The following is a 57,083-nucleotide window of genomic DNA, read 5'->3' on the forward strand; positions in this document are numbered from 1 at the left end:
CCTTCCCGAAAAATGCTTTGTGCTACGTAACAAGGCGTGGCGAACTGGGCACAGGCCGAGGCAAAGTGACAAGCCGCAACGCCGTTTCCATGTCGCCTCTGAAAAGGTGCTTGCCAAATTCCAGCTGGATAACTATTACGTGAGCAATATCTTATCGGTATATTCATGCCTTTGCAGCATAGTCGTCGCTTAATATGCGTATGAATTTGTCTTGTGCAAATTTTCAGTAATTTGCTGATTTTTTGTTATCTTTTCCATTAATTATTGCGTTTGTTTTTCAGTGATTGGGTTGAATGGCAATGCCAAGACTTCCCCTGGGGCGACTGCTCCACATCTCGACTATCCTCATGACGCTTTCGCTTGCGATGAATGTTCACGCACTTGCGAAGCATATGGGGCAGGATGATCGTAGCACTCCTGCTGACGGGCGTGGCGATACGGTTTTGCCTGCAAATAGTCCCAAATCCGAAGCCTCTGCCGAGCAAGGCACCGTACCCCGTCGCGAACAGGAGACAACGAGCCGCGGGGGTTGGCTGTCTGTGCCCGGCCTGAGTGAGGCAGTGGAATCGGGTTCTTCAGTGGCACCCGTCGAGGCGGCCTTTCTCAAAAGCGACGGTCATGCGGCCCCATGTGGGATCGGGCCCTGCCTGAGCGATAAAGGGGCGACACCGGGAGATCTGACATCCACCGATCAGGCGCAGAAGGAAATCGTAGATCATCTGCTTGCCAAGCAGGGGAGCGTTGACGAGGAACAGAAAAAACTCGAGGAACAGAAGCGCGTCCTGGATGCGGCTCGCATCGTTCTGGAGGAACGTATGCGGGCCATCGATAACTCGATGGCCGAACTTGCGGAAAAGCAGGCTCGTCACCGTGAGACGATGGCGGCCGAGACTTCGAGACTCGTCAAGATCTACGAGGAAATGCCTCCGCGTGAGGCCGCAGCAGTTTTCAATATCATGGATATCCACGTGCTGGTCTCTATCGCGAACAACATGAATCCCAGAAAGATTTCAGCGATCATGGGGTATATGTTCCCTGAGAGGGTCAATACTGTTTCGCAATATCTGGCTGGCGTGCGCAACTTCCATAGTCAAGGTGGCACTCCCGATGGGTCTTCACGCCGTTCAACGTCAGCCGGCGTTCTCTCCTGGCTGCCGCACACGGATTCTGACAAAGGGCCGTCCTTGCGGGAGTGATGCTTGTAGCGCTGATACTGCCCCGATTTTCAACTCCGGCCAATTAAGTTAGTGTCTCCGTCGCGTCACCTGACTGTGACGCATCAATCGATTTGAAACGGTGAAGTCAGAATGCATCCTGCTTTAAGGGCCTATCAGGCCGTTGCAGAAACGTCGCTTTCAGGCCGCGAAGCGGAGGCAGCTTGTTTCACAATGATGATCAACGAGCTGACTGCCGCCGAGCAGGACCACGCATTGCGGTTCAAGGCGCTGGATCGGCACCAGAAACTCTGGTCGCTCATCATGAAAGCCAATATCGTCGATAGCGGACAGAACCCATCGGATGATCGTGTCCTGATCGTAAACCTGGCCGACAAAGCTCAGCGCTACGGCATACAGGCTATTCTTGATTCGGCTCTTTCGCTCCAGCCTTTGATAGATATCGCTCAGGATGTTCTAGACGGGCTGCTCGCGCAATAGCGCGCGGTAGAGCTGGCAGGGGGCATCGCGCGCATGTGCCGCGGTGTTGGCAGATGTGAGTGTTAGCTACGTCTGATGCCTGAAAGGTTGCGGTGTTGCGCTCCTGATCTGGGCGTCCAGCTGCTGATTTTTGTCAGAAAAAATCCATCTCTCCGGCAGGACTATGCGGCTCTTTTTCTTTTCCTAAGAAGAGCCCGTGTATGCTCCCCAAGCATACATCGTTCAGCACCTCATCCAGAGTAATTGCGACATTTTCGTCCCAAAGAGAAAGTGTCATCAGATTGCGCAGGATCGTCGTAATCGCGTCAACAAATTGTGTGGCGTGATCGAGCTTCTGTAAATTGGCAATCTCACTTTCATGGAATGCATTGCCAAGAGCAGACCGTTCGACCGCAGCCTGAACAGATAGCAGGTCACCATGAGTGATGATCAACTGTTGAACAATATTCGATAGAACTTCATGGGGATTCGTGTTCAACAATTTGGCTCCTGTAGGGGAAGGGCGGCAAGCACTTGTGGCGAATTTTAAAATAGCTCGACGCTAGAAGCGTTCGTTTTCTTCCATTTTGTTTCGAAGTCAGCTTCTTCCTTATTGAAGATCTGTTCCTGTATCCCGATGGCCTGGCTATCATCGACAAGATTCTGCTGCGCTCTGCCCGTCGTTGGCCAAAATCTGATCCGTCGCGCCTGCGTGCCTCCAAGGCTTTGCGCGATACAGGTGATCCGTTCTTCCTCGAGATAGCGCCTCACGAACGTGCTGTTTTCCTGTCCGATATGCCCAAGCGAGGGAATGATCGCAGCTCCCCCGAAGGCCTTGCAAAGCAAGCGGTCACGTCGTCCGCCACCGCTGAGAATGCCGTTTACGAGTTTTTCCATAGCGTTTACGCCAAAGCGCAGGGCGGTGTTATTGTCGCAGCCCTCACCGTTTGGAAGCAGGAAATGGTTGATCCCCCCGATGCCGGCGAGAGGATCATACATGCATACCGATATGCACGAGCCAAGAAGAGTTGTCAGGAGCACGTCGGCGTTATCGGAGATAACGACGTCTCCCTGAATAACGGTGTGAGTCTTCGTTGGCATCTGCATCAGGTTATAGGCCCGAAAACCTTCTCCAGAACTTCCCGGAGTTTGGCGACCGTGTAGGGTTTTGCCAGAAAATTATTAACGCCGGCCTTGATGGCCTCCTGCACCAGATCGCGGCTGGTCTCACTGGTCAGGATGACAAAGGCGGTCTTTTGTGTTTTCGGGTTTTCCCGCACGGCGCGCAGCAGCGCCAGGCCATCCATTACGGGCATGTTGAAGTCGGAAATAACCAGATGGGTCGGATTTTGCCCGAGATAATCGAGTGCTTCCTTACCATCCTTGCGCTGAGCGACCTGGGTAAAGCCAAGCTGTGCCAGATTGTTGGCGAGTACCTGACGTATGGAGGCCTGATCATCGACGATCAAAGCTCTGATTTGAGAGGCTGCAGGCATTTCCGGTCCTTAAGACTTCACAATGGTCGAGAATTTGAGGCGGTGTGTCACGGTTGGAACCTGTTTCACGCTTGAGTCTGGCGCGTGCACGCGCTCATGGCTGCTGCACTGATCTGATTGAGAGAAACGATCTGACAAGCCGCCCCGATTTCGGCCGCGACTCTGGGCATTCCATAAACGACTGACGAGGCCTTGTCCTGCGCGATCGTCCAGGCACCACTTCGTTTGATCGCCAGAAGACCCTCGGCCCCGTCCTGCCCCATACCTGTCAGGATGATGCCCATGGAGCGGGCGCCACACTGCTCGGCAACGCTGTCAAACAGGACATCGACGGAAGGGACGTGATTATTAACCGGGGGGCCTTGGACCAGACGCGTCATAACGCCTTGCGCAGTATGGACCACAGTCATGTGCTGCGTACCGCCCGGAGCAATACGCACCTGTCCCGGCGACAGCACTTCCCTGTCTCGGGCCTCGGTGATCGACAGATGCGCGAGCTTCTTATCCAGTCTGGCAGCGAAGCTCGCGGTGAAAAAGGCCGGCATGTGCTGGCAGATCACGATAGGAGGGCTTACGGATGGAAAACCGCTGAGGACTTCCTCAATGGCCTCAACGCCCCCCGTCGATGAGCCGATGGCGATCAGATCATGAGGCTGCTTCCATGATTTCCTATCGGTGGCCAAGACGGGCGAAGGTGTCGAAGGCGTTTTGACGACAGGCTTGGACCGGGCAGCCTGACGCACGATGCGCGGCAGGCCTGCATAGGCATTCATACCGGGCACTGTCGCGGTCGTTTTAGGGAAGCAGTCAAAGGCGCCCATTTGAAGGGCAGTCAGCGCTATTTCTGCGTTCCGTTCTGTCAGACTCGAGACCATGACAACCGGTATCGGTCGGAGGCGCATGATTTTCTCAAGAAACTGAAGGCCGTTGATGTTGGGCATCTCGATGTCGAGCGTGATCACATCAGGCTGGTCCTTGATGATCATGTCTCTGGCTTCGAGCGGATTGGCAGCCTCTCCGGTGATGACAAGATCCGGATGGCTCTGAAAGGCGTGGCGGATCATGGCGCGCGCCGTGCGGGAATCATCAACTACGAGCACCTTGACGGGTGATGTCATCGCTCAGGCTTCCTTCTGATAAATTGTCGGCGCGATGCTCACCAGTCCGCACAGTTTCGCATTGGCCACACGTTCTGAATGGCCGACATAGAGAAAGCCTCCCCGTTCGATTCTTTCGGCGAGGCGCTTCCAGAGGGCCTCGCGGGTCTCGTCATCAAAATAGATGACGACATTCCGGCAGAAAATCACTGAAAAAGAGCCGTGAAACGGCCAGGCTGCGTTGAGATTCAATACCTTGAAGACGGGGAGGCGCTGAAGCGTTTCCGAAAAGCGATAGGCACCGTCATAAAGCTTGAGAAAGGAGGTTCTGTCCTTCTCCGGGATCCCTTCCAATTCGTCCGGCGCATAGGTGGCACTGGCTGCCCGCGCTACGACATCACTGTTGATATCCGTTGCCAGAATGCGGAAATCATAATTGCCGATTTCCGGAAAGCTGCCGGCAACAGTCATGGCAATGCTCCAGGGCTCCTGCCCTGTCGAGCAGGCCGCCGACCAGATGCGCCCGCGTTTGCCCTTGCGCAGCGCAGGTGCCAGCTCGGGCATGACAACAGTCCTGAGATGGTCGAAGTGGTTCACCTCACGGAAAAACCCGGTAACATTGGTCGTCAGGGCGCAGATCAGCTTCTCCATTTCAACCGTCCCGGCGGGGCTGGTCGTAAAGGCGAGATACTCCCTGAAGGAGCTGAGCTGCATCTCCCTTACCCGGCGGGAAACGCGCGAATAGACGAGCGCCTTTTTCGTCGCTGGCAGGCAGATACCGGCCTGGGTGCGCGCGATCGACTGCAACAACTGGAAGTCGGCGTCGGTATAGTCAGGGGCGGAGAGCGTGATGCTGTTGGTCATTCTTTGCTGGATTCACCGACGAGATGTTTGACGACCGTATCGAGTTTGAGAATGCCGATCATGCGGTTTTCGATCAGGACGAGACCGTGGAGGCAGGCGCCCTCATCAGAGGTCGGCTGGATATCGCCGGTGCTGATATCGGCCAGGTCGATCACGCGATCGACCAGCAGACCATAGACAACACCCGCGCGTGATTCGACGATGATGACGACACGTCTGGAGTTTTCCAGCTCGGGAGGAATGTTGAGATAGGCCGCCAGGTCGATGACGGTCAGGATGATCCCACGAAGATTGATGGCACCGCAGACATAGGCTGGCGCGAAGGGGAGGGTCGTCGTTTTTTCGAACCCGCGTATTTCACGCACGCTGAGGATCGGAATGCAATATTCCTGAGCGCCGACGGCAAACACGATCATCTTGACCGAGGCCGTGTCGGCCCCTTCACGGGTGGTCAACTGTTCGGACATCTTCGTTTCCTGATTGATGCTGAGCATGGTCATGTTGGCCTAGTTTACGAGCTCGGAGACGCCGAGCGCTGCTTTGTTTTCCGTCTGGCTGAGAGCGGCGGCGATCAGCGCAGACACATCCAGAATGAGAGCGACACTGCCATCGCCCAGAATCGTCGCGGCCGAGACCCCGAAGATATGGCGGTAATTGCGCTCCATGCTTTTGATGACCACCTGCATCTGGCCGCAGATTTCATCGACGATCAGGGCGGCGCGGCTGCCGGACTCGTTCTCCACGACGAGAACCACAGCGCCCTCGAGAGTATCCCTCACGCGCGCGCCAGCCAGCCCGAGGGTTACCCCGAGCGGTAGCAGCGGTATGCACTCACCGCGCTTCGAGATGATCCTTGTGCCATCGGGAAGGGAATAGACGTCACTCTGGCTGACGATAATGGCCTCGGAAACCGCAGAGATCGGAATGACCATCGTTGTTTCATCGGCCGAGATCAGCATGCCATCGAGAATGGCCAGAGTGAGAGGCAGGCTGAGGCTGAACGTGCTGCCCTTGCCTGCAACGCTGCTGATCACGATGCGTCCACCCAGGCTCATGATCGCCTGCTTGACCACATCCATACCGACACCACGCCCGGAAAGATCGGATACTTCGGATGCGGTCGAGAAGCCGGGGGTGAAAATGAGGTTGTTGATCTCGTCTTCGCTTAGCGTCGCATCGGGAGCGATGATCCCGCGTTTCACGGCTGTTTCGAAGACGCGTTTGTGATTCACGCCGGCGCCATCATCCTTGATGGTGATCAGAATGCGCCCTGAACGGTGCTCGGCAGAAAGCGTGATGCATCCTTCGGGCGACTTGCCCGCTGCAATCCGGTCCTCCGTCTTTTCGATACCGTGATCGACCGCATTTCTCAGCATGTGCGTGAGCGGGGCGGCGAGCTTTTCGATCAGGGTGCGATCAACTTCCGTGTCTTCGCCTTCGAGTACAAGCTTGACTGCTTTCTGCGTCATTGAGCTTGCTTCACGCACGACACGCTGCATACGCTGGAACACGCTCCGCACAGGCTGTGCCCGCACGGACATGACGGCGTCCTGAATGTCGCGGGTGAGGGTCTGCATGCCCTCAATGCCCTGCATCAGCTCGTGATGGCCGGAGGTGCCTGCCTTCTGGCACAGCGACTGCACGGCAGCCTGGGCGATCACGAGTTCGCCGACCAGATCCATGAGGTCGTCGACGCGAGAGAGATCGACACGAATCGAGGCAGCCTCGGCCTTGCGCGCGACGGTTGCGCCGGTCAGGGCGATGGGTTCTTCATCGCGCTGTATCGTGGCTGGCGGGGCGAGGTCGTCCAGAAATGCCTCCGCCGTGAGGCGTCTGTCCGTTGTGGGCAGACTGGCCCCACGAGAGAGGGCCTGCCCCGCACTCTGCGCCACCATTGCCTGGATGGTATCTTCGGATATGCTCGCAGGCGCATCGAAAAACGCATCCGCTTCGTCGCTCGCATCGGAGTTTGTCGTTTCGGTAACGGCCCTGTCCGATTCGAGCGTAAAATCGCAGCTATCGACTACCCAGTCGAAGGCATCCCGGATTTCGCTCTCGGCAACGCTGTCTGGCAGGGCGACGCGCCAGGTGAGATAGGAAGACGCCGGCAGGAGATCGTGAAACGCAGGGAGCGCTTCTGTCAGGCATTCTACCTGGGCGGTATCGCCCTTGTCGTGAGCGAGGGCAGTCAGGGCAACGAGGATGTTACGCGCGTCGTCGCCGCAGCCATACATGGCGTCATGCGGATGAAAGGTGACGATCTTTCGCGCCGATGCAGGTTCCGCAAAATCGTCACCGAAATCGAAGGCGACGGGCTCGAACTCGAAAGGAACCGGGCTGAACGCTTCAGCCTCGCTCTCTGCAGGGTCGAAACTGGCGGCCGGGCTGGAAGTGGCGGCAGGCGCCTCACCACTCACGACCTTCAGTTCGGTCAAGCTCTCATCTACACGCTGTGCGTCGACGGAGGCGCCGCCGCGTGCCTCGACCACGAGATCGCTGAGAACATCCATGCTTTTGAGGAAGACGGCGATGATCTCTTTTGTCGGCTGGATACGATCGGAGCGCACTCCGTCGAGAGAATTCTCGTAAACATGGGAGAAGCGGACGAGATTCTGCAGTCCGAAGGAAGCCGCGCCCCCCTTGATGGAATGTACGGCCCTGAATACCGCATTGACCGTATCATCCTCGGCACGATCGGCAGCAAGAGCCGCCAGACCCGTTTCGAGCTCCTGCAGCTGCTCGTCGCATTCCTGGAAAAAAATCTCCAGGATTTCGTCCATGTCTGAGCTCATACTGTCCCTGCTTTCTCTTACTGAGTGACGCGCCGGATGGCTGAGACCAGACTGTCGGAATTGAAAGGCTTGATGATCCAGCCGGTAGCTCCCGCAGCCCGCGCGCGCGCCTTCTTTTCCTGATCGCTCTCTGTGGTCAGGACGATGACGGGGAGATGCCGGAAGCGGTCCATCTTGCGGACAGCCTCGATCACGCCAAAGCCGTCGAGCCGAGGCATGTTGATGTCCGTGATGATGACAGCTGGGGGCGGGGTGGCAGCCTCCAGAACGTCGATACCCTCGACGCCATCATTCCCTTGGATAACCTCGTAGCCTGCGCCTTCGAGCGCGTTCCGCAGCATGCTCTGCATGGTTCTGGAATCATCGATCGTGAGGACGCGCAAAGTGGGGGTTTCTGTCATATCAAGGGCTCTCTGACATTGAGGCAGTTTTCTGCAGGACTGAGGTTGCACCGAATAGGATAAGGGCCTCGGACAATTTGTCTGAAGCGTTGATGACCGGACGCTCGCTGGCCAGGATGACCTGGAGGCAAAGCCCCCCGAGATAGGTGACCTCCGACCCGTCAAGCGCACTCTCCGGCGAAAGAGTGAGCATATCCTTGAGGCCGGGAGCTGCACCTGAATCAAGGCGGGACGGCATCATGATTGCGGGAAGGTCCACGCCTGCGTTGATGGGAATCTGATCCATCAGAAATCCTCCCAACCCTGGTCGGAGGACGTTACCTGCAGGGCCGGTTTGGCCGGAGCCTTGGGCGCAGGGCGGACAGGCGTCGGACTTTTTGTCTCGAGCGCCTGAGTGGATGCCGTCGCAGCTCTGGTCGGCTGTGGTTGCCGGACGACCGGCTTAGCCGGGGGGGCGGCTGGCTTGCGGGCCATTGGAGCTGCCTCAGCCTTTTTGCCCAGTCCGAAACCATTGAGTGTCTGGGTGAGGGAGCGCGTCTCGGTCGTGAGGTTATGGCTTGCCGCTGTCGCTTCTTCGACCATCGCAGCGTTCTGTTGGGTCACCTGATCCATGTCATTGATCGAACTGGTGACCTCTGCCAGACGCAGGGCCTGCTCGCGTGTCGTCTTGGTCAGATCTTCGATGCGATGCGCAATGCTCGAAATGCTTTCGGAGAAATCGCCGAGATACTGGCTGGTGCGGTGTACGAGGCCCACGCCCTTATCGACCTGCTCGGCAGAGACAGAGATCAGGCGTTTGATCTCATTCGCTGATTTTGCCGATTTTTCGGCCAGCGACCGAACTTCCTGCGCAACGACAGCAAAGCCTCTACCTGCATCGCCTGCGCGAGCCGCCTCGACGCCGGCATTCAGGGCAAGAACATTGGTCTGGAATGTGATCCCATCGATTACGGAGATGATTTCCCCGATGGCGCTGGATGATTTCTGGATACCGCTCATGGCGGTATTGGCCTCATCCATGACTTCTGTGGCGAGCTTGACCTGATCGAGCGTCTTTTTTGTGTCGACGCTGGACTCCGAGCAGACATCGGCCGTTGCCTTGATGCCTTCGCTGATTGTTCTGACAGAGCTGGCAGCCTTGCCTAGATTTTCTGCCTGAATTTCGGTGCGACGCGCCAGATCGTCAGACGCCATGGAAATTTCCGCTGCGCCCGTCGTGATAAATTCCGAGCTGCGCGCCATGTTGATGAGAACGGTTCTCCAGTTCTGGCAGGCCTCGTTGAAGCTGATGGCTATTTTTGCAAGATCACCGTTGAGAATGTCGCCCGTAATGGTCTGATCCAGATTGCCCTTGGCGACAGCGGACATGGCTGTCTCGATCGTAGCCACTGCGGCCTTGATTTCCGCGACCTTTGCAGCTGCGCCGGATTTCAGCCCGTCCACCTCCTTGCTCAGAGCCTCGATCTGCGCCTTGTCTTCGCTCTTGTCCGAGCGGGCTTCATGCAGGCGAGACAAGAGAGCGATCAGACGACCGCTCTCATCTCGTGTGTCGGAAAAGCGCGTGCGTCCGCGTGCATCGCCACGAATCAGACCTTCGCCGTAAGTCAGAATTGTCTCGACCGGCTCGGCAACAGCCTGAATCAGTGCGAGGCGGAAGAACAGGCTCGAGGCAAGCAGGATGAGAGTGAGCGCCAGCAGCGTGTAGAAAGCGCCTGATGAGAAGGCGTTATCATAGAAGAAGCCGAATGCGCATATGAGCTGAACGACTAGGAGTAATTGAATACATAACATCGTCGTACTGATCTTGGACCGGTACGATGCTTCTTGATACAGCCAGGTCTTCATCGTGCTCTACTTCGCAATCATGAGTAAGTGCTGGTAAGTCCAGAAACCGTATTGCCAATTAGTGTTATAAAAAAGTTAAGAATGTAAGTCGGTATGCCCACTGGAGATACATGGGCGATGCTTTAAACCGTTACATGAAGGCATTAAGAACAAGTTAAGCACTCGACTTGTATTTCCGGGCTTCAGGTCGGTCGTACGGCGTTCCTTATGGGCGCCCCTCGGGCGCTTTTGATGGGTTTCATATGTGGTCTGCAATGAGAGGGCGCGGTCTCCATGCTCGTCGGTGAGCCGCTTGCGGAAGCCCAAGAGGATGATATTTTTATGAAATCGGGGCGAAATCACGCTATGTCCTGATCGCCCTATGGGGTGAGGCAGGGAGACGAATTCAGGATCCGAAGCTGCGCACCAGCCCGCCTGCAACCATCTGCCAGCCGTCGATCATCACAAAAAAAATGAGTTTGAAAGGAAGGGAGATGGTCGCTGGCGGAAGCATCATCATGCCAAGACTCATCAGGACACTGGACGTGACGATGTCGATGATCAGAAAGGGGAGATAAAGAAGGAAACCCATCTCGAAGCCGCGGCTCAACTCTCCAACCATGAAGGCTGGCATGAGCACGCGCCAAGGCGCGACAGTTGCCTGTGGTGAAGGGGTCAGATTGGCGAGATGATAAAACGTCGCAAGGTCTGATGGCCTTGCATGGGCCTGCATGAAGTGGCGAAAGGGCTCCGCAGCGGCAGTCAACCCATCGATTTCTGACATCGTGCCGTTGATCATGGGCGCTATGCCTTGGGTCCAGGATTGCTCGAAGGTTGGCTGCATGACGAAGAAGGTCAGAAAAAGCGAAAGCCCGATAATCACCGGATTGGGCGGGGTACCTTGAGCGCCGATTGCCCCCCTCAGAAGCGACAGAACGATGATGATGCGCGTGAACGCGGTCACCATGACAAGCAGACTGGGCGCCAGAGAAAGCAGTGTGATCAGCGCAGTAAGCTGTATCAGCCTGCTGGTTGTGCCGCTGTTGCCACCATCATGACCGAGATCGAGCGTCAGGGACTGCGCATGGGCTGATGAGGGGGAGCTCAGGAGTACAACTGCCAGTACGAAAGCTAGAATCACCCAGTAACCCTGTTTTTTAACGGGGCTCCGTTTCGACATTCTGTCAGCAGAAAAAAGCGACGTCAGGATCGTTGGTGCCGACTTGAGTTGGCATGAGGGGGCGGCGATCATTATCGGGTCTCCGGAAGCGTTGAGGTAACCGGAAACGCTGTTTCAGGCTGGGTCGTGTCGGTCTCCGGCACGATCCAGCCCAGAAAAAGATCCGTCTCACCGCCGGTGAGAATGAGGCCGGTCCGATCCTGACATCTGAAGAGCGACAGTCTGCGTTTGGAATCGAGAGAGAGAGACTCGATAAGGCCGAGTTGAGCGGATTGATGGCTGCGGCCAAGGCGTGGCTGCAGATAGACAATGGCAAAGCGCAAGAGAAAGATAAGCGCGATGACCGTGATGAAGGACGCCGCGTAATCGATCCAGGAATGCAGCGTCATCTGGGCGGCAGTAAGTGAGGCATGGGCCGGAATCCTGTTCGACCAGGGAGAAGGGTATTATTTGCTGGCTGCGCCCGAGGACGATGAGAGGATTTCGGTCATTGTCACGCCGATATTGTTGTCATCCACGACCACCAGTTCGCCACGTGCGATCAGGCGGTTATTGGCGTAGATATCAACCGCTTCTCCAAGCTTCTTGTTCAGTTCAACGACAGCGCCGCGTCCAAGGCGCAGCAACTGGCTGACAGGCATCGTGGCTGTGCCGATCACGGCAGTGATCTTGACCGGAATGTCATAAACCGCGTCGGACCGGCCAGTGCTGGCTTCCTGTGAAGCAGCTGCCTCAGATGAGGCATCCTGGGGAGCGAAAGGTTCGGATGTGAAATCTTCGAGTGAGACCATTTCGTTTTTATCATCCATGGTTCAGTGCCTGTCCATCGTTGTGGAGGCGAGAATTTCCCGGTCAATCGACGCACTGACAGAAGTCATGATTCTGTCGATGGCGCTCTGGCGCCATTTGGTGGGATCGATGAGAATCGAGCGTGTTCCAGAGTCGATTCTGATAGTGGATGCCATAGGCTTCGCACAAGGCTCAAAGCGGGCCTTGCTGTCTGTTCCCAGAAGAGGCTTCAGGCGGGCCTCATCCTTTGGGTCGCAGTAAATAACGACGTCTTCTTCGCAGAGCTCAACCAGATCAGCAGCATCCTGAAGAAGGTCACGTTCGACGCCCTTCAGGGCCTCTGCCGGGAGATGGGTGAGCGTCACGAGCAAATCGATGACGATCTGGACATAAACCTGCCCCGCCTCGCGGGCTGATTGTGCCCGATATCGCCTCTCCGCCTGGAAAGCCTCGGCAATTGCCGAGAGCTTTTCGGCAAACTCCGCCTCCAGAGCAGCGGTAGCCGCAGTACGCCCCTCTTCACGCCCGGCATCGAAGGCTGCACGGCGAAGGTCATCAAGCTCATCCTGGGAAAGGGAGATGAGGGGAGGTGCGGTGTCAGGTTGGGGTTCTTCTGGCGCGATCTCTTCTGCGATGGAGGGCTTGATCGTCTGAGGGGGCGCGACGCTGAAATCCGTCAGGCGACGTGCGAGACCGCTCTTGTCGGACGTATCGCGTGCAATGCCCTGGCCATCCTGCAATGGCCTCGTCGTGTTGGCCGTCCTGGGATCGTGCAAGCGGTGCTGGAAGGGGACGAAGCCAGAGGTCACGAAATGAATTCCTCGCCGTCCGAAGCAGTATTCATGTCGATTTCACCGGAATTGACCAGATTTTTGATGGTCAAAACGATTTCTGCCTGCGCGGCCTCGACATCTCGGACGCGTACCGCACCGAGCGAGGCGATTTCCTCGAGAAGAATATTGCCGGCGCGTTTGGACATGCATTGCAGGAACAGCTTTCTTTCGCTGTCAGAGGCACCCTTGAGGGCGACTGGAAGACGGTCGCGGTCGATTTCGTTGACGACGCGCATAAGGGCCTCCTGCGAGAGGCGGTTGATATCCTCGAAGGTGAACATCAACGCCTTCACCTTTTCCATATCCTCGTGGCTCTCCTGGTCCATAAGCTCGGCAAAACGCGTTTCCGTCTTGCGATCGAAATTATTGAAGACTTCGGCGAGCAATTCGTAGCTGTCGCGCTTCGAAGCGCGGCCGAGCGAAGAAATGAATTCGGAGCGCAGGGTTGCCTCCACACTTTCGATGACCTCGCGTTGTACGGTTTCCATATGCAGTATGCGCATCATGACATCCGTAGCGTAGTCTTCCGGCAGGAGTGCCAGGACGCGCGCAGCGTGGGCGGGTTGCAGGCGGCTCACGATGACGGCGGCAGTCTGCGGGTATTCGCTTCGCAGATAATTCGCCAGAATCGATTCCTGGACGTTGCCGAGTTTATCCCACATGTTCCGTCCGGCCGGACCACGGATCTCGTCCATGATCTTCTCGACCTGATCGGCATTGAGCGTCTTGCGCAGGAAGGCCTCGGTCGTCTCGAAAGTGCCAACGAGTCCGTCGGCACTCTCGAAGTTTTCGACGAATTCGCGACACACGCTTTCAACCATCTCGGCTCTGATGACACCGAGGCCGGCCATGGCACTGGAGATTTCACGAATCTCGTCTTCATGCAGTGCCTGCATCAGGCTGGCGCTGCGTTCGCGACCGATGGTCATGAACAGAACGGCGGCTTTCTGCTTTCCGGTCAGATGGGTTGCACTCATGGTTTTCTTTCCCTCAGCCGGATTTTGCGCGCTTTCAGTCTCGCTCACGAGGCGCCTCCCTGCTTTGGATCAGGGCTTTCGAGCCAGTTGCGGATGACGCTCAAGCTGCCTTCGGGGCTCTGATCGATACGATCGGCAACCTTGGCGATAATGCCCGCTCTCGCCTGACCTTCCACGCCATCGATCGCCACCGTTTCGTGCCCTTCATGCAGGGCAAGGCTGTTGGCGCTTCCGCCTTCGAGGCTGTTCATGCCTGTCCCGGTGGTGCCCAGACCGTCACGATTGAGGGCTTCGAGTGCCATGGGGCCAGAGCCGCCTGCGAGAGCCGGCAGACCGCCGCGGCCACGACGAAGCAAGGGACGCAGGGCAAAGAAGCCGGCCCCGAGGGCGAGCAGAATAGGTACGACCCATTCTGCGAGATAGAGGAGATTGTCTTTCGAGAAGAACCCCGGAGCCGCAGGCAGGGGCTCGATGCCGCCATCGGGCATGAAGCGCATCGAGACGACTTCGACCTGATCGCCTCGCGCCTTGTCATAACCGACTGCAGTTTTGACCAGGGTGGTGATGCGGTCGATCTCGGCCTGATCCAGAGGCTTCCAGGTCGCATTCCCCTTCTTGTCCTGCACATAGGACCCATCGACCATCACGGCCATGCTGATCCTCGCGACGCGGGGATGAATTTGCGAGACCACGCGCACGCGTTTGCCGATCTCGTAGTTATTGGTCTCTTCGTCGCGTGTGTCGCTTGATCCGGTTCTGTTGGCCTGCCCGGCATTGGCGTTGGGCAGGTTGTTTGCAACGGAGGTATTGGGCGAGGCTTCGGTGTTGACGCTTTTGTCGGAGCTGGTCTGCTGCGAGCGCAGGACCTGCTGGTTCGGGTCGAAACTCTCTTCGGTCTCATGCACCTCGTCATTGTTGATGACGACAGCGGCCCGTGCGCGGATATGGGCTGTCCCGAGTGTCGGGATGAGCATTTCCTCAACAGCCTGGGAAAGGCGCGTCTCCTCGGAATGGCGGAATTTCTCGAAAATCGCTTCCTGACCGTCCTCGCTGTTGGGCTCGCCGGGCTTGGCCAGCACGTCGCCTCTCGTGTCGACAATGGAAATCGACTGGGGCCGAAGCCCCGGGACAGCCGCAGCAACAAGATTCTGGATCGCTTGGATACCGTCGGGAGCTATGCGGCCCGCGCGCCCGATATCGATGACCACGCTCGCTTGGGACGGGTTAGTCTGGACAGAGAATAGATCTCTGTGAGGCAAGACGAGATGAACGCGGACATTGCGAACGCCCTGGAGCAGACGAATTGAACGCTCGAGCTCTCCCTCCAGCGCACGCGTCTCGTTGATATTCTGCTCAAACTGAGTGCTGGTGAGCGTTGCGCTCTTGTCGAAAAGCTCATAGCCGACGCTTCCCCCGTTCGGCAGGCCGTCCTTGGCAAGCAGCAGGCGCGCCTTGGCGACCTCGTCTGGCGCGACGTAGAGGCTTCCCCCATCTGGCGAGGTCGATGCGGTGATATGATTCTTGTCGAGATCTTCCACCATTCTGGCAGCTTCGCTCAGATCGAGATTGCCATAGAGCAAGGCCGTGGGCTTCTGGGCTTTGCCAAGGATCACGAAGCCAAGGAAAGCCAGAAGAGTCACGCCCGCAGCGCCCAGGGCGATCAGCCTCGTACGACCCAGCCCTCTGAGTGATGACAGCAGATTGTTCATTTATGGCGGATCGTCAGGCCTGAGCCATGAGGTAATAGGACTGCATCAGGGGGCTCCTGGTTGAAAAATAAAATAAATCTGATACGACATTTTTAAATCAGGAAATAATATTAGCTATTTTCTGATTAATATTTGTTGGATGCGAGATGTCTTCGCAGGGTCAGGGTAGATACCCGTTTGTGGGAGGGGTTTGCTTCAGAGGAAGATTGAGGCGGTTTGCATTCTGATCCTGAGTCAGTCCAGTAGGACCCTGTGCTACCTGCCTTGCAACATTGGGCATGAGGTCAGGCCTGCTCCAGCAATCGACCCCGTTCCAGCTTTGCGTGCAATAGGGTTGAGGGGCCGGGGGGCGTTCAGCCGGAGCGCACCAATCTTCACCTTGCTGTATATAGCCAGCATTGCACTCACGTCCGGTCAAATGCCGTGCCACGTCATCCGCCGCACAACCGTTGAGTATCGTGACAAGAGGCACAAGGCCCGCCAAACGCGGTTTTGATAGATGAAGCATAAGCGAACGGATGCCGGTCGAAACGCTCAAGTCGTTGGCTCCGCAGTGATCTTGTCGATGGCGTTCTGATTCCGGGTCGATTCTGTCTGGATCAACTGGAAGGTAAGGTCGTAATCCCGCTGTATCTCAACGAGATGCGTTGTCTCTGAAACCGCGTTGACATTGCTCCCCTCAAGCATGGCCTGATGCAGCTCCGGCATCGCTACGGGCTGAGTGGGGGTTGTCGGCTTAAGGAGATATTGTCCCTCGGCAACTAGTGTCTGCGGGTTTTTCACCGTGACAACGCCGAGCATGCCCAATGCCCCATCGTTTGTGGAGATGGTGCCATCCTTTGCAATCGTGAAATCTTCATTTTCCTGACGCAGTACGAGATTGCGGCCGTTGCGATCAAGGACCGGATTGCCGGATCCGTCTGTTATCGTGCCGTCGAGTCTGCGCGTAAACTGACCGTTACGTGTCAGGCGGACACCCTGCGTGGTGCGTACGGCAAAATAGCCTTCGCCGTTGATCGCGACATCAGTCGCGTTGCCGGTACTGCGCAAAGGCCCCTGAATAAAGTCGCGAAACGTCGCTTTGTCCTGAGCATAGACCTGATCTGTTTCGCCATTGATGTGCCCCGGGCCTTTTTGATGCACGAGATACTGCGAAAACATCTGGCGGGACGTTTTGAAGCCATCTGTGTTTTCGTTTGCAAGATTATTCGCAGTGATTTCAAGGCCGCGCTTCAGGACGTCAATGCGCGAGAGCGCGATATAGGCGGTGCTATCCATGGTGATCCAACTCGACTTTGATCGTGATGTCGGAAAAACAGATATTGATCTCTGACAAAGGGAGGGCTGCCGTCGTCATTTCATCAGATTGATTGTGCGGGTCAGCATCGAGCGCGTTATCTGCATCGTATTGAGGTTGGCTTCGTATGAGTGTTGTGCCTCATGCGTGTCGAGGATCTCGGTCATCGTGTCGACATTGGGCATCTTGACCATGCCCTTCGTATCGGCAGCCGGGTGAGACGGATCATAACGCATCTCGAAATCGGATTGATCTTCGCCAATGTCGCGAACAGCTACCGTAGAAACGCCCGTACTGCGATCAAGCATTTCCTTGAAGGTAATCGTTTTGCGACGATAGGCATCGGAACCCGGCGACGTTCCTGTCGTTTCAGCGTTAGCGATATTCTCAGCTGCCACTTGAAGTCGTTTGGACTGTACCTGCATACCAGCGGCTGAAATGCCGATCGTATCTGAAAAATTCATAACCTACCTCTGTTCGGTCAGTATTATGACGAGCCAAGCGCAATAGAGAACATTGACATATAAGTACTATAGGCGTTTGTAGCTAGGCGCTGCTGATCATCGGTGGCCGTAATTTTCTCGAGCTCCGTTTCCAGATCGACCTGATTGCCATCGATCGAACTGCTGCCGATATCCTTTTTTATACTGCTCTGAGACGTTGAGCCTGCAAGGTGACCAGCATCAGTGCGCGCAAGGGAAACGGAAAGATGGTCTTTCAGAACGCCCGCGAATTGCGGCAAGTCACGCGCCACGTAACCGGGCGTATTGGCATTGGCAACGTTGCCGGCCAGGACAGACTCACGGGACTGGAGCCAGTGCATCCGTTGTGTTGCGAGATCGAGCACATCTGTGCCCGAAGTCGAAGCGGTCAGTTGCGCAGAGGCAGCTTGCAGCATGGTTATCTCGCCATTCCGTTAGCGGCATCATGATGACCGCAAGATTTTTCTGAATATGTGAAGAGTTTAGTGGGGAACCCCTTTTTTGGGAAGCATGTCGCGGGGCTGTAACAAAAAATTTCCGAACTCATATCACGGAGAGGTTTCATCTTCATGAAGGCTTTTGTCGTTCGCAGGACTCTCTCGTAGCACGGCAAACAGGCGTGCATGAGATTCATCGAGAGTGCGGGCGCCGATCCGCTCCGATATCCAGCGTGAAGAAGCGTTATCTCCCGCTCGAGAGGCATCCGAGGCGAGCCGCAACGCAAGGTCCTGTTGGTCTTTTGTCAGGCTCCCTTCGGACGGGATTTCTTCCTTGGCGAGGGAGCGCAGCTCCGTCGTCGCGGACTGCCATTCTCCTTGGCTTTCGTGCGATTGCGCACTCAGAAGGCGGGCATCTTTACCGGGAATGGTCCTGAGCATGTCGAGGCCCTTGGCGCGGTCGCCTGTCGCAATCACAATCCGTGCCTTGAGGATATTTCGTCGGGTCTGCAGCGGTTCAGGCAGGTTGGGACTTTCTGTCTCGTTCAGTGCAGCGAGCGCATCGGAAGGCTTCTGATTGGCAAGAGTGGCTTGCGCGAGAGAGGCGCCTGCGGCCGCTCGTGCCTCTGGTGTAACAAGGGAGGGGATGGCTTGCGAAAGCGCGCTGGTTGCCTCATCCGACAGGCCGAGCGCGAGCATGGTTTCACCATAAGCTGCGAGGAGAGCCGCGCGCTCCTCCCCCGGGGGCAGAGCGGGAATATGGGCCTTGAGCAGGGCCGCATTACGCAGCTGTTGAGTCTTGCTCTGCGCGAGGCTGTCCTCACCGGCAATGCCAGTCAGAGCCTGAAGCAGTAAGGCGTGCCTCAGCGTACTGTAATGAGAAGGATCGCTTTGTGGCACACCCAGATCGATAATCTCAGCGACCTTTTGCCATTGCTTGTCTCGGGCGTAGGCCTCAGCTTGTCTGAGGCGAAGCTGTTTTTCTCTGCCTGCCAGACGCGCGTCGAGGATGAGTTCGTCAAGCGCCTTGACCTGCTGCTCAGTCGTCAGGGTGCCGCGTTCATGATCCAGTGCTATTTTCTCTTCCGTGGCCTTTTCCGCAACCGAGATATTGCGATCGGCCGCGAGCGCCGCGAAGGCGGTGTAGGCACGGTCTTTCTGTCCCTGGCGCTCTGCCGCTATTGCCTTTGCCAGCCGGAATGCTGGCTGGTCAGGCAAAGTGTCGAGCACGGCGAAGTCGCCAGGTGAGCCATGGCGTGCAATTGCTTCCGCCGCGATGGGAAGCAAGACGTCGCGAAGATTTTGCGGGTAGGCGCGCAATCTGTTCATGTCGAGTGCCAGACGATGAAGGCTACGCGTGTCGCTTTGGTCGGTGGCCTCGAGATAAAGTGCACGCCATAGTTGCAGTGCGCGCCGTTGCTGTTCTGGCCATGGGCCGTTCAGCGCGCTGGCATTGGCAGGAGAGCCGGTAAGCAACTCTGTTGCAGCCGCCAGGAACCTGACTTCCGGACGGCCGATTTCTTCGGGATCGTCACGAAGGGCGACAGCGAGAATACCGCGCGCTTCCTTGAATGCGCCCATACTGATGGCAGCGCGTGCCAGATCCAGACGTGCCGCGAAGCGATCGGCAGGCTGAGAATCGGCTGCCTTCAGTAGGCGTTCATGGTACCGTTTTAGAAGAATCTGGTCAGGGAAATCCTGCAGATCGAGCCATTTAAGATCGACATCATTGGCGTACACGGCCTGACCGTCATCTTCAAATTTCTGGCCGTCCCTGTTGAGGAGCAGGCCTGAGGGAACGGCGATCAAAGAAATATCAGGATCGCGCGCAGCGATCACGACGCCTTCGAGTGTCGGCCAGACATCGTATCCCTCTGCTCGACGCATGGCCAGGATACCGCCTTCATCAAGGAGGGAGGTGCCGACAAGAAGGCGGTCACCCGATGCCGGGTCAGCGATGGTCAGAACACGTCCGCTGCGGCGCATCGGATAGAGAATGCCGTCAGTCACCGGTAGGGGATTGATGACATGGTTGTCTTGTGTAGAGGCGCTCGAGGGCTGCTTATCGCTGAGCACCCAGCCTTCTGATCGCTGAGATAGGTATAGGCGTCGCGTATCGGGTCGGCGCAGCTGAATCAGCGTTGCATCAGGCAGTAGGCTGACAGTCAGAGAGGAGAAAAAGCCGGTTCCATGGATAGCCTGCGTTTCCATGGGAAAGGCGTTATCAACAACGATAATAAAGCGGTCACCGCTCTCGAAGGCGGCGATGCCGATCTGCGGCGGGATGGGAAGCAGGATATGGTCCACTTGACCCGACGCGGCATTCGACGCGTCGGATGAGGACGGCGGAGCGCTCTCTGTGGGAGGGCGTGGCCCCGGGGTGATAAGAGGCTTTGTTGCCTTTGACGTGAGCGGCACAGTTGAACTCGCCTGGCGCGCGGGGGCATCCAGCAGTTCCGCGCGCCAGGAGGCGGGTAACCCCTTGGCCAGATCCGCTTGGCTAAGATGCGATTCATCCTGGCCTGTTACACTTGGCGGAATAACAGGCTGCGGTGTGACGGCCCGCGCATCGTGGGACGGAGCATGTCTGTGGGCGTTACTTTGAGGTCGCGCGATGGCGTTTGGATGACCGGCTAACATAAAGCCGACCCCAGCCATGCCGTAGCCAAGGCCGCGCGAGAACGGCGTCGTTTTTTTTGCCCGCAGGAACACTATTTTTTGTTACCAGTCGAGATCGAAACTAATGCGATTTATTGGCAGGATAATATTTTTTCGTGCCGCTGCATGAGGTCGTGCAAGGAAGGTCGTCAGGCAAGAAAATTGACGACCTGCTTGAGCGGGGAGGTGTTCCTTGCGCTCGTATCCGAACCAAGAAAACTGCCGTCAGAAGAAAAGGCGCTTGCGGACGTATTTTCCGTATGGGTGTCAGGGCGTGTATGCCCGGTTCTGGCTGCGCTGTAAGACTCGTGCGAAGTGTTGACAGAAGCCTGACGAAACGCTGCCGAGACCGCCGATGCTGCCGTAATATCCGTCATTTGGTTAGGCCCTTTGAAAAGCGCAATTCGCTAAAATCGATCGGAAACAGACTTTAAATCCATAGAGATGGACCAAGGATTAATTAGATTGAAAAACATTCAGACCCTATTAAAGCGTCTCCACGCCGGCTGGCATCAGCAAAACGGCTAAATTTTGCAACGATAACGCTCATGAGTGCGCTTTGATATCGCCGTGATTAGCATGGAAAAGGCCAACGAGATATATTTTTTTTCAGAATATGTCATGGCTGGCTTTTGTCACACTTCTGTCATGCATTGACCTGGATTGACGGTGCGGGCGGCAGTTTCGAGCACTTTGCGAAAAATTTGCAGCATTTCGCAACAAAGAGGTGGTGCTCATAATGTGAGTGATGTAAGCCTCAAATATGTTTCGGGCATCCTGAGCGGCTGAAGCATCGATTCAATGTAACACAAGTTGCAGAGGGTTGTGAGAAAATAACGATATTATATATTTGTTCAATAATCGAAGATAAAAATAATTCATTCGTATGATTTCGGGCGGTAAGTACAATGCGCGTATTGTGTGTTGGTGAAAATTCGATTTATGGACGACCCAGTGAAGGGCTGTCCAGAGCCGCAGTGGCGGGCTCTCTTTCTCTAGCCACCGGCGAGGCTTCAGGCGTGGTGGAAACGCTGCGGCGGTCGCATTATGATATTATCGTCGTGCAGCAGGCGGCTTCAGATGTGCGGATTATCCGACAGATCCGCAAAGGGAAAATATCCTCTCCCATAGTGGTCATACGCAAGGTGGGCACACCCGAGGGGGAGGTGAATCTCTTCTCGGCAGGGGCCGATGACTGCATTGCCGAGGATGTCGATCACAATGTGCTGCTCGCGCGGCTGCGCGCGGTTATTCGCCGCGCGGGGGGGCATGACAGTCCTACTTTGCATATTGGGCGTATGAGTGTCGGCATCGATCGGCGGGAAGTGCATATCGACAATGCCGTCGTGCCGTTGACCAGAAAAGAATATGATCTGCTCGTTCTTCTGGCGATGCGAAAGACGCAGGTGCTGAGCAAGGAAGTGCTGCTCGACAGTCTTTACAGCGGTGAGGACGAGCCTTTCGGCAAGGTCATTGATGTGATGATCTGCAAAATCAGAAAAAAGATACGGGCGTTCGGTATCCAAGAGCCGTTTACCACGCAATGGGGCATCGGTTATCGTCTGAACGAGGCTGCGTTCAATCCGGTAACTGTTTCGCTGTCCAAAGAAGACTATCGCCTCAGACCATCTGCGCGGGAAAACTGTATCCCTGTTCTCTCAGGCATCAACATGCTCGAAATATCTACTTCGGCAGAGCGTCTCTGATCGGGGCAGACAGTCGTATCTTTGAGGCTCTGGAATACTCCTAGCCCTGCGATATGCCAGAAAATGATTTCTGCGTTCGAAAGTGCAACAAAAACCCGCGACAATTTCTGTCGCGGGTTTTCTCTTGTTGTTCAGCTCTCCGCGGTGGCTGATCCGCCGTTGCTTGATCCTGAAGTCGTGGCTGCGCTGAAATTGGTGATGCTGGACAGCGGAATGGATGCGCGTCCCATTTCCACCTCGAGCTCGGAGCTTCCCTTGTGCACACCGGTCACGGTGCCCTTGATCGTGAAAGGCAAATCGGATGTCGCGCCAGTCGAATCGATCGTCTTGACTGATACGCTGTACGCGCCGTCCGCCAGCTGGTTACCAGAATTATCGGTGCCATCCCACGTCCAGGTGTTGGTACTCGACGCAGCAGCACCGCTCTGGGTCTTGACGATCTTGCCGCTCGAATCGCTGATGGCGATCGCGACGTCCTGACCCTGTGTGGCAGAGAAGGTCAGAGAGGCCTTGCTGTTCTGCAAGGGCAAAGTCGTCGATGTTGCCGTAGCGGTCTGGCCAATCCACTGGCTGCCGGAACTCAGTTGGCTGCTCTCATTCAATGAGATCAGCGATGAGAGTTTGGCATTTGTCTGAACCTGCTGCTCTGTCCCGGCGAACTGCACCAGCTCTGACGTAAAGGAATCCGAACTCATCGGGCTGCTCGGGTCCTGGTGCTGAAGTTGGGTCGTGAGCAGGGTGAGAAACGTTGTGTAATTATTTGCCAGAGACGAGAGGCCAAGGCTTGCAGTTGAGGTCGAATCCGACGTGCTGCCTGAACTTGACGAGTTGGCCGAGGCTTTTGCAGTCGCCTCGGCCGCCTGGAGAAGCTTCGTGTCATTGCTGATGGTCGACGTATCCATGGGGTCTGTACCTTTGCTGAGCGTTGACGGTGATCAGGCCGTGATGTTGATGCGACCCGCCGGCGACTGCGCCTCTTTCGACGGGTGTGAAATGGCAGGGCTCGGCTCATTAATTTGCGAGGCCGGCGCCTGGGGCGATAAGCGAGAGTTGGCGCTATTTCCTTGCTGATTTTGCTGCGGGTTGCTGCCCATAAAGCCTCCGGAGAGGTCGGCTCTTCCGGTATTGTCTTGCTGCGGGCTTCCCTGATGGGAATCGCCGGCATTTGTCGCAGGCGTCACGATGTCGAGCCTCATGGCGCTAGTATCGACCCCGGCGGAGTTCAGGGCCGCGAGGAGCTCTTTTCTGTTCCCTGCCAGATGCTGGGTTGTCAGATCGTCGTCGCTTTGAAGGATGACGCGCGTTGCCAAGCCGCCCTCTCCTTCGAAAATGAGATGCACAGGAGTATTATCCTCTGTCTGCACAGTCATTGAGAGTGTGCTCGGTATGTCGGTGCTTTGGGTGCCGACCGCAGACAGGTCCGCCGTCTGGCTCGGGGCCTGCAGGTTGGCGGTATTCCCCTGTGCAAGGACATGATGAGCTTCTACGCCAATCGATGATGGTTTCGCTGCCACGAGAGACTGAAATTCAGAAAGACCATGGATCGCGCTTGCCAGTTCGGTGACGGTCGTCTTTTCCTGGCTTGTGGTTTCGGGCTGCTTTTCGTCGGGCGAAGAGGAGCCATCCTCAGCCGCAGCATCTCCGGTCGAATTTAGGACAACAGCCCCGTTTGCCGGCGAGGTGGCTTGGGGCGTTGGGGTGAGCGGAGCAGAGTTTGCGGGCTGATCAGCCTCGCGTGACGGGCTCGCTCCGGTGTTTCCTGGGACGTTCTGGATGAGGGCGCTTTGCATAGCGGTTGACATCGGGGTCGGTGGTACGGGCGTCGCCATGGGTGAGGTAGTCGCGTCAGAGAACGTGGACACCGGAGCAACCTGAACGCCCGCATCATGGAGGGAGCTCCAGTCAGTCTGGTAGACAGGATCGGTCGATACCTGGGCGCCCCTGGTGAGAGAGACGTCGGTGATGGTCGCGCCATGGGGAGCCATAAGCCCTGTAATAGGGGGCTTCGAGATCGCGCTGACTTGAGCCGAAGCAGGCTGCTGCGTCGATAGCAATTGTGCTGATGCTGATGCTGATGCTGATGCTGATGCTGCCGAGCCGGATCTGGCGGAAAGGGGGGGGGAGGGGAGAGACGTCGAGAAAAACCCAGAGACCGTCGTGCTCTGTGCCTGGGCTGCTACCGATCCGGAAACAACTGCCAAGACAGGCTGCAGAGTGATCGTGTTACTCAGGGAAGCGCCGGAAGCAACAGTGCTGGTCGAGCCTGAAGCCGTTGCCGAAATTAACGAGGATTGCGTCTGAAGAGAGGCGCCGAAAAACAGGTTCGTCATGGCGAGTGTCTCGGCAAAAGGCGTGACGGTAGAAAGGTTGACCGACGCGCTGATGCTATCGGTGTCGTCGTGGCCACTGGACGAGATCGGGGTTTTCAAGGCTGGGACGGCATCGCTGGAAGAAGGCGCCGCAATTTGCGCCGAGTTGTCAGAGATGATGCTGTCTCCGCCATTATCCGAGTTATCCGGATGGGCGGCATTTGCGGCGGATACGGTCGCATCATTCTCGCGGCTCTTATTCTCGCTTTTCTCCTGCGGCATTTGCGCGGCAGTGAGCTGAGCGCCAAATGATTTTACATGCTTTGGGTCAACGCGTGCCTGATTTGTTTTGACGGCGCCACTTGGTGTGGCTGAGACCCTGTCTCCGCTCGTACTGCGATTCTTGATGCCTTTGACGATATCGTCGGAGAGCGAAAGATTGACAGGAACTCTCATCGACGACCTTTAATGTTGTATTTCCGGTTCATGATCAGGTGGCAGCCTGCGCTTCGGATAGTGCCACATCCAGTTCGAAAAATGTCGGCATAAAATGAGGCGGAATATCCTTCCGGCCGATTTCCGCGCTGACCTGTGGCGGATTTCCCTGCAGATGAGCGACCAGAACGGTTTTGATGATCCCCTGGTAACATCCGTCCTGCACGATCACTGCTTTCAGCCGTGATGCAAGAGGTGAGACAACGCCGTATGCGAGCAATACGCCCAGAAAGGTGCCGACCAGTGCGCCTGAAATCATTTCTCCGAGGATTGCCGGGGGCTTGCTGATGGAAGCCATGGTTTTGATGACGCCCAGAACGGCCGCGACGATTCCCAAGGCCGGAAGGGCATCGGCGATACTCGTCAGGCTTTCCGAAATATGCAGCTTGTCCGTCTCATTCTTGCTGAGTTCGCGACCCATGACCTCGTCCAACTGGTAGGCATCTTCGAGATTGAGGCTGACTAGACGGAGGTAGTCGCAGATCAGGTTGCGTGTTTCTTCATCGTCCCGAACCTGGGGAGACAGGGCGAAGATTGAACTCTCTTGCGGATTTTCCACATGCTCTTCCAAGGCCATCGGACCCTTGGAGCTGGCAAGCCGGGTCAGTCGAAACAGAATCACGAGAAGGCCAATGTATGAGGCCTTGTCATGCTGCGGCCCTTTCAGAACCAACCTGAAATTGTGGGGTAGTTCCTTAAGGGCTGAGAGAGAGTTCGACATGACGAAGATGCCAAGTGCAGAGCCCAGAATGGTCAGTAATTCGAAAGGCATCGAGGCAAGAAGCGGCCCAAGGACCCCGCCAGATGCAGCGAAAGATCCGAAGACGCAAAGCAGGGAAAAGAGGAGCCCTCCGAGGAAAAGCATCTGACAGTATCCGTTTCTATTTCAAATGACGTGTCGTGGTCGGTGGGGCTGCTGTACGAGCAGCGGCAGTTCGTGTGAGAATAGGTGCCCGGAGAGACGCCTCGGTCGTTATCACGGTAATCTGGCTGTTTTAATGGACTGTAACAGGTTTGACCGTCGTGGCGGTTTTTGGGGTGGGGGCGGACCCCTGCATTACCGATGCTGGATGGTCTGTAAACGGATAAAGTCTGTGCATCACGATAACGACCCGTCGGTTGGCAGCAGAGGCGGGATTGGCCTCGTCTGCCAGAGATCGGTCGGCGCCACCTGAAACCTCAAGAATTTGCGTGTCAGGATACCCGCTTTTGACCAGCGCTTCACGTGCGCGATCTGCGCGCAGAGCCGAAAGCGTCCAGTTGGACATCACATTCGTAGTCTTTCCCTTGTAGGGAGCCGCGTCGGTATAGCCGATAATCGAGATACGCTCGGGCATCGGTGAAAGCCATTTGGCAATTTCACTAAGCATGGCGAGGCCAGCCTTGTTCGGCGTCGAGGAGCCCAGATCGAACATTGGTATGTTGTCTGTATCGCGCAACTCGATGCGGATCTCGTTGCGGCCAAAAGAGACATTCAGGTTGGCGCTCTGCGCCGCAAGCAAAGGATCGGATTTGACGGCATTGGTAATATTGCCAGCCATGTTTCGCACGGCGCTTTGTTCTGTCGCTGTGGCGTCTGTACCGATGATGCCGTTTTCTGCGGGTGTAGCGCCGTTTGCCGCGCCGATAGGGACTATCGTGGCGATCGCACTATGTTGCGTCACCCGTTTATATTGATGGGTTATCGGTACGCTGTCGATAGGAGAAGACGAACCGCGATGCGAATCGGGTATCGGCACCGGACCGGTCGTGTCGGAGAGATCATCGTCATCGATACGGTCAAAGCGGGTGCCCGATGTCGATGGAGCCGGTGGATTATCGATTGGCTTGGTCGGTGGGACGGAAGATTTTTCTTCGGCTAGCGGATTGAAGTATGAGGCGATTCCCAATCGTTGCTCATCGGTTGTCGCATTGAGGAGCCACATGACAAGAAAAAACGCCATCATAGCCGTCATGAAATCCGCATAGGCGATCTTCCAGGCGCCACCATGATGGGCCGCGTGATCGCCGCCAGTCTGGCGACGGATAATGACTGATGGTCGGTTTTTCTTCGCCATGTACTCTTACCGCGCCTGTCAGGCGCCTTTGAGATGCATCATACCAAGACGCGAGGCGGGTGTGCCGCTGAAAGAAGCACGGCCGGCATGGGTGAGGGCTATCGAGGTGTCGAGCCAGACCTCGCCACCCAGATCGCGCCAACGCTTGCAGAAGGTGAAGTCCTCGCTCAGATAGGTACCCGTCTCCTGATCGATGCTCCCATCGAAGAGAGCATGACACTCGCCACCCTGATCACCATTGGCGGCGTCAATGCGACGATACGCAGTTTCGGGATAATGCTTGATCATGGCAGTAACAGCCTGGCGGCTGATCATCATGAAGCCAGTTCCAGCGTAATGCGTCCTGAAAAGCGGCCCTTTTTCCCAGCTGGAATGCATTGCATCCGTTTCACCTACGTAGCGAAGCGAGGCGGTTTCCATCGCTTCCCCGCGGTTCAGGTTCTCTTGCGTGCCCTTGTCCCAGAAGCGGTCCTTGATCGGGTAAAGGCCAGCGATCACGTCCTTGTCTGCAGCCAGAAGTCTGGCAGGCGCTTCGGCAGGGAAGCCGATATCGGCGTCGACGAAAAGCAGATGCGTCGCGTCAGAGCGAGTGTAGAACTGATGTACGAGCGTGTTGCGTGCCCGGCTGATCATCGCGTCATCGCCCAGCAGCGAGAGCGTCATCGGGATGCGAATGATGCTCGTGCAGGCAATAATGGATTCCATATATTCCTGCGTGACCATGCCGCCAAAGCAGGGAGTGGCGATGAATATTTTCGCAGGCTGGTTTTCTGTCGGCTGCATGATCTTCCTGATCGCTTATAAGATACGGAATATCCGCAAAAACTGCGGAAAATCGAAAAGACCCGGTAGAGTGGGCTGATTTGCAAGGCTCGCGAATTTAATAGGTTCAAGACGTAAATGAATCGTTGCGCCACTCGCGGCGAGCAAGTTCGTCAAGCTCGGCGCATTCTCGACGTAGCAGCAAATCATTACGCTCTTTTGCTCGACGCTGAAAGACATCTTGCGTGGCTTTGTGGGTGACCGCCGCATGCAGAGCGGCGACACGCGCATTTTCGGCGCCAAGACGCGCCTGCTCGTGCGTTTCACGTGCCTGACCGATCGCATTGAGGCCGGTTGGAAACCAGGCACGGAAATCGTCAAGTTCGCTGCGTCCGATCTCGGCGATCTGCCGCTCCTCCGCCATCGTCTGTTCCGTTTGCTGAAGCTCGACAAGCGCACGCTGTTCGGCTTCACGTATGGTCAGGAGGGTTCTTGCGGCGTTCGTCTTTTCGGTCTCCTGTATCTTGATCAGAGTGAGAAGGGCACGTGTTCGCCGGGTCATCAGAGAGCCCCCTGTGATGCAAGAATATTACGCAGCGCCAGAAAACTGTCTTCCAGCGTTCGGTCTTCAGACCGTGCCTGACGCAGCAATATGTCCAGTTGTGGCGCTATACGCAGTGCCATGTCGGATCGGGCATCGTTACCCTCACGGTAGGCTCCCAACTGCACGACATCCTGAATATCCTCCCAGACCGCCAGAATGGCACGTGCTTCCTGGATCAGATGGTTTTCCTCCACCGAATTGCAGCCGGAAGCGGTTCTCGAGAGAGAGCGCAAGACGTTGATGGCCGGATATCGGCCAGCCTCGGCGATCCGCCTGTCCATCACGACATGACCGTCGAGTATGCCGCGCACGGCATCGGCCACAGGTTCGTTGTGGTCGTCGCCCTCAACCAGCACCGAGTAAATGGCTGTAATCTGTCCTGCAGGCTTGTCTTTGAGCGGAAGGCCGGGCCCCGCTCTTTCAAGAAGGCGCGGGAGTTCTGCGAACACACTCGGGGGATAACCGCGCGTTGCCGGGGGCTCGCCAGAAGACAGGCCGATCTCCCGCAGCGCGTGACAAAAGCGCGTTACGCTATCCATCAGGATCAGGACAGACTTGCCCTGATCGCGAAAATATTCGGCAATCGTTGTTGCGGTGTAGGCTGCTTCTCGCCGCATGAGCGGCGGAGAGTCGGAGGTGGCGACGACCACAATGGCTTTTGCGAGCCCCTCCGGGCCGAGATCATCCTCAAGAAATTCGCGCACTTCGCGCCCACGTTCGCCAACCAGGGCAATGACGGCGACGTCGCAGTCACTGTTGCGGGCAAGCATACCCATCAGGGTCGATTTTCCGACGCCCGATCCGGCAAAAAGACCAAGTCTCTGGCCTTCGCGGCATGTGGCAAAAAGATCGAGTGCGCTCACGCCCAGCGTCAGGCGCGGTCCAAGCCGGGCGCGTAGAGCGGCCTCTGGCGGTTTGGCTCTCAGATTGCAGTCGACGCCCTTGGGCGAAACTGGCGCCTTTCCATCGATCGGACGGCCCATAGGGTCGATGACGCGGCCTATCAGCCCATCATTGAGGGTGAGTGTAGCGCCGGTTTTCAGCTGCCTGTGATTGGTTGCATGGATATGAAACAACGCACGGCATCCAGCACCAAGCCCGTCGAGCGGACCGAAAGGCATTGCTATTGCGCGCTCACCACGAAAGCCGATGATTTCCGCATCGGTACTTCTGCCATCCAGACCGAGGAGAGCGACCCGATCACCGATACCGGTGAAATGACTCATTCCCTCAAGCGTAACAGAAAGCCCGATGACGCCTGCAATGCGCCCTTCGAGAGTCGCGATGGGGAGATCTTCGAGCGAGACATGCGTGCCGTCGGTAATGGCGCGGAGTTCCGCCATCATGTCGGCGAAAAAGCCCCCCTCGGGCGCATGGGGGTCAAGGGGTGACATCATATCGAGAGAGGCTGTGCCGTTCTGGGGGGATATCAAAACAGGGCCGAATAGACACTTGCTGACGATGAGGAGGAATTGTCATCGAAGAGCGCCAGAATGCCCTGTTTCGACGTGTCGCCGCCAAAGAGATCGAGCATGTTCGACGGCGTATCGACTGGTTGTGGATTGATTTGCAGCATTGTGAGATATTGCTCAGCATATTTCTGGATCTGGGCAGGTGTTTTCAGTTTGGTGAAATCTACCTTGCTCGTGAGCATGCGAAGCTGCTGATTGTAATCCAATGCCCCAAAGGTGGATGGATCGTATCCAGATACCGTCTCGACCACTTTCAATAATGTGCTGTCTGACATCAACTGGTTGATTGAGGTGACACTCGCCATTTTTCGCGTGAAGTAGAGCGCATTGCCGACGCCATTATCTGTGTTGTCGTCATTCGTCTCGAATTGCTGTTTCTCATAATCCGAGACGATCTGGTCGACCGAAACGCCATTGACCGTGCTCTTGACCGTAGTGTCTGTCGTCAGAACGGTTTGTGCCGGTTGACTGCTCGTGGAGAGCTGGGGAGGCTGGATTGAGACGGCATATTGTACGCCGTTGACCGTCGCTTTGAGCGTCGGGATGTCGTGCGAGTATTGGCCATTGACCTGAAGAAGATTGCCCGAATCGTCAAATCCCACAGAAATCAGTGTGCTGCTGACATTCGAACCGTAGGGGTCAATGATATAGGCGTTCCAGCTATCCGGTGAGGAAGGATCCTGAGCCCATTTCACAGAGAGATAGGTGCGACCGAGCGAGATATTATTGGCGTCGTTGGTCGACTGGGCAGGATCGAATGGCGCAGTGACATAGGTTTGTCCGGTCCCGCCGAGCGTGCCAAGCGTGGCGGATGGCATGGTCAGTGTCGTGATGGACGAATTGACGTTCTGCAAGCTGACGGCCTCACTGGTGCTGCTCGTCTGATAGCTGTTGCCTGCCATAGCGACGCCGCTCGCAGTGCCAACTGTCCCGATGGCAACCGAGACCGATTGGCCGCTTCCCTCGGCGTCATTCAGTGTGATGGGAAGTGAGAGCCCACCCGAGGCGCTGGCGGCGATTGCCTTGCCGGTCAGCGTATTGGTAGCTGAGGCTAACGTGCCGTCACTGTTGAACGTGACCTGAAATGCATTGGCAGCGACGAGAGCATTACCGTCGGCATCGTAGGCGGACACACTCCAACTCAGAGGATCCGAGCTGCTTTGCAGCCATTTGAGGGCAACCTGATGCGGCGCAGAGAGATCGTCATAGGCCGTGACACTGGGCGACGTGTAGCTCTGCCCTTTTGCGTTGGCCGATGGGAGGGTCGCCGCCATCGTCAGTGTGTTTGTCGGTGTGTAGGTCGTGCTCAGCGCGGTAGAGCCACTTCCATTGATGAAAGTCGTCTGCGACGAACTGCCCTTGTTCTTTCCCCAGACCGCGAACGCATCGGCGAAGGCAAGCCATGTCGCATTCTGCGACGTGCGCGCCAGAGAGGTGCTTGAGGTCGGGTCCTGGGTCAGAAGGTCCTTTATGAGTGCTGTGGCGTTGCTGTACTGACTCATCCCGAATGCGCCGAGAACGATCTGAAGGGACGAGTAATCTTTCAGAAGCGCATCGGCAGAGGTAATGCCGGAGGCTTTTTTCTCGAAGGCCGCCACAGCCTGCTTCGTTACGATATCGGTTTTCGCGTAGTTCGATGCGGCCAGGCTCTCATCCTTTATCGCGGAAAGATAGCTCGCGACAGGAGAGACGTTCGTGATGGCCATTCGACTAATCCTCGAATTTCTGCCCGTTCAGGTGTGGCCGAGCGTTGGGGGATGCCTCATGCTTCCATCTCTGGAAAAGGACAACGCGTTTCTGTGTGGTGAGGGGTGCGGTGCCGCCTGTTGTGCAACCCATTGACGCATGCTGATCCCAAACAGGATTAAGGCAAGAAGGTTACCAAGAGGTTTCCGGATAGGAAAAACTCCCCAGAGAATGCGCCCCTTGCGATCACGAGAAAGCTGCGGATCAGGTGATGGTCTCGATCGTCTTGATGCGCGCGCGCGGATAGATTTCTGCCTGTGAAAGCACCGGCACGGTCGGACGTACGCGCTCGACAATGGACCGCATGGAGTCTCTTACCGTGGAGGAAACAACGATGACCGGTACCTCGCCACTTGCCGACACGGCATTGAAGGCGTCGCGCAATTTGCCGACGAAACGGTTCAGCATCGATGGCGGCATGGCCAGACGTCTTTCATCTCCCTGGCCTGCGATATGGGTCGCGAAATCGTTCTCCCATTCCGGTGAGAGGGTGATCATCGGAATGTAACCACCAGGTCCTTCAAGTCCGCTGCAGATCTGTCGTGAGAGGCGTATACGGACATGACCGGTCAGTGCCTGTATGCCGCGCAGGCCCAGCCCGCTACCTTCCTGGATGCTTTCCAGAATGGTCGGCAGATCGCGTATCGATACCCGTTCGGCCAGAAGCGACTGCAGCACACGCTGCAACGTGCTGAGCGTCACTTGCGAGGGGATCAGATCGCTTACCAGCTTCTGCTGGTCCCGGGGCAATTCATCGAGCAGAGCCTGTGTTGCCACATAGGTCAGCAAATCGGGCAGATTTTGCCTGACCAGTTCACTGAGATGGGTGACGAGCACGCTCGCCGGATCGACTACCGTGCATTTCATCGCCACGGCGCGTGGCTTGAGAGCGGGGGCGATCCAAACAGCGGGCAGACCGAAGGCCGGTTCGGTTGTGCGGTCACCCTCCAGATCCGGAATGCCGCCCGAGGGCGTCATGGCCATCAGGCGGCCCGGACGAACCTCACCGGAACCGATCGTGATCTCCTTAAGTTTGATGACATAGCGCTCAGAGGGCAGAAGGATATTGTCCTGAATGCGGATCGGGGGCGTAATGAAGCCCATTTCGGAAGCTATGGTGCGTCTGAGGGCTTTGATCTGTTCGGTGAGCTGTGCATTGTCGCCATTGGTCATGGGCAAGAGACCGAAGCCGAGCTCGAGGCGCAAAAGATCGAGCTTGAGCACTTCCGAAATCGGGGTTGCGCTCGGCGGCGGCGCATTTTCCGTGACATTGTCTTCAGAAGGGTCCTGCACGGGTACCTTCCAGCGCCACCACGCCGCTGCGCCCGCCAAGCCTGAAATCGCCAGGAATGGCAGCGCAGGCAAACCCGGCATCAGAGCGAAGCACCCTGAAAGTACGGCGGCCATCGCCATTGGCTTGGGATTGCCACCAAGCTGACGCACAAGAGTGACGTCGGCCGAGCCTGCCGTTCCACCCTTGGTGACGACGATGCCTGAGGCAGTCGAGACGAGAAGTGCCGGAATTTGGGAGACAAGCCCGTCACCGACCGTCAGGGTGGTGAAGGTGCTGGCCGCATCGCCAATCGGCATGCCGTGACGAAGTACGCCGATGGCAAGCCCGCCTACGATATTGATGGCCGTGATGATGAGGGCGGCAATGGCATCGCCTCTTACGAATTTGGCCGCGCCATCCATCGCGCCGTAAAATGAGCTTTCATCTTCAAGCTCCTTCCGGCGCAGGCGGGCCGTGCGATCATTGATGGCGCCGGAAGAAAGCTCGGCGTCGATTGCCATCTGCTTGCCAGGCATCGAGTCGAGAAAGAAGCGTGCTGCGACTTCTGCAATACGGCCGGACCCTTTGGTGATGACCATGAAATTTACGACGAGGAGAATGCTGAAAACAATGCCGCCGATGACGACATCTCCGCCCATGAGGAAGCCGCCGAATGCGGCCACCACATGGCCTGCAGCGTAGGTACCCTCGCTGCCATGGCTCAGAATAAGGCGCGTGGTGGCAATCTCCAGCGACAGGCGCAGCAGGGTCGTCAGAAGCAGAAGTGTCGGAAAAGAGGTGAATTCGATCGGGCGTTCCAGAAACAGCGACACCATCAGGACGAGTACGGATGAGGTGATCGACAGGGACAGCCCGAGATCGAGAATGAATGTTGGAAGTGGAATGATCAGAATAGACAGCAGCAGCAACACGCCAATGGCCAGGCCCACATCGGTGCCAGGAATGGCCGCACGCCATGAGGACTTGTAACTGCCGCTGCGCCAAGATTCCGAAGCGCGCGTGGCCTGACTGGAAAGAGCTGAAAAAAGCTTGGTCGTGACAGCTTTGCCGGGATATGGCTTGAGGGCGCCGGGTCCGGGGCCGGAAGAGCCTTTCGCGGTGTCCAAGATATCCGTTTCCCTTTCCTGGGTTGAGGGCGAATCTCAGGGGGCGATGAACGCGCGCAGCTGGATTATTTTATGTCTGGTAGGGCAGTGTGCGCCTTGGCCGGGACGCAAATTCAAAAAGAGAGGTATCCCGAGTTCCTGAGCGAAGCAAGATATTAAGCGTGCAACGCCTAATCATCTGCTTATAGGAATTCGGGTTTTTAGAGCGATGGTTGATCCAATGAGACAGGACATGAACAGCGTGAATGGGCATGAAATTCCATCGTCGCTTTCGGCTGCTGCCCCCCCGCCCGAAGAGGTGGGGTGGTGGAAAATTCCCGGCTCACCGCCTGACGCCGCAAGGTTTTCGCAGTCATGCGAAGAGCTGTTCCTTTCCAGGAACGGTGTTCTCGGGCTTCAGCGTATTCTTGAAACACTTGCCGTTCATCAGGATGAGGCGCTTTTGTCGCTTTCGGGGGCGATCCTCGTTCTGCGGCATTCTGTTCGTTACGATATCGTCGATCTTCTGCTGAAGAATGTGCTGCGTCTCCTGCCGGATAATGTCGTTGCCCATTGCTTTACGGCGCATCTTTGTATCGTAAGGGGCGGTCTGGCTGAAGGTTGCGCGCATTTCGCCACGCTTATGAGCCGATATCCCGGACAGAGAATCGAGATTGGCGAATTTGTCTCGATGTCGCTGTTGGAGGTGGGTTATCCTGCCGAAGCGCTGAATGTCACAATGTCGCTCCTCCGGGCAGGAGACGTCAGTGTCTCGCTATTGAACAATGCCGGGTGCGCGCTGGAGCGGCTCAACCGGTCGACCGAGGCGCTGGCGCTTTATGAGCAGGCGCTCAAGATCAATCCTCATTCGCAGGAGGTCGCTTTCGGCTATGCCTGTTCGCTGATTAAGGCAGGGCAGTTCGCACGCGGCTGGCCTGTGTATTTCAATCGTGCACTACAGGTGAGCGCCTGGCAGGAAAGCCTGCGTGGGCGGCAACGGCTGAGGCCGGAAAGCGATCTGGCTGGGAAGCGAGTCCTGTTGTTTCAGGAGCAGGGGCTTGGCGACACGTTGCAGTTCATACGTCACGCATCGGTTCTGGTCGAGCGTGGGGCTGAGGTCAGTGTGCATGTGCCCGGCAGCATTTCCCGGCTGATAAGCCTGTCCTGCGACAACCTGACCGTTCTCGAGCCAAAGGTAATGCCCGATCTCGAAAGATTCGATTATGTCGCGCCGATCCCGGATCTCCCTTATCTGACCGGCATGTGTGCAGTTCAGGATATCCCTGTCAATGTTCCCTATCTTCGCGCCAGCGGGGAGGACATTGCCCGTTTTGAGGCGTTTCTGCCGCCGGGCAGGCCGCGCATCGGTCTGGTCTGGGCTGGCGAGCGCCGGGGGCGCTCCGAATTTGCTCTGGCAGATATGCGGCGTTCGATCAGTTTCGATGATATGGTGGCCGCCCTGCTTCCAATCGAGGCCGATATTGTGAACCTTCAATTCGGTGCGGCGCGCGACGCTCTGAAAGACTGGAGGGGCCAGTCCATATCGGACCCAATGGGTGACGTGTCCGATATGGCCGATACGGCAGCCATCATGCAGAATCTCGACCTCGTAATATCGGTCGATACGTCGCCGGTCCATCTCGCAGGCGCGCTTGGGCGCCCTGTATGGCTCATCAGTCGCTGGGACGCATGCTGGCGCTGGGGAGATGAGGGGCAGGGAAGCCCCTGGTATCCGACGATGCGTATCTTCCGCTCTCAGGAGCGAAGCTTTGGGCCCGTTCTGCAGGAGGTTGGAAAGGCGCTGCGCCTTTGGGTGGCTACGTGGCGGCCCCGTAAAACCTAGCCCGTCGGGCGGGCGAGGGGCGTGGGCGCGCTTCGATAGGAAGCGAGGCTGCGCCCACGCATGCCTGTCATGCCTGAATGATGCGGCGCGGGCTGCGTGAAGTGAGAGAGACCCATGAAGGGATGAAAATTCCTGACAGCAGGTGCCGCCGGGCTATAGGCAGCAATAAGGGTGTTGTCATCCGGTTTTTCGACCGGGGTTGAGATCGTTTTGGGGGGACTCCTGACGGGAGAAGGCGTTTTCACCTTTTCATCGTCGGGGATGGCCCAGGTTTCGAGCACTTTCCACTGATAGGGAGTTCCGATACCCGGTGTCTGTGAGTGATAGGCTGCTGCCGCACGGGGCCAGCTCCCCATCTTGTCGTGCATCTGGATGAGGAAGCGCCCGGCATAGAGGGCGTTGCTGACAGGGTCAAACGCCTGATCGAGCGATCCGAAAGCATCGGGATGCTGCTGCAGATTGACCTGCATGCAGCCGACATCGATCGAGGTAATTCCCTGATTTCTGAATTCCGTTGCGGCAATGATGGCTTCGGCCTTGCTTGCGTAATAATGCCCGGTACCATTGGCCATGATCGTCCACGGCCAGGCGGAAAGACGACCGTCAGGCTCTGTCTTGCCGCTTTCGACCCGGCTGATGGCGTAGAGAAAGCCATCCGGAATATGATAGGCGCGTTCGGCCTGACTGGCAGCGTCGCGGCAACGCTCGCTTTCCACACCTTGAGCGTGGGCGTGGGAAAGAGATGGCTGTGCAACCAAAATCAGGCTCAGAAAGCGGTATTTAAAAAAAGATCGCATAATTCCGGCGATAATCAGAAATGGGATTCCGTGTTGCTACGGCTGAACTCGGAGAGCGCAAAATCGGTTTCCAGACGGCGTCTCGTGCCGACCCGGTGAAGATGCAATGCACCGTTACAGGATCATGACGCGACCTGACAATCTGTATCGCATGTCGTGTGTAAAAAACGTATGAAATTATGGAACCCGCAGCAGGGCTCCCGTCTCGAAACTGTTGAAAGTTGCAAACACGTATCGTAGGTTCCGCCAACACGCGGCAAGGAAGCGCATTGCACCGAGGCGCTGCACATTATCCAATTGTATAGAATTAATTGTCATAAGCAGCATTATCGTCCGGGTGCCCGTCCAGACGGTGCCAATTTCAAGAGATAATATGGATGGGGGTCATTTTGGCTAAGCGCTGGCTCGGATTTGCGCTGTTTCTTGCAGTGGCAGTGCCCGTATTGGGTTACGCACCGGCCTCATGCGCAACATCGGTGCGTGTAAAAGATATTGTCGATTACGAAGGCGTCCGGGACAACCAACTGGTCGGTTATGGCCTTGTGGTTGGCCTCAGAGGAACAGGCGACCGTCTGACAAATACCATTTTCACCCGTGAAACACTGATCAGCATGCTCAACCGTCTGGGCGTGAATATCCGTGATCGTGAGGTGCAGCTTCAGACGCATGACGTGGCCGCGGTCATGGTCACAGCAACGCTCCCTCCTTTTTCGCATGGAGGCGGGCGTATCGACGTGACCGTATCGGCCGTGGGTGATTCCCGCGATCTTGCAGGCGGCACGTTGCTGGTGACGCCCCTTCAGGCCGCCGATGGTGAGGTCTATGCCGTTGCACAGGGATCGCTGGTGACCAACGCCTTTGCGGTTGGTGGGGCTGCAGCTTCCGCGACCCGCAATATTCCGACGACCGGACATATCGCCAATGGCGCCGTGGTGGAACGCGAAGTGCCGGTTGTGCTGGGCAATGGTGGCATCATCCACCTGTCATTGCGTAATCCGAACTTCACCACAGCGAACCGGATCGTCAACGCCATCAACCGCTCGATCGGACGCGGCATGGCACGCATGGATGATCCGCGTACGATCGCCGTCAATATGGCAGGGCGTGATGCGCCCTCTCTGCTCTATCGCATAGGCGATCTGATGGTCGAACCGGACACCATGGCGAAAGTCATTGTGGACGAAGCAAGCGGAACGATCGTGATGGGAGACAATGTGCGGATCAGTACGGTAGCGATTGCCCAGGGCAATCTGACGATTCAGGTCACTGAGACGCCGCTCATCGCACAGCCTGCTCCTTTCTCGAACGGGACGACAGCCATCGTGCCGCGAACCCAGATCGACGCGAGCACAGACAGTTCTCACCGCCTGGGTATTCTGCGCGAGGGACCAACCCTCGCAAGTCTCGTTTCCGGGCTTAATGCGCTGGGTATGGGGCCACGTGATATGATCAGCATTCTGCAGGCAATCAAGGCCGATGGCGCGTTGCAGGCGGATCTGGAGGTTCGATAGAATTATGAGCGTTTCAGTTTCGGCACTCGGCGCTGCCTCATCCAGTCGCGATATTGCCCAGAATGCCGCGCGACAGGCCGCCGATCAGGCGCGCCTGGACAAGGCACGTGAAACCGCCGTCTCCTTCGAAGGTGTCACCCTGGGGGAATTGCTCCAGCCGATGTTCGACACGGCCGATACGTCTGACAGCGTATTTGGCGGTGGCGCTGCAGAAAAGCAGTATCGCTCGCTGCAGGTGCTTGAGATGGGCAAGGAGATCGCCAAAGGGGGCGGTGTCGGCATTGCTGACAGCGTCTATCGTCAGATACTTGCGATGCAGGAGAAGGCATCCTCATGAGTGCCGATCCAGAGAAGGAAGCCATTCGGTCGTTGCGTGCCGTCGCGAAACTGAAGGGGACGCTTGAAGCTGAGAATGCTGCATTGAAGGCGGGCAGGCCTGAGGCAGTTGCGGCGCTTCTGGCAGAGAAAGCCCGGAATATCGACGCCTTGGACGCGGCCCTGCTGCGCTTTGCAGAGGCAGGGGGAGACAGGAAACAGCTTGACGCGTCCATTGCCGAGTTCGGTCAACTGATCAACGAGAACCAGACTTTGCTTGAGTCTTCCGTAGAGGCCCAGACGCAGTTCATTCAGTTGATCTTCAGTAATGCCGATGACGAAGAGGCAAAGGGTTACGGCGCCACCGGGCGTTATGCGACGACTTCTTCGCAGGGAGGGGGGCTCACCCTCCAGAGCGATATATGAGTCGGCTGACGCGCTCCCTGGTTGCAGGGGTGTCCCTGATGATCCTTACCGCCTGCCAGTCGCCGGCAAAGCCCTATCTCGATATGGGGCGGCGTATTGCCGAGGCCGGGTTCATTGCGCATCCTGCGGACACGACGGCGCGTTACGCGATGATGAATACGTTGCCGCCGGGCGTGATGACGTATCGTGAGTCACCTTCGGGGCTGGTCTATCTTTATGCAGACCCTATTGGGTGCGGCTGCGTATATATGGGAACCGACGTCGCCTATGCCTATTTGATAAACTCGACGAAAGTAGTGAAGGGACGCCACAAACCGATCAGGAATGTTCCGCCTATCCCGGAAATGTCGGCGGAAAACAGACGCGACACAGCCTTATGGGATTGGAGCGCCTGGTCGCACAGGGCCGATCCTGGTGCGACTCAGCCCCGTTATGTCAGCGGAGCCTATTGGTAAGGATCTCCTAGCGGGTCGGTCCTCCAAGGAAGGTATTCTCGAACCGTTGTTTCGGCTTGTTTAGAGGCCTGATCTCTTGAGCTGAAGGCTTGCGCTTAGTTTCATCGGTCGGATTTGACTTGGATGGCGCAGAAGGCTCCGCAGCTGCAGAAATCCCGGGTGAGGGCTCCTCTATCTCGGCGGAAAATGAAGCGGACTCTGCATCGTCGGTCGGTTCGTCGATAAGCGGCGATTCGATCTTGCGAAGAATGTCGAGCTTCAGATCTGCCGCATCGTCGAGAAGTTTTCCGAGCGCCTGCTCGCGTGTCGAGGCTTTTCCCGTCAGTTCGGTCAGTTTCTCAGCCTTTGAGTCGGCGCGATCAACCAGCGTGTCGAGCTCGGAGCTGACGATTTTTGCCTGTTCGATGGTGCGCGTCAGAGGGCGTCCGCTCACTTGTCCCGCAACACGTAGTTTTTCTACCCCGTCATGAGCATTTTTGATGCTCGTCTCAAGTTTTTCGATAAGCTTGAGCAGGCTGGCCCGGTCATTCTTCAGCGATGAGAGACTTTTGCTGATATGGAAATTGAAAGCGATGCCCAGCAAGAGAAGGGCAGAGAGAGCGATCTCTATGAATATTTGTGCCTGCGCCAGCATGGTGGGTCATCCTTCTTACGATCGGCCCTGAAACGGGCGGCATGATGCACTTTTCTGCCCTTCAATCATAGGGAGTTGGCTCGCTTGGGCTGTGGGTATGCGGGCTGTCATCCGGAACCAGTCTTTGATCGATCTTCACTGCGGCTCTTCCGCTTATCTGGCCGAGATGCCCCTCGAACAGGGAGGTCTGGTTGCATTGCAGGGTTACAGGAAACGAGCCCTTGGCCTTTTGCGGGAAAAGGATCTGCATGCCGGGCTTCATGTCGAGAAGCTGAGCAAGGGAAATCGACTGCTCTTCCAGAACAGCGAGGACTTCCGCATCTGTTTCCATGATCTCGGAAATCAGATGATCTTCCCATACGGAGTCACGACCGAAACGCTCGCCCATGAATTGTTGGGAGAGGAGATCGCGTACCGGTTCAAGCGTTGCATAGGGAATGACGAGATCCATGTTCCCGGTTCTGTCTTCCATATCGATATGCATCTTCGATGTGACCACCGCATTTGATGCGCGAGCGATGGCAGCGAAGCGGGAACTGACCTCCAGTCGCTCGAAGATCAGCTCGACCTCGCATACAGGGCTGAAAGCAACGGAAAGCTCTTTCAGGGCGAGAGAAACCAGCTTTTCAATCAGCGCACGCTCTATGGCGGTATGCGGGCGCCCCTCGATCCCCGAATGGCCCCTGCCACGCTGCCCGCCCATGAGGATATCGATGATCGAGTAAGCCAAGGCCGAATCGATGACGACAAGGCCGAAATTCTCCCATTGCACCGCCTTGAATACGGCAAATAGGGAAGAAGACGGAACACTGTTCACGTAGTCGCCGAAGCACATGGAGCGCGTGTACTCCATGGTTATTTCGACGTTGTCATTCGTGAAATTGCGCAGGCCCGTTGTCAGAAGGCGTACAAGCCGATCCAGAACGATTTCGAGCATGGGCATGCGCTCATAGGCGACAAATCCCGCCCTGATGATGCGCTCCATACCCGATTCATGACGTTCCGGCAGATCACTGAAGGCGCCACCCAGAAGATTGTCGATCTCGGACTGATCGAGCATTTCGTGAAGGGTATCGCCCGTTGCAAACGCCTCGTCATTCTGGGCATCGTCATGTTCGGAACTAAGAAATTCCCGATCAAAATCCCCGTTCTCTCTGGAAAAAGGCGCGTTTTCTTTATTCATTATGTGACTCTGCCCAAATAGAAGTCCAAAATACCCCGGCCTAGATACGCCTACTGGATCAAAAACTCGGTGATATAGAAATTGGTGACCTTGAGGGGGGCGACCTGAACTCTCAGGCGACGCAGCAGAGTTTCACGTAGACGGTATATGCCATTTCCCCGAATTTCCTGAGGGCGGGTTTCGTGCAGATAGGTTTGGAAGATATCCTGGATTTCCGGGATGAAGCGCTTTAACGACGCTTCACTCTCTTTGCCTTCGATTTCCAGTTTCGTCGCCATTTTTACATAAACAGGGCGGCTGTCACCGTTGTCGAGGCTCGAAATAACCGCAGGTATTGTCAGAAAAGTCGTATGCTGCGGGGCAGTGGAAGCCGTCGTTGAGCTCGCAGATTTGTTCTGTCCAAAGATCCACCCTTTCTGGATACCCAGATAGGTGCTGCCCCCCAGAAGGCCGATGGCTAGAATTCCTGCAATAATTGCAAACCGTCTTTTTTTCGGGTGGGCAACCTTACCCAGTCGGTCGTCGTCGACAGGATTGATGTCGAGGGCGTCATCGAATTGGGATTCACTCATGGGATAGAAGCTCGAAAAAAGTTTGCCGAAGGAAGAATAAACTCTGGCAGCAGGAAAATCTGGGAGTTTTTCCAGTGAGATGGAGACATTTTTGCATTGGGAATATCAGGTTGATATCTGCCACAAGGCAAACTAGACCGCCCGGATTAACATCTTGTCAATGCAGCCGACTCTCCTAGAGAGCCGGCTTGCGTAAGTTGTTTTGCTGGTCGGATTATTGCTTCATGGCGATTGTGGTCTGCAACAGCGTGTCAGCTGTGGTAACGACCTTCGTATTGGCGGAATAGGCTTCCTGCGCAACGATAAGCGCTGACAGATCGCTCGTCAGGTTTGTCGTTGAAGATTCCGTATAGCCGACCGACAAAGTGCCCGTACCGTTTTCGCCAACGACACCGATTGTTGGATTCCCGGAGGCCGTGGTTGCCGTGTAGGCTTGGCCGTCAACGGCATTCAGGCCATTGACGTTGGCGAAATTGGCGAGGGCGATCTTGCCGACGAGCTGCGATGCGCCATTGCCGAATTGTGCCATGACCGATCCATCGCTCTGGATCTGAACACCTTCGTAGCTACCCGAATTGACGCTATCGGAGGTGAGGGCGGTCGTATCCAATCCAAGCGTGCTGGAAGTGGAAAGCAGGGGATTACTGCCATTTGTCAGAGAAGGGAGCGTGATGGTGTAGTCCGAGCCCGTGATCGACAAAGAGGTGGGGACGGGAGTCGATGTCGCTACGCCTTGGGCGTTGAAAGTGACAGAGCTGACGCCGCTCAGGACTTCACCGGTTGAGGCATTTACAGCCGAGACATTCCAAGTAGGCGGAGAGGCAGAAGTTTGCGACCACAGCACCGAAACAGGGATGGTGGATGAGGCTGATCCAGCTGTCGTAGGTATAGCCACCGGCGACGTCATGTAGCTCTGGTTCGAGCCTGTCGTCGTGCCGATCTGGGCGCTGTTCTCGGTTGCGGTCTGATTGGTCGTGTTGAGGGTCAGGCTCGTTATGGCGCTTTTGCTCGCTGTGCCAGTCGAGGCCGCCATAATGGTGCCACTGGTCCCGCCGATGGTCCCAAGAGAGAGATTCATCGTCTGGGTAGTGTTGGTCCCATAGGATGCTGTGATTGGCAGGGTAACGGCAGCGCCGCTCGTGGTCGAGCCGACAGTGGCTCCGCTCGAGTTCGTAACGCTGGCCAGCGTGCCGTTGCTGTTGAACGTGACATTATAGGTGTTGCTGGCTTGGTCGATATCGCCTGTGCCATCGGCATCATAGGCGCTCGCGGTCCAGACCAAGGGATTGGTCGTGCTCTGTTGCCAGGTTAGGGCAACATGATGCTCTGTCGCGTTGGTATCATACACCGTCACGGGCGCCGTCGTGTATGTTTGCGCATCTGACGCGGTATATTTCGAGGCGTCTGCTGGCATGGTGCCAACCGTGGCCGTCAGGCTGATCGTGTTTGTCTGGGGGGGGCGATAGCTGATATTATCGACGTTGATAGGACTGAGTGTCGTACCCAGCTGCCCTGTTGTGGGGTCGACCATGTAGCCGTTGAGGTAGTACCCGCTTGTATTGACCAGATAACCCTGGTTATTTTGGGAAAATTCCCCATTTCGTGTAAAATAGCTGCGGTTCTGGAACTGTGTTGTGCTGGTATTGCTGATGCCAGTCGGCTTCGATACAACAAACAGGCCATTGCCGGATATGGCTGAAGCAAGACTGTTGCTTGTGCTCGTCGGGGTGCCCTGATTGTCGACGTGCTGCACCGTCACTGCCGAGACGGAATCTGAAATATCTGCCGACGCTGTGCTGCCAATCAGGGAACCGGCGACAAAATTCTGGAATGAGGTTGTATCAGCCTTGTAACCGACGGTCTGGCTGTTCGCGATGTTGTTGCTCAAATTGGTGAAGGCTGTCGATTGCGCGTTAATGCCACTGACAGCGGTCGTAAGGGCGTTGAAAACTGACATCTGGTATCCTCGACTGGTGCGCCGCAGGGTGCTCCGCCTACCCGAAGGGGATAAAAATCGCGAAACATCCGAAGATGAAATGAAGGGTTATCACTTATAAAATGCCCGCCCGCACGTGGGTCAGGATGGTAGTCAGTCTCTTCACCAAAGAGCTGATTAACGTTCCCTATGCGACATGAAGCCTGGCGAGACCTATGGGTAGCACGCATGGAGGGAAAAGCAAGCGTTGTTACGTTGTGGCGCGCGCGCCTCTGGTCAACCGGGTCCGTAGAGAGGCGCTAATATAACGTTAAATTACTACAATCTTTTTTTTCTAACTTTTAAAAAATAGACTTATGAAAACTTTCTGTTAATTAGTATTGGCTTCACATGAGATTGCGATTGACTTGAGGGGATTGACGCTCTGAGCCTTCGTTAAGGCGAGTGGGCGTTCGATTGTCGGTATCGTCATCGCGTGGTGAATGGCGAGGATGGAACGTTTGGTCTTCATCCAGCCGGGGGTATTTCGCTTGCTGGCACCGCCTGAAGGCGCGATTTTCCTTGGTTTTTTTGTTTTCCTTACAAAATGAAAATGTTCAAGAGTGGGATCTTTTTTCGGCTTGTCCCGCTTATGCAAAACTTAAAGTGCCAGGCAGATCGCGGATCTGAACACTGGAATTTGGAGAATAAAGCAGATGCTGAAGTCGTGGCCTGGTGGCTGGGCGGATTCCAAGGCAAAACTTGGAGCGCTGGAGCGTGCGCTCGCCTTTATCGAATTCGATCTCAAGGGCCAGATTCTTGACGCCAACGAGAATTTTTGTGCGGCTATGGGTTATAGGCTGGACGAGATCGTTGGGCGGCACCATTCGCTTTTTGTCGATGAAAAATTCAGGATCACACGCGAATACGCCGATTTCTGGGTCAAGCTCTCGTCTGGAGAGGCTTACTCCCAGGAATGCATTAGGCTTACCAAAAATGGTAACGAAGTGTTGCTACAGGCGAGTTATAACCCGGTGCGCGACATAACTGGAAGAGTGTATAAAATCGTCAAGGTTGCGGCTGTGGTGACAGAGGCCGCTATGTTGCGTGCCGACACAAAGGGCAAGCTCGACGCCATTTCGCGCACAGGCGGTAATAGAATTTCTGCCGGATGGCACAATTTTGACGGCGAACGAAAATTTTCTTGAGGCGATGTCTTATACGCTCGAAGAAATCGTCGGAAAGAATCATAGAATCTTCATAGATCCGCCCATTGCGCTAAGCGCTGACTACGCGGCGTTCTGGGACAAACTCCGTGAAGGGGGCTACGTTCCCCTCGAATGCAAACGGCTGGATAAGAACGGTAATCATGTCTGGCTGCAGGCCTCTTATAATCCGATTTTCGACATGTATGGTCACGTCGTCAAAGTGGTTAAATATGCCACCGTTATTACAGGGCGTGTTCAGGCAATCGACAGTATAGGGAGAGGGTTGGCGAAGCTGGCCGACAATATCCTGAGCTTCAGGATGAATGGCGGTATCGACCCGACCTATGAGAAGCTGCGTGAGGATTTCAATCGGGCTATCGCCAGGCTGGATGTGACGCTCGGCGGGGTCTGGGCGGCAGTCGGGACCGTGGCGAATGGCGCCAACGAGATTGTTGTCGCTTCCAATGACCTGGCTCAGCGCACGGAATTGCAGGCGGGCAACCTCGAGCGTACAGCGGCGACTCTAGATGACATTACGGCGCGTGTCGCTCGCAGCGCAGGAAGTGCCAAAAATGCCGCTCACTCTGCATCAATGGCCCGGGTCGATGCGCTCAAGGCCCATGATGTCGTTAATGAAGCCGTAGCGGCAATGGAGAAGATGAAAGAGGGTTCCAAGGCGATCTCGCAGATTACGGGCATGATCGAGCAGATCGCTTTTCAAACCAATCTTCTCGCTCTCAATGCGGCTGTCGAGGCAGCCCGTGCCGGTGAGGCTGGTCGCGGGTTTTCCGTCGTTGCAACTGAAGTGCGTGCGTTGGCTGAGCGCTCCGCAAAGGCCTCGAAGGAGATCCGTGTACTGATTGCTGAAGGGACGGCGCATTCAGATCGGGGCGCTCAGTTGATTGTCGATGCCGGAAGCGCATTATCCGGCATCGTCGGGCAGATTTCCGATATCGATACGGTTCTCTCCGAGATTGCTCATGGCTCGGTCGAGCAGGCCGAGGGTCTGGGCCGGGTCAATGAGGCAGTCGGCCAGTTGGACCGTGTGACACAGCAGAATGCGGCGATGGTGGAAGAGGCAACGGCGGCTGCGAACAGCCTTGAAGGCGAAGCCGGGCGTCTCAGGGGGCTCGTAGGGGAATTCACTCTCTCCAATGAACTGATGTCCGCCGAGCTGTCATTGCATTAAAGGCGTGACGCCCTGCCGCATGGTGGCCTGAAAAAGGAGGGTACGACTCTCCCGAAGGGGGCCGCCAGCGAAACCTTTCCGAAACCATTTCACATTAGAGCCGATCGGTAAGCCTGCTTCATCCTGTTCGGTAAGGCAGGCCTACCAGTCGATCTGGCCGTGCGCGGTCGTATTTTCATGCGGAACGGATAAAGATGAACCTGCTGGCTTCTCTCTCCATAGCGTCTGGCAGCCTGAACGTTATCGAGGCGCAATACGCCGTCACGGCCAATAATGTCGCCAACGCCAGCACGACCGGTTATGTGAAAGAGACGGTTGCGACCCTCTCCTCCGTTGCGGGTGGGATCGGAGCCGGAGTGCGGCTGGGCGGCACTCAGCTCTCAATCAACCAGGCTCTTCAATCGTCGCTCTATCGACAGAATGCAGCGTCGTCTTCCTATACGACGATGAGCAACTCACTGGCGGCGCTCTCTGCGGTGCAGGGATCGACGTCGGCTGATTCGGGCAGCACCGCGACGCTCACTGATCAACTCGGCAATTTGCAGAGCGCCCTGATCTCGCTCACGTCTACGCCGTCGCAAAGTGCGTCGCAGACTGCGGTGGTGAACAAGGCATCCGCTTTGACGGACACGATTCACACTCTCGCATCGACCTATGCCACACAGCGGCAGGGCGCTGCGGATAGCGTTGTTTCAACCGTCTCGTCTGTCAATTCGGATCTGACGCAGATCGGCGCACTTTCCCAGCAGATCATGAAATTCAAGGGGTTGGGGCAGAATACGGCTGACCTTGAGAATCAGCGTCTGGGCGTGATGGCAGATCTGTCCAGCAGTCTGGATGTCTCTTTCACCACCAGCAGCAATGGCGACATGGTTGTGCGCACAGCGAATGGCACCCAGTTGCCGACGCGGCCCGATCAGATGGGGCTTGATAACAGCACACAGACCCTGCCAAGTGAAACTTGGCCTCTGACGACATCCAGTGTCACGCTCTCCAGCAGCTCCTACTATAGCCCTCAGGACAGCAATACATCTATTCCGGCGATCACTCTTGCGGGGCAGGATATTACGGGAAGTCTGACGGGAGGTAATCTCGGCGCCAATATTGCACTGCGCGATACCGTTTATCCGCAGATGCAAGCGCAGCTCGACTCGTTATCGTACACAGTCATGAATCGTTTCAGCAGTGCCGGGCTCTCTCTTTTCACGACCAGTGCGGGCGGGTCGAGCAATCTGCAGTCGTCCGATTTCACGAAGCCCGTCCCTGACGGGATCGTCGGTCTGTCATCGAGCCTGAGCGTAAGCGCCACATACAAGGCCACTCCGTCGCTTCTGACAACCACGACCAATAGTGACGGCACGACCAATTCGGGCGATACGAGTGTCATCAGCAATGTGCTTTCAGTCGGGTTCGGCTCAGACCCCGACGATGTGAGCGGAGCACTTTCGGCGCCATCGTCGGGTTTGGGTGCGAATGGCATGCTCTCTACGGGGTATACCGGTGGGCAGGGATTGCTGGCACTTTCCACGGCGCTGACGTCTAATCAGGGCGCGACGATCGCTGCCGCAAGTTCGGGAGTGACCTCGAGTTCCGCTGTGCTGACCCTGCTCCAGACAAAGGTTGCCGACGTGTCCGGGGTGAATGTCAATGACGAGATGGCCAAGACCGTAGCGCTTCAGAACGCTTACACGGCCAATGCAAAGGTCATCTCGACTGTGCAGACCATGTTCAATGCGCTTCTGAGCGCGATTCAGTAATTTCTCCCGGAGCGAGCGATGAGCAACGCGATTAATCAATATGGTGGGTCCGCTCTCTCGCTCATTCTCGAAGCGGGTGTGAAGGAGTTGACCGCGCAGCAGGAAACGGCGACCTGGCAGAGCAGCACCGGGATCGTCGCGGCGACCTATGCCGATCTTGGCTCGTCCCGGGCCACAGTTCTGGACCTCACGCCCAAGATCACCCAGGTGCAGTCCTGGCAGTCGAACATCTCGAATGCGCAGACAACGCTCTCTGTGACCGCCACGTCGCTGAACCAGCTGGTCTCCCAAGCTCAGACCCTGTCGACGAACCTGCTCGGGGTTTCGGGTACAGCGACCACGAGTCAGGTTGCTGCGGCGTCGGCTGCAGCGCAAGCTGCGCTGGCGAGCATGAAGACGCTTTTGAACACGAGCGATGGCACCAATTACGTGTTTGCTGGCACCGATTCGACGACTTCGCCCGTGAAAGGGCAGACGGCGCTTTCTGATACGTCCCTGGCTCAGCAGATTGCTGCCAGCGTCAAATCGGTGTCCAGCACAGGGGCGAGCAGCGTCCTCACGCAGATTACTGGCCTGGCGGCTTCAAACGATCCCTCAGTCTCGGTTTTCTCTTCTGCACTTTCTGTTTCGGCTTCTCAGGCTGTGAGCGGACAGCGTTCCATCATGACTGGCACAAACAGCTCGACGTCTATCGGGATTGTCGCCACGCAAGCGTCGACAACTTCGGCTGCGTCTTCCACCTCGACCGGCTCGCCCATACGCGATCTCATGCGTGACCTTATGGCGGTGTCTGCCATGAATGGAATGTCGTCCGAGACGCCTGGGTTTTCGGATCTTGCCAAACAGATTTATACGTCACTTGGCACGACCATCAGCCAATTGACCGAGCAGGAAGGCGCCGTTGGCGGTACGCAAAACAGCCTGACAGCCCAGACGACGTTGCTGAATGGGGTCAATACCATGCTTGAGACACAGCTTGGTAACGCGCGCAATGCCGATATGGCGACCGTTGCGACGAACGCATCGAATATCAAAACGAGCCTCAACGCCTCTTATATACTCATTTCGAACATGAAGGGCATGACGCTGGCGGATTACCTTTGATCGTGCATCCGGAAGGAAGCGCTGAGTCCCTGCAACTAGCCGGTCGTCTGGACGAAGCACGGCACGCTTATGAAGCACGGTTAAAGGTCGATCCCAGCGATTCGAAAACCCTGTGCAATTATGGTGGTCTTCTGAATCTCCTGAACCGTTTCAACGAGGCGATGGTCTTTCTGATACGAGCGGTTCAAAACGATCCGGCTCTTGCAGATGGCTGGTCGAATCTGGGTAACAGCTTTCTGCATCTCAGCCAGTATGAGAACGCGATTGCTTGCTACCGTAACAGCATCCAGCTTCACTCAACCCATGCTCTGGCGCTGAGCAATATGGGTGTTGCCCTTGATCACCGGGGAGATCACGCGCTGGCGTTGCAGTTTCATCGTCTTGCAATCGCCGCTGCGCCCGAAAATGCCTATAGCCGCACCAATCTTGCCGTATCTCTGTTGCAGAGCGGTCAGTATCTGGAAGGTTTCAGGGAATATGAGCATCGATGGACCGCACAGGATTACCTGAGCTTTGATCTGAAGAGACCTCGCTGGACCGGGTCAGTGGCGCCCGGGCAAACCTTGCTGATCTCCACCGAGGGTGGATTTGGTGACGTAATCCAGTTTTCGCGATTTGCCGACCAAGCGGCCCAGCGCGTGGGGCGTGTAATCCTGCGGGTACGGCCGGCATTGGTATCGCTTCTCCAGGATTCCTTTCCGGATCACGTGGTTTCGAGCGAAGACGACGCGATGCCGGCCCATGATCTTGAGTGTCCTGTGCTCAGTCTTCCCATGGCTCTGGGGACGACACTCGAGACAATCCCCCTTGCCCAGGGCTATCTCGTTCTCGACCCAGTCAAGCGGGTATTCTGGAAGCAGAAGCTCGCTGACGATATGAAGCAGGGTGACGGCAAGTTTTTGCGCGTGGGGCTCGTCTGGGCTGGAGCGCCTCATCCGGAGATACAGGCGGCCTTTCTGGCTGACGGAAGACGTTCGACCGATCTGTCGACCTTCGGGCCTTTGGCAGCGATACCGGGCGTCGCTTTCTATAGCCTTCAGATCGGCGAAAAGGCATTCCAGGCGAGTGTTCCGCCTGCTGGCATGCGCCTGATCGATCATACAAGCTTCCTGCATGATTTCAGCGATACTGCGGCGCTGGTCGGAGAGCTGGATCTGGTGATTGCCGTCGATACGTCGACCTGCCACGTCGCTGCTGCGCTCGGCAAGCCGACTTGGCTTCTTTCTCGCTATGATCAGTGCTGGCGATGGCTCTCGGGGCGTATAGGGTCACCTTGGTATGATTCGGTGAGGATCTTCCAGCAGAACGTTCCGCTCGACTGGAGCGGACCGGTTCTTGCAATGAAGGAAGCCCTGGCTATGTTCTGCCAGCAGCACACAGAGCGCCAAACAGAAGCTGTTTGAAAAAATCTGGAAAAGTTCCCGATACGATGCTCGCATTGCGCAACGGAACGTTGTAGGCTGTAACCGGTCCGTGATCATACGAGGCGATGACAAAGCCTCCAGCCGATTTACGCTTCCAAAAGGAATTATCGCTACTGCTATTTTACACGATGCAGAACGCGCTCGCGATCTGCAGTGATTTCCGCGCTATTACACCATTCAAAAAGAGATGCTTTGATTTTGAGCATCAGGAGCACGTCTTAAAATGATGCGATCGCTTGATATTGCGAATACGGGCATGCAGGCCCAGACGACGAATGTCGAGACGATCTCCAATAATATCGCCAATATGACGACCACCGGGTACAAGCGCCGTCGTGCAGAATTTCAGGATCTTATCTATCAGGATCTTCGTCGCGCCGGGACAATGAGTTCGGATACCGGTGACCTTGTGCCTGCAGGGGCGCAGGTCGGTCTTGGCGTTCGCACGGCAGGCATTTACCGTATCAATGAGCAGGGTACGCTGGAGCAGACGGGCAATTCGCTCGATCTGGCAATCGAGGGACGTGGTTATTTTCGCGTAACCCTCCCTTCCGGCGAGTATGCTTACACCCGCGACGGCACTTTCTCCCTTTCGCAGGACGGCACCATCGTCTCGGCCGATGGCTACCCGCTTTCACCAAACATCTCGGTGCCGAATAATGCGGAAAACATAACGATCGATCAGTCCGGCCAGGTTCAGTATACGCTCTCCGGCCAGACCACGGCCCAGGTGGCTGGGCAGCTGCAGCTGGCAACATTCCAGAACGAAAATGGTCTCGCTGCCATGGGGCAGAATCTCTTTACCGAGACGACCTCTTCAGGCACGGCCAATCTCAGCACGCCGCAAAGCGAGGGATATGGCTCCGTGCGTCAAGGATTTGTTGAGGAATCTTCTGTAAACGTCGTGACTGAAATCACGTCGCTGATTACGGCCCAGCGTGCTTATGAGATGAACAGCAAGGTCATTACAGCTTCCAACGAGATGCTTCAGACGCTCACCAATCTACGGTAATGTCCTTATGCGCTGGCTCCTTCCGGCTCTTTCGACCGCGCTTGCACTGGTAGTCAGTTTGCTACCAGCAGGTGCAGCGACCTTGCGCCACGCCACGACGGTCTCTTCTGACAGCGTGCGTCTTTCCGATATCTTCTCGGGGCTGGAGCAGGGGCAGGATCGTATTCTTGGGCCGGGGCCTGCGCCTGGAGGGACGATCGAAGTCAGCGGACAGCAATTGATTGCCATTGCCGATCAATACGGCGTCGAATGGGAAGATCAATCAGCTTCCGCCTCCATAACGATAATGCGGGCTGGTCGTATTCTGGATGAAGCCTATTTCGATGCCTTGATCCGGAAAAATCTGCCCGAACTTGGTGAAGGGCCTATTTCCATTGCCCTTCGCGATTTTCATCCGCTGACCGTTTCGACCGATGAGCCTGAGCCGGTTGTTCTTTCCGATGTCAAATGGGATCAGCGCAGCGGCTGGTTTTCGTCGACTGTCTATCGCGCTCATCCAACCGGCGATCTGGCTTCCGATTCCTTCATGCTGACGGGCATTATTCATGCGACTCAGCGTGTTCTAGTTTACACGCGTGCGCTTCCGGCTGGCAGCGTGATCAGTGCCGCAGATGTGCGGATAGACGATTCCTATTCGGGCCATCTTCCTGCCAAGGCTGTCGTCAATGAGAGCGAAATCGATGGGTTGAGTGTCAGCCGTGGCGTTGTGGCGGGGGCTGCTGTCCTAGCGCAGGATCTTCAGCGCACGGTCGTCATGCATAAAGGCGATCCGGTGATGATAACCTATGAGGCTCCGGGGCTGAGGCTCACTATTGCAGGGCGCGCGATGGAAGATGCTGGTATCAGGCAACAGGTCAGGGCGCTGAACGAGGCCAGCGGCATGATCGTGAGCGGTCGGGTGACGGATGGATCCAATATCGCGGTAGAACTCAGCAGCCATCCGGTTCCTTCCGACCCCAATACGGCAAGACGTCTGGCTATGTCGACGCGTAGTACCATGCCATGATCTGCTCTCGATCTACTTTAAAGGCCACGATGATGAAGCGTCCTTTTCTGATCGGTTCTCTGGCCTTGCTGACGTCATTGAGTGCCTGTACCTCGCTTGCGGATCTGACGGAAATGGGTCATCCACCACGGATGACACAGACGTCTGACCCGACTCAGGCTCCCGATTACCGACCCATCACTATGCCTATGCCTCCTCTTCAGCCGCCGCCGACGGAAGTCGGCAGCTTGTGGCGTCCGGGAAGCAGAGCCTTCTTCAAGGACCAGCGCGCCTCGCAGGTCGGCGATCTCATCACGATCAATGTCAATATTTCGGATAACGCCGCAGTCAACGACAATACGACGGTTGCTGGGAGTGGCTCGCAGACATTTGGAATACCGAGCTTCTTCGGTGCCCAAGGAAAAATACTATCAAGTTCGAGCGCGCTCGATACAAGCAGTGCGAGCGCGAATACCGGAAGCGGTGTTATACGCCGCAACGAGATCGTCACGCTTGCCCTTGCAGGAACGATTACCCAGGTACTTCCTAACGGTAATTTCGTGATCGTCGCCAGGCAGGAGGTGCGCGTGAATGGTGAATTGCGTCAGTTGATGGTCAGTGGTGTCGTACGCCCGCAGGATATCACCGAGGGCAATATCGTCACACATGATCGCATTGCCGAAGCGCGAATCTCGTATGGCGGTCGTGGTCAACTCACCAAAGTCCAATCTGCACGATACGGACAACAAATCATGGATAGTGTCCTTCCTTTTTGAGGCGTGGTTTGTTTTCTTGACCAAGGCGTTATGTAACATTTGGATCGAGGTCTGGTTTCTGCTTGGGATAAGACTAAGCCGTTATTTCAAGACATGTTTCATGCCGAAAAATTCGCGTATCCCCCTATAGTTTTTTAGATACGTTAGAGAACACGCGGCTTCCTTCAAGGAATGGGGAGGGAGGCACTTCGCTCGCGGGGTATTAATTCCCGTCGAATGACTCATCCTGAATTTTCAAGGACAAGGAACAGGCCATTTTTCCGATATTTCGGTCAATGCCGGACGCAATGGCGAATTTTTTCTTAACGTTTGGTGCCTAGGCTCCGGGCTGATTTCGAAGCACTAGACCGAATGGGTATAATGATAGCGAAAATAATGCTCGTGCTTGCACTTCTCGGCCTGATTGAGACGACATTCTCTCATGTCCTGTCTATGACAGGCGAGTGGTTGTCAGATCAGGGTTTTATATCGAGTGACTTTTCATTCGGTGCAGCCATATGCGACTTCGCAGCGATGATTTCGGTCTTCTTGCTCATGTGTGGCCTGATGATCTATCTGATTTTGCGGATAAAACAGCAGATTGCCAGCCATCAGGATAAGTCTTCTTGAGGGTTTAACCCCGCACGTGGATCTTCTGTATGTTCCGAAGCAGGAGGAATAACGAATTTTTATAAGCTAAAATGTAACGACACTGTATCTGGGTTGGAGAGCGTATTTACCTTTTCCGGTCTCGTTGGCCGCGAGGACGCAGAGATGATTTTTTAATTTTTATCTCTGACTATTTGAGGACACCTTGAGATAAGGCTCTCCCCTCCATGTTCAGTGTTCTCCGCTTCAAGACCAAGATTGCGCTTGTTGCAATCACTTTGACACTGGTGACGTTCATTGGCACTGCGTTTCTGGTTCAGAACCAGATCGCGACAGATGCCCGCTATCGTGCTTTCATCAACCAGGATGATCATGGCACGATTATACTTGCGCGTATCTCCGACAAGTTGAATGCGCTTCTTTATGCCTCTCATCTTCTTACCGATCAGGCTCAGAGCCCGTTTGTGGGAGAGGTCGTCACACGCTTCCAGAAGGACATGCGCGGCACCCGCGATCTGTTCTCGGAGGCAAATCGGACAGATCCTCGTCTGGAGGCGATGTCTGGAGGCGATACTGGCGTCGCTCCTGACACGATACGACAGGTTTGAGGGTCAGCTCAACGAAATACTGACCGCCCTGAACAAGGGTGACGTGCCGCACATGCGTACGATCATGCAGGCATCTGATCAGGATGGTGTTCATTTGGCGATCGATATTGGCGCGATCACCGGTCAGAGAATCACCCATGTCGCGAACGCCGCAAAAAAGCAGGCCGATGCCGCCAATGCCTCGATACGCAACTGTGTCATCGGTTTGATCATCGTTCAGATCCTTATTCTCATTGCGACGCTGATCATGAGCCAGAGAACGATTGTGGCACCCCTGCTTTTGGTGCGCGATCGTATGCTGGGTATCGCAGAGGGGGTACTGGATGGCACCATTCCCTGCGTCGAGCGCGGCGATGAGGTGGGTGATATGGCCAAGGCCCTCAGCACGATTCAGAGCGGTTTGCAGAAAGCACGTCTTCTGGAGGCGGAGCAGGCTGCTGAGCGCGAAGTGGTTGCCAAGGAACGTGCCGCCAATGCCGAGCGTGTTGCCCGGGAGTTGGAGGAGGAATCGCGCGCCGTCGAAGCCATTCGCAAAGGGCTCGCTGCAGCGTCGGATGGCAATCTTGTCTATCGTATCGAGGCGCAGCTACCGCAGCGTCTTCAGGTCATGAAGACGGATTTCAATGATTCTTTCGAACGCCTCAATCAGACTTTTGCCGTGATTCAGCAGAGTGTCATGGCGATTGGGTCAGGAACCGGCGAAATCTCGGTCGCTTCCAACGATATGTCACGCCGCACCGAACAGCAGGCGGCGAGTATCGAGCAATCCTCGGCGGCTATTGAGCGCGTAGTGAGCATGTTGCGTGATTCGGCAGATAGTGCGCGCAAGGCGGCAACGGTGACCGATGAAACACGCACCGGTGCGGAAAAATCGGGGTCTATGGTGCATAAGGCGGTCAGCGCGATGAGCCAGATCGAGAGCAGCTTCTCCCAGATCAGTCAGGTTATTGGCCTCATTGATGAAATCGCTTTCCAGACCAATCTGCTGGCACTGAATGCAGGGATTGAGGCGGCGCGTGCTGGAGATGCCGGCAGGGGGTTCGCCGTGGTGGCAACAGAGGTGCGCACCCTGGCCCAGCGCTCTACCGAAGGGGCGCGCCGCGTCAAGGAAATGGTGTCGAGTTCGAGCGATTATGTGACGGATGGTGTGCGTCTGGTGCGTGAGGCTGGCGGTGCTCTTGGTATCATCCTTGGGCAAGTCTCCGAAATCGATAAGCTCGTCGCTGAAATTGCTCAGTCGGCCACAGGGCAGTTCTCGGCAATTCAGGAAATCAATCTCGCGGTTGGTGAAATGACCAAATCGACGCAACAGAACGCGGCAATGGTTGAAGAAAATACCGCAGCGATTGCCTCTCTCGACAAGGCGGCCTCCGTTCTCAGGGAACGTGTCGCTTTGTTCAAACTAGAGCACTGACATCTTTCCCCTGACCGCACGATAGTCGGTCAGGGGAGAACACATCGCCGCATGTCGACTGCCTGGAAGCACCTGCGATCGTACGTGACCGAAGATTTAATGAACGCTTTATCCCGAAGCGCTTGAGGCGGTTACAACAACGGCATAGTCTCTTTTAGATAGATGATCCTATTTTTTACGCTTTGTGTAATAAAAATGTCATATTATCAGAGGCTATTCACTGATGGCAGCAGTCGAGATCGCAGAAATCCGTGAGGACTGTTTGCAGGATATTCATGAGAATATTCCTGTGATCATGGAAGATATTGCAGACACGATCCCAAGCCTTTTGCCCCATGATGTAGGGGCAAGTGTCCACGAGCTCTTCTCGCGTGATGCGAACATCATGATGATTGCGATCGTCGATGAGCAGCAGCGGCCCCAGGGCCTCGTAGACAGGCAGTTCTTTTTCGGCCTGATGGCCGGGCGGTTCGGGCGTGCGCTCTATACCAGACGCCCCGTCCGGCTGCTGATCCAGCAGGCTCCGATCATTGTTCCCCATGATATGCTGATTGCTGATTTCACGCAGAACATTCTCAGCAGGGACACGAATGATCTCTATCGCGGTTTTCTGATTACCCGTGACGGTCGCTATATCGGCGCCGGGTCGACATTGTCTCTCGTGCGGGCAGCGCGGCAGCAGAGCGAGGCCGCGGCGCAGCAGGCTCACAAGACGACCGAAAATCTCAAAAAGGTCATTTCGGAAATCTCGTCGAATGTTGATGCTGTCTGCCAGGTTTCAGCAACGATCCGGGACGGAAGCATTGCCCTCTCTGGCAGAACCCAGGCGCAGGCGCGCGATATCGTCGAGGCCGCGGCAAGCGTGGAGGAGATCAACACTGCCGTCTCTGACACGGCAAAGAATGTAGAACGGGCCAGAGATCTCGTTGCGGAAGTCAATGAAGACGCCAACAGCTTCAAACTCGTCGTCACGAGCACAGTCGAAGCCATTTCGGGTATTGTTTCGAGCTATCAGGAAATGGTCGAGAGCCTTGGCGTGATTCAGGATATCAGCCTTCAGACGCGGCTTCTCTCCTTCAACGCGGCTGTTGAAGCCGCCCATGCGGGGCAGGAGGGGAAAGGCTTCGGGGTGGTGGCTGACGAGATACGGTCTCTGGCGGTGCGTTCGTCAGAGGCTGCGAAAATCATCGGCAATCTGGTCACTGAGTCCAGTGTGTCGATGAAACGAGGAGTCCAGCTGGTTGAGGACGTCGAGGGCGGTCTGGAGAAAATTGCCAGTCAGGTCAGCGCTGTAGACAGTCTGATCACCCGGATTCATTCCACGACCAGAAAGCAGGTCGACCATATTGATGATATCAACCGGACGA

General features: G+C 56.1%; 55 protein-coding genes (1 of these 55 running past the window's edge). 20 read left to right on the forward strand and 35 right to left on the reverse strand.

Features of this window, described 5'->3' with window-relative positions; genetic code table 11:
- The first annotated feature begins 299 nt into the window (after positions 1–299).
- A complete protein-coding gene (locus AAID99_RS14895; RefSeq protein WP_498494483.1) occupies positions 300–1,196 on the forward strand; it encodes a MotE family protein in 897 nt (298 codons plus the stop codon).
- 111 nt (positions 1,197–1,307) lie between these two features.
- Complete coding sequence (locus AAID99_RS14900; RefSeq protein ID WP_188424378.1) at positions 1,308–1,655, forward strand: flagellar biosynthesis regulator FlaF; 348 nt, start codon at positions 1,308–1,310, stop codon at positions 1,653–1,655.
- A gap of 133 nt (positions 1,656–1,788) precedes the next feature.
- On the opposite strand, the gene AAID99_RS14905 is transcribed toward AAID99_RS14900, so the two are convergent.
- The 21 genes from AAID99_RS14905 to AAID99_RS15005 all read right to left on the reverse strand — a co-directional run bounded on the left by AAID99_RS14905 (position 1,789) and on the right by AAID99_RS15005 (position 20,847).
- Positions 1,789–2,133 (reverse strand): hypothetical protein, encoded by a 345-nt coding sequence (locus AAID99_RS14905; RefSeq protein WP_188424380.1) that lies wholly within the window; start codon positions 2,131–2,133, stop codon positions 1,789–1,791.
- A gap of 47 nt (positions 2,134–2,180) precedes the next feature.
- The gene (locus AAID99_RS14910; RefSeq protein ID WP_498494484.1) at positions 2,181–2,741 is read right to left on the reverse strand and encodes a chemotaxis protein CheD; all 561 of its coding nucleotides are present in this window, start codon (positions 2,739–2,741) and stop codon (positions 2,181–2,183) included.
- A complete protein-coding gene (locus AAID99_RS14915) occupies positions 2,741–3,130 on the reverse strand; it encodes a response regulator (RefSeq protein WP_188424384.1) in 390 nt (129 codons plus the stop codon). The genes AAID99_RS14910 and AAID99_RS14915 overlap by 1 nt, the downstream gene beginning before the upstream one ends.
- Positions 3,131–3,195: 65 nt before the next feature.
- Entirely contained in the window at positions 3,196–4,248 is a 1,053-nt protein-coding gene (locus AAID99_RS14920) for a protein-glutamate methylesterase/protein-glutamine glutaminase (protein ID WP_188424386.1), read from the reverse strand.
- Between the two features lie 3 nt (positions 4,249–4,251).
- Positions 4,252–5,091 (reverse strand): CheR family methyltransferase, encoded by an 840-nt coding sequence (locus tag AAID99_RS14925; protein WP_498494485.1) that lies wholly within the window; start codon positions 5,089–5,091, stop codon positions 4,252–4,254.
- Positions 5,088–5,558: a chemotaxis protein CheW gene (locus AAID99_RS14930; protein ID WP_188424390.1), complete on the reverse strand. Its 471-nt coding sequence runs from the start codon at positions 5,556–5,558 to the stop codon at positions 5,088–5,090. The genes AAID99_RS14925 and AAID99_RS14930 overlap by 4 nt, the downstream gene beginning before the upstream one ends.
- A 39-nt stretch (positions 5,559–5,597) precedes the next feature.
- Entirely contained in the window at positions 5,598–7,871 is a 2,274-nt protein-coding gene (locus tag AAID99_RS14935; protein ID WP_229719447.1) for a chemotaxis protein CheA, read from the reverse strand.
- 29 nt (positions 7,872–7,900) lie between these two features.
- A complete protein-coding gene (locus AAID99_RS14940; RefSeq protein WP_188424394.1) occupies positions 7,901–8,284 on the reverse strand; it encodes a response regulator in 384 nt (127 codons plus the stop codon).
- A gap of 1 nt (position 8,285) precedes the next feature.
- On the reverse strand, positions 8,286–8,570 hold the full coding sequence (locus AAID99_RS14945) for a hypothetical protein (RefSeq protein ID WP_188424396.1): 285 nt from the start codon (positions 8,568–8,570) through the stop codon (positions 8,286–8,288).
- Positions 8,570–10,075, reverse strand: coding sequence for a methyl-accepting chemotaxis protein (locus AAID99_RS14950; RefSeq protein ID WP_188424398.1), 1,506 nt, complete (start codon positions 10,073–10,075; stop codon positions 8,570–8,572). Before AAID99_RS14950 ends, AAID99_RS14945 begins: the two co-directional genes overlap by 1 nt.
- A gap of 439 nt (positions 10,076–10,514) precedes the next feature.
- Complete coding sequence (gene fliP / locus AAID99_RS14955) at positions 10,515–11,288, reverse strand: flagellar type III secretion system pore protein FliP (protein ID WP_498494516.1); 774 nt, start codon at positions 11,286–11,288, stop codon at positions 10,515–10,517.
- Between the two features lie 71 nt (positions 11,289–11,359).
- Positions 11,360–11,677, reverse strand: coding sequence for a flagellar biosynthetic protein FliO (locus tag AAID99_RS14960; protein WP_498494488.1), 318 nt, complete (start codon positions 11,675–11,677; stop codon positions 11,360–11,362).
- 57 nt (positions 11,678–11,734) lie between these two features.
- On the reverse strand, positions 11,735–12,097 hold the full coding sequence (fliN, locus tag AAID99_RS14965; RefSeq protein ID WP_188424403.1) for a flagellar motor switch protein FliN: 363 nt from the start codon (positions 12,095–12,097) through the stop codon (positions 11,735–11,737).
- A 3-nt stretch (positions 12,098–12,100) separates the two neighbouring features.
- Positions 12,101–12,886 (reverse strand): FliH/SctL family protein, encoded by a 786-nt coding sequence (locus tag AAID99_RS14970; protein WP_498494489.1) that lies wholly within the window; start codon positions 12,884–12,886, stop codon positions 12,101–12,103.
- Positions 12,883–13,887: a flagellar motor switch protein FliG gene (locus tag AAID99_RS14975; protein WP_188425346.1), complete on the reverse strand. Its 1,005-nt coding sequence runs from the start codon at positions 13,885–13,887 to the stop codon at positions 12,883–12,885. Before AAID99_RS14975 ends, AAID99_RS14970 begins: the two co-directional genes overlap by 4 nt.
- Before the next feature lie 44 nt (positions 13,888–13,931).
- On the reverse strand, positions 13,932–15,596 hold the full coding sequence (gene fliF, locus AAID99_RS14980; protein WP_188424407.1) for a flagellar basal-body MS-ring/collar protein FliF: 1,665 nt from the start codon (positions 15,594–15,596) through the stop codon (positions 13,932–13,934).
- 534 nt (positions 15,597–16,130) lie between these two features.
- Positions 16,131–16,874 (reverse strand): flagellar basal-body rod protein FlgF, encoded by a 744-nt coding sequence (flgF, locus tag AAID99_RS14985; protein ID WP_188424409.1) that lies wholly within the window; start codon positions 16,872–16,874, stop codon positions 16,131–16,133.
- Between the two features lie 75 nt (positions 16,875–16,949).
- The gene (flgC, locus tag AAID99_RS14990; protein ID WP_188424411.1) at positions 16,950–17,357 is read right to left on the reverse strand and encodes a flagellar basal body rod protein FlgC; all 408 of its coding nucleotides are present in this window, start codon (positions 17,355–17,357) and stop codon (positions 16,950–16,952) included.
- A 23-nt stretch (positions 17,358–17,380) separates the two neighbouring features.
- Positions 17,381–17,791 carry a flagellar basal body rod protein FlgB gene (locus tag AAID99_RS14995; RefSeq protein WP_188424413.1) on the reverse strand — a complete coding sequence of 137 codons (411 nt, stop codon included), beginning with the start codon at positions 17,789–17,791 and terminating at the stop codon, positions 17,381–17,383.
- A gap of 132 nt (positions 17,792–17,923) precedes the next feature.
- A complete protein-coding gene (locus tag AAID99_RS15000) occupies positions 17,924–20,119 on the reverse strand; it encodes a hypothetical protein (protein WP_498494491.1) in 2,196 nt (731 codons plus the stop codon).
- Between the two features lie 500 nt (positions 20,120–20,619).
- A complete protein-coding gene (locus AAID99_RS15005) occupies positions 20,620–20,847 on the reverse strand; it encodes a hypothetical protein (RefSeq protein ID WP_498494492.1) in 228 nt (75 codons plus the stop codon).
- Between the two features lie 600 nt (positions 20,848–21,447).
- On the opposite strand from AAID99_RS15005, the gene AAID99_RS15010 reads away from it, so the two are divergent.
- The gene (locus AAID99_RS15010) at positions 21,448–22,176 is read left to right on the forward strand and encodes a response regulator transcription factor (protein WP_267312173.1); all 729 of its coding nucleotides are present in this window, start codon (positions 21,448–21,450) and stop codon (positions 22,174–22,176) included.
- Between the two features lie 131 nt (positions 22,177–22,307).
- Here the strand turns inward: AAID99_RS15010 and AAID99_RS15015 are convergent, their stop codons facing one another.
- From AAID99_RS15015 to flhA, 9 genes are all read right to left on the reverse strand, one after another.
- Complete coding sequence (locus tag AAID99_RS15015; RefSeq protein ID WP_188424419.1) at positions 22,308–23,078, reverse strand: flagellar hook assembly protein FlgD; 771 nt, start codon at positions 23,076–23,078, stop codon at positions 22,308–22,310.
- 33 nt (positions 23,079–23,111) lie between these two features.
- Positions 23,112–24,941: a hypothetical protein gene (locus tag AAID99_RS15020; RefSeq protein ID WP_498494493.1), complete on the reverse strand. Its 1,830-nt coding sequence runs from the start codon at positions 24,939–24,941 to the stop codon at positions 23,112–23,114.
- Between the two features lie 34 nt (positions 24,942–24,975).
- Positions 24,976–25,845 carry a flagellar motor stator protein MotA gene (gene motA, locus AAID99_RS15025; protein WP_188424424.1) on the reverse strand — a complete coding sequence of 290 codons (870 nt, stop codon included), beginning with the start codon at positions 25,843–25,845 and terminating at the stop codon, positions 24,976–24,978.
- A gap of 130 nt (positions 25,846–25,975) precedes the next feature.
- Complete coding sequence (locus AAID99_RS15030; RefSeq protein ID WP_188424426.1) at positions 25,976–27,037, reverse strand: flagellar motor protein MotB; 1,062 nt, start codon at positions 27,035–27,037, stop codon at positions 25,976–25,978.
- A gap of 18 nt (positions 27,038–27,055) precedes the next feature.
- A complete protein-coding gene (locus AAID99_RS15035; RefSeq protein WP_188424428.1) occupies positions 27,056–27,820 on the reverse strand; it encodes a hypothetical protein in 765 nt (254 codons plus the stop codon).
- A 106-nt stretch (positions 27,821–27,926) separates the two neighbouring features.
- Complete coding sequence (locus AAID99_RS15040) at positions 27,927–28,361, reverse strand: flagellar FliJ family protein (protein WP_188424430.1); 435 nt, start codon at positions 28,359–28,361, stop codon at positions 27,927–27,929.
- On the reverse strand, positions 28,361–29,746 hold the full coding sequence (locus tag AAID99_RS15045; RefSeq protein WP_188425347.1) for a FliI/YscN family ATPase: 1,386 nt from the start codon (positions 29,744–29,746) through the stop codon (positions 28,361–28,363). The genes AAID99_RS15040 and AAID99_RS15045 overlap by 1 nt, the downstream gene beginning before the upstream one ends.
- An 86-nt stretch (positions 29,747–29,832) precedes the next feature.
- A complete protein-coding gene (locus AAID99_RS15050; protein ID WP_498494495.1) occupies positions 29,833–31,581 on the reverse strand; it encodes a DUF1217 domain-containing protein in 1,749 nt (582 codons plus the stop codon).
- A gap of 244 nt (positions 31,582–31,825) precedes the next feature.
- The gene (gene flhA / locus AAID99_RS15055) at positions 31,826–33,859 is read right to left on the reverse strand and encodes a flagellar biosynthesis protein FlhA (RefSeq protein ID WP_229719519.1); all 2,034 of its coding nucleotides are present in this window, start codon (positions 33,857–33,859) and stop codon (positions 31,826–31,828) included.
- Between the two features lie 394 nt (positions 33,860–34,253).
- Between flhA and AAID99_RS15060 the strand changes: the two genes are divergently transcribed.
- Positions 34,254–35,843: a tetratricopeptide repeat protein gene (locus AAID99_RS15060; protein WP_188424436.1), complete on the forward strand. Its 1,590-nt coding sequence runs from the start codon at positions 34,254–34,256 to the stop codon at positions 35,841–35,843.
- Here AAID99_RS15060 and AAID99_RS15065 read toward each other — a convergent pair.
- The gene (locus AAID99_RS15065) at positions 35,840–36,640 is read right to left on the reverse strand and encodes a transglycosylase SLT domain-containing protein (RefSeq protein ID WP_188424444.1); all 801 of its coding nucleotides are present in this window, start codon (positions 36,638–36,640) and stop codon (positions 35,840–35,842) included. The genes AAID99_RS15060 and AAID99_RS15065 overlap by 4 nt on opposite strands.
- Positions 36,641–37,017: 377 nt before the next feature.
- On the opposite strand from AAID99_RS15065, the gene AAID99_RS15070 reads away from it, so the two are divergent.
- Genes AAID99_RS15070 through AAID99_RS15085 form a run of 4 tightly spaced genes read left to right on the forward strand, consistent with a single transcriptional unit; the run spans position 37,018 to position 39,347 of the window.
- Entirely contained in the window at positions 37,018–38,151 is a 1,134-nt protein-coding gene (locus AAID99_RS15070; RefSeq protein WP_188424446.1) for a flagellar basal body P-ring protein FlgI, read from the forward strand.
- A 4-nt stretch (positions 38,152–38,155) separates the two neighbouring features.
- Positions 38,156–38,488 carry a rod-binding protein gene (locus AAID99_RS15075; protein ID WP_188424448.1) on the forward strand — a complete coding sequence of 111 codons (333 nt, stop codon included), beginning with the start codon at positions 38,156–38,158 and terminating at the stop codon, positions 38,486–38,488.
- Positions 38,485–38,892: a hypothetical protein gene (locus tag AAID99_RS15080; protein ID WP_188424450.1), complete on the forward strand. Its 408-nt coding sequence runs from the start codon at positions 38,485–38,487 to the stop codon at positions 38,890–38,892. The genes AAID99_RS15075 and AAID99_RS15080 overlap by 4 nt, the downstream gene beginning before the upstream one ends.
- A 38-nt stretch (positions 38,893–38,930) precedes the next feature.
- A complete protein-coding gene (locus tag AAID99_RS15085) occupies positions 38,931–39,347 on the forward strand; it encodes a hypothetical protein (protein WP_229719450.1) in 417 nt (138 codons plus the stop codon).
- 7 nt (positions 39,348–39,354) lie between these two features.
- On the opposite strand, the gene AAID99_RS15090 is transcribed toward AAID99_RS15085, so the two are convergent.
- From AAID99_RS15090 to AAID99_RS15105, 4 genes are all read right to left on the reverse strand, one after another.
- Entirely contained in the window at positions 39,355–39,981 is a 627-nt protein-coding gene (locus AAID99_RS15090; RefSeq protein ID WP_188424452.1) for a DUF6468 domain-containing protein, read from the reverse strand.
- 61 nt (positions 39,982–40,042) lie between these two features.
- Positions 40,043–41,164: a flagellar motor switch protein FliM gene (fliM, locus tag AAID99_RS15095; protein ID WP_188424453.1), complete on the reverse strand. Its 1,122-nt coding sequence runs from the start codon at positions 41,162–41,164 to the stop codon at positions 40,043–40,045.
- Between the two features lie 50 nt (positions 41,165–41,214).
- Complete coding sequence (locus AAID99_RS15100; RefSeq protein ID WP_188424454.1) at positions 41,215–41,736, reverse strand: flagellar basal body-associated FliL family protein; 522 nt, start codon at positions 41,734–41,736, stop codon at positions 41,215–41,217.
- A gap of 214 nt (positions 41,737–41,950) precedes the next feature.
- On the reverse strand, positions 41,951–43,693 hold the full coding sequence (locus AAID99_RS15105; protein ID WP_188424455.1) for a flagellar hook-basal body complex protein: 1,743 nt from the start codon (positions 43,691–43,693) through the stop codon (positions 41,951–41,953).
- A gap of 674 nt (positions 43,694–44,367) precedes the next feature.
- Between AAID99_RS15105 and AAID99_RS15110 the strand changes: the two genes are divergently transcribed.
- The 12 genes from AAID99_RS15110 to AAID99_RS15165 all read left to right on the forward strand — a co-directional run.
- On the forward strand, positions 44,368–44,859 hold the full coding sequence (locus AAID99_RS15110) for a PAS domain-containing protein (RefSeq protein ID WP_498494497.1): 492 nt from the start codon (positions 44,368–44,370) through the stop codon (positions 44,857–44,859).
- Positions 44,834–46,048, forward strand: coding sequence for a methyl-accepting chemotaxis protein (locus tag AAID99_RS15115; protein WP_498494499.1), 1,215 nt, complete (start codon positions 44,834–44,836; stop codon positions 46,046–46,048). Before AAID99_RS15110 ends, AAID99_RS15115 begins: the two co-directional genes overlap by 26 nt.
- 194 nt (positions 46,049–46,242) lie before the next feature.
- Positions 46,243–47,805, forward strand: a complete 1,563-nt coding sequence (gene flgK, locus AAID99_RS15120; RefSeq protein WP_188424456.1) for a flagellar hook-associated protein FlgK — start codon at positions 46,243–46,245, stop codon at positions 47,803–47,805.
- Positions 47,806–47,823: 18 nt separating this feature from the next.
- Positions 47,824–48,909: a flagellin gene (locus tag AAID99_RS15125; RefSeq protein ID WP_188424457.1), complete on the forward strand. Its 1,086-nt coding sequence runs from the start codon at positions 47,824–47,826 to the stop codon at positions 48,907–48,909.
- A gap of 2 nt (positions 48,910–48,911) precedes the next feature.
- Positions 48,912–50,312: a tetratricopeptide repeat-containing glycosyltransferase family protein gene (locus AAID99_RS15130; protein WP_229719520.1), complete on the forward strand. Its 1,401-nt coding sequence runs from the start codon at positions 48,912–48,914 to the stop codon at positions 50,310–50,312.
- Positions 50,313–50,559: 247 nt separating this feature from the next.
- Positions 50,560–51,345, forward strand: coding sequence for a flagellar basal-body rod protein FlgG (gene flgG / locus AAID99_RS15135; RefSeq protein ID WP_188425350.1), 786 nt, complete (start codon positions 50,560–50,562; stop codon positions 51,343–51,345).
- Between the two features lie 7 nt (positions 51,346–51,352).
- On the forward strand, positions 51,353–52,351 hold the full coding sequence (gene flgA / locus AAID99_RS15140) for a flagellar basal body P-ring formation chaperone FlgA (protein ID WP_188424458.1): 999 nt from the start codon (positions 51,353–51,355) through the stop codon (positions 52,349–52,351).
- Positions 52,352–52,383: 32 nt separating this feature from the next.
- On the forward strand, positions 52,384–53,106 hold the full coding sequence (flgH, locus tag AAID99_RS15145) for a flagellar basal body L-ring protein FlgH (RefSeq protein WP_371869819.1): 723 nt from the start codon (positions 52,384–52,386) through the stop codon (positions 53,104–53,106).
- A gap of 375 nt (positions 53,107–53,481) precedes the next feature.
- Complete coding sequence (locus AAID99_RS15150) at positions 53,482–53,715, forward strand: hypothetical protein (RefSeq protein WP_188424460.1); 234 nt, start codon at positions 53,482–53,484, stop codon at positions 53,713–53,715.
- Between the two features lie 206 nt (positions 53,716–53,921).
- Positions 53,922–54,302 (forward strand): hypothetical protein, encoded by a 381-nt coding sequence (locus AAID99_RS15155; RefSeq protein WP_498494500.1) that lies wholly within the window; start codon positions 53,922–53,924, stop codon positions 54,300–54,302.
- Between the two features lie 52 nt (positions 54,303–54,354).
- Positions 54,355–55,716, forward strand: coding sequence for a methyl-accepting chemotaxis protein (locus tag AAID99_RS15160; protein WP_498494502.1), 1,362 nt, complete (start codon positions 54,355–54,357; stop codon positions 55,714–55,716).
- 223 nt (positions 55,717–55,939) lie between these two features.
- A protein-coding gene (locus tag AAID99_RS15165) for a methyl-accepting chemotaxis protein (RefSeq protein WP_188424462.1) crosses the window boundary here: on the forward strand, positions 55,940–57,083 show its 5' portion. 131 nt of this gene lie beyond the right edge of the window; the window shows 1,144 of its 1,275 coding nt (coding positions 1–1,144); the start codon lies at positions 55,940–55,942; its stop codon lies off the right edge, out of view.

The sequence above is a fragment of the Asaia sp. Ae19-3 genome (assembly GCF_059801175.1).

Excerpts from the sequence above, each read along its gene's own strand:
- AAID99_RS14960 (WP_498494488.1), bottom strand. The coding sequence starts at position 11,677 with ATGACGCTGCATTCCTGGATCGATTACGCGGCGTCCTTCATCACGGTC.
- AAID99_RS15020 (WP_498494493.1), bottom strand. The coding sequence starts at position 24,941 with ATGAGAGTTCCTGTCAATCTTTCGCTCTCCGACGATATCGTCAAAGGC.
- AAID99_RS15110 (WP_498494497.1), top strand. The coding sequence starts at position 44,368 with ATGCTGAAGTCGTGGCCTGGTGGCTGGGCGGATTCCAAGGCAAAACTT.
- AAID99_RS14910 (WP_498494484.1), bottom strand. The coding sequence starts at position 2,741 with ATGCAGATGCCAACGAAGACTCACACCGTTATTCAGGGAGACGTCGTT.
- flgC (WP_188424411.1), bottom strand. The coding sequence starts at position 17,357 with ATGAATTTTTCAGATACGATCGGCATTTCAGCCGCTGGTATGCAGGTA.
- AAID99_RS15065 (WP_188424444.1), bottom strand. The coding sequence starts at position 36,640 with ATGCGATCTTTTTTTAAATACCGCTTTCTGAGCCTGATTTTGGTTGCA.
- flgF (WP_188424409.1), bottom strand. The coding sequence starts at position 16,874 with ATGGATAGCACCGCCTATATCGCGCTCTCGCGCATTGACGTCCTGAAG.
- AAID99_RS15075 (WP_188424448.1), top strand. The coding sequence starts at position 38,156 with ATGAGCGTTTCAGTTTCGGCACTCGGCGCTGCCTCATCCAGTCGCGAT.
- AAID99_RS14915 (WP_188424384.1), bottom strand. The coding sequence starts at position 3,130 with ATGCCTGCAGCCTCTCAAATCAGAGCTTTGATCGTCGATGATCAGGCC.
- motA (WP_188424424.1), bottom strand. The coding sequence starts at position 25,845 with ATGCTTTTCCTCGGAGGGCTCCTCTTTTCCCTGCTTTGCGTCTTCGGA.
- AAID99_RS14900 (WP_188424378.1), top strand. The coding sequence starts at position 1,308 with ATGCATCCTGCTTTAAGGGCCTATCAGGCCGTTGCAGAAACGTCGCTT.
- AAID99_RS15030 (WP_188424426.1), bottom strand. The coding sequence starts at position 27,037 with ATGGCGAAGAAAAACCGACCATCAGTCATTATCCGTCGCCAGACTGGC.
- AAID99_RS14920 (WP_188424386.1), bottom strand. The coding sequence starts at position 4,248 with ATGACATCACCCGTCAAGGTGCTCGTAGTTGATGATTCCCGCACGGCG.
- AAID99_RS15080 (WP_188424450.1), top strand. The coding sequence starts at position 38,485 with ATGAGTGCCGATCCAGAGAAGGAAGCCATTCGGTCGTTGCGTGCCGTC.
- AAID99_RS14950 (WP_188424398.1), bottom strand. The coding sequence starts at position 10,075 with ATGTTATGTATTCAATTACTCCTAGTCGTTCAGCTCATATGCGCATTC.
- AAID99_RS15150 (WP_188424460.1), top strand. The coding sequence starts at position 53,482 with ATGCTCGTGCTTGCACTTCTCGGCCTGATTGAGACGACATTCTCTCAT.
- AAID99_RS14940 (WP_188424394.1), bottom strand. The coding sequence starts at position 8,284 with ATGACAGAAACCCCCACTTTGCGCGTCCTCACGATCGATGATTCCAGA.
- AAID99_RS15060 (WP_188424436.1), top strand. The coding sequence starts at position 34,254 with ATGAACAGCGTGAATGGGCATGAAATTCCATCGTCGCTTTCGGCTGCT.
- AAID99_RS14925 (WP_498494485.1), bottom strand. The coding sequence starts at position 5,091 with ATGACCAACAGCATCACGCTCTCCGCCCCTGACTATACCGACGCCGAC.
- AAID99_RS15155 (WP_498494500.1), top strand. The coding sequence starts at position 53,922 with ATGTTCAGTGTTCTCCGCTTCAAGACCAAGATTGCGCTTGTTGCAATC.
- AAID99_RS14995 (WP_188424413.1), bottom strand. The coding sequence starts at position 17,791 with ATGCTGCAAGCTGCCTCTGCGCAACTGACCGCTTCGACTTCGGGCACA.
- AAID99_RS15005 (WP_498494492.1), bottom strand. The coding sequence starts at position 20,847 with ATGACGGATATTACGGCAGCATCGGCGGTCTCGGCAGCGTTTCGTCAG.
- AAID99_RS15090 (WP_188424452.1), bottom strand. The coding sequence starts at position 39,981 with ATGCTGGCGCAGGCACAAATATTCATAGAGATCGCTCTCTCTGCCCTT.
- fliM (WP_188424453.1), bottom strand. The coding sequence starts at position 41,164 with ATGAATAAAGAAAACGCGCCTTTTTCCAGAGAGAACGGGGATTTTGAT.
- AAID99_RS14945 (WP_188424396.1), bottom strand. The coding sequence starts at position 8,570 with ATGGATCAGATTCCCATCAACGCAGGCGTGGACCTTCCCGCAATCATG.
- AAID99_RS15105 (WP_188424455.1), bottom strand. The coding sequence starts at position 43,693 with ATGTCAGTTTTCAACGCCCTTACGACCGCTGTCAGTGGCATTAACGCG.
- AAID99_RS15015 (WP_188424419.1), bottom strand. The coding sequence starts at position 23,078 with ATGGATACGTCGACCATCAGCAATGACACGAAGCTTCTCCAGGCGGCC.
- flgA (WP_188424458.1), top strand. The coding sequence starts at position 51,353 with ATGCGCTGGCTCCTTCCGGCTCTTTCGACCGCGCTTGCACTGGTAGTC.
- AAID99_RS15160 (WP_498494502.1), top strand. The coding sequence starts at position 54,355 with ATGCGTACGATCATGCAGGCATCTGATCAGGATGGTGTTCATTTGGCG.
- flgH (WP_371869819.1), top strand. The coding sequence starts at position 52,384 with ATGAAGCGTCCTTTTCTGATCGGTTCTCTGGCCTTGCTGACGTCATTG.
- AAID99_RS15035 (WP_188424428.1), bottom strand. The coding sequence starts at position 27,820 with ATGCAGCCGACAGAAAACCAGCCTGCGAAAATATTCATCGCCACTCCC.
- flgG (WP_188425350.1), top strand. The coding sequence starts at position 50,560 with ATGCGATCGCTTGATATTGCGAATACGGGCATGCAGGCCCAGACGACG.
- AAID99_RS14930 (WP_188424390.1), bottom strand. The coding sequence starts at position 5,558 with ATGTCCGAACAGTTGACCACCCGTGAAGGGGCCGACACGGCCTCGGTC.
- AAID99_RS14895 (WP_498494483.1), top strand. The coding sequence starts at position 300 with ATGCCAAGACTTCCCCTGGGGCGACTGCTCCACATCTCGACTATCCTC.
- fliF (WP_188424407.1), bottom strand. The coding sequence starts at position 15,596 with ATGAACAATCTGCTGTCATCACTCAGAGGGCTGGGTCGTACGAGGCTG.
- AAID99_RS15125 (WP_188424457.1), top strand. The coding sequence starts at position 47,824 with ATGAGCAACGCGATTAATCAATATGGTGGGTCCGCTCTCTCGCTCATT.
- AAID99_RS15045 (WP_188425347.1), bottom strand. The coding sequence starts at position 29,746 with ATGGCGGAACTCCGCGCCATTACCGACGGCACGCATGTCTCGCTCGAA.
- AAID99_RS14975 (WP_188425346.1), bottom strand. The coding sequence starts at position 13,887 with ATGAGTGCAACCCATCTGACCGGAAAGCAGAAAGCCGCCGTTCTGTTC.
- AAID99_RS15070 (WP_188424446.1), top strand. The coding sequence starts at position 37,018 with ATGGGGGTCATTTTGGCTAAGCGCTGGCTCGGATTTGCGCTGTTTCTT.
- flgK (WP_188424456.1), top strand. The coding sequence starts at position 46,243 with ATGAACCTGCTGGCTTCTCTCTCCATAGCGTCTGGCAGCCTGAACGTT.
- fliN (WP_188424403.1), bottom strand. The coding sequence starts at position 12,097 with ATGGATGATAAAAACGAAATGGTCTCACTCGAAGATTTCACATCCGAA.
- AAID99_RS15085 (WP_229719450.1), top strand. The coding sequence starts at position 38,931 with ATGATCCTTACCGCCTGCCAGTCGCCGGCAAAGCCCTATCTCGATATG.
- AAID99_RS15100 (WP_188424454.1), bottom strand. The coding sequence starts at position 41,736 with ATGAGTGAATCCCAATTCGATGACGCCCTCGACATCAATCCTGTCGAC.
- AAID99_RS14935 (WP_229719447.1), bottom strand. The coding sequence starts at position 7,871 with ATGGACGAAATCCTGGAGATTTTTTTCCAGGAATGCGACGAGCAGCTG.
- AAID99_RS15040 (WP_188424430.1), bottom strand. The coding sequence starts at position 28,361 with ATGACCCGGCGAACACGTGCCCTTCTCACTCTGATCAAGATACAGGAG.
- AAID99_RS15050 (WP_498494495.1), bottom strand. The coding sequence starts at position 31,581 with ATGGCCATCACGAACGTCTCTCCTGTCGCGAGCTATCTTTCCGCGATA.
- fliP (WP_498494516.1), bottom strand. The coding sequence starts at position 11,288 with ATGTCGAAACGGAGCCCCGTTAAAAAACAGGGTTACTGGGTGATTCTA.